Origin of the sequence: Clostridium sp., assembly GCF_016650035.1 — a bacterium.
Lineage (GTDB): Bacteria > Bacillota > Clostridia > Clostridiales > Clostridiaceae > Clostridium_AD.
The window spans coordinates 1-46,925 of sequence record NZ_JAENWM010000020.1; the positions used below are offsets into that span (position 1 = coordinate 1).

Annotated in this window: 44 protein-coding genes and 1 tRNA gene; 35 read left to right on the forward strand and 10 right to left on the reverse strand. The window is 30.9% G+C overall.

Annotated features, from left to right (window positions below; translation table 11 throughout):
- Positions 1 to 66 precede the first annotated feature (66 nt).
- Positions 67 to 141 (forward strand) — tRNA-Thr (locus JJD95_RS06660).
- A gap of 142 nt (positions 142 to 283) precedes the next feature.
- On the opposite strand, the gene JJD95_RS06665 is transcribed toward JJD95_RS06660, so the two are convergent.
- Together JJD95_RS06665 and JJD95_RS06670 are read right to left on the reverse strand one after the other, a co-directional pair.
- Positions 284 to 1,264 carry an ATP-binding protein gene (locus JJD95_RS06665; protein WP_291641587.1) on the reverse strand — a complete coding sequence of 327 codons (981 nt, stop codon included), beginning with the start codon at positions 1,262 to 1,264 and terminating at the stop codon, positions 284 to 286.
- Complete coding sequence (locus JJD95_RS06670) at positions 1,257 to 2,243, reverse strand: DnaD domain protein (protein WP_291641588.1); 987 nt, start codon at positions 2,241 to 2,243, stop codon at positions 1,257 to 1,259. Before JJD95_RS06670 ends, JJD95_RS06665 begins: the two co-directional genes overlap by 8 nt.
- Positions 2,244 to 2,433: 190 nt before the next feature.
- Here JJD95_RS06670 and JJD95_RS06675 point away from each other — a divergent pair, with 190 nt between their 5' ends.
- From JJD95_RS06675 to JJD95_RS06690, 4 genes are all read left to right on the forward strand, one after another.
- Positions 2,434 to 3,633, forward strand: coding sequence for a peptidoglycan DD-metalloendopeptidase family protein (locus JJD95_RS06675; RefSeq protein WP_291641589.1), 1,200 nt, complete (start codon positions 2,434 to 2,436; stop codon positions 3,631 to 3,633).
- Between the two features lie 60 nt (positions 3,634 to 3,693).
- Positions 3,694 to 3,822 (forward strand): hypothetical protein, encoded by a 129-nt coding sequence (locus JJD95_RS06680; RefSeq protein ID WP_291641591.1) that lies wholly within the window; start codon positions 3,694 to 3,696, stop codon positions 3,820 to 3,822.
- A 255-nt stretch (positions 3,823 to 4,077) separates the two neighbouring features.
- Entirely contained in the window at positions 4,078 to 5,637 is a 1,560-nt protein-coding gene (locus JJD95_RS06685) for an ATP-binding protein (RefSeq protein WP_291641593.1), read from the forward strand.
- A gap of 134 nt (positions 5,638 to 5,771) precedes the next feature.
- Complete coding sequence (locus JJD95_RS06690; RefSeq protein ID WP_291641595.1) at positions 5,772 to 5,987, forward strand: hypothetical protein; 216 nt, start codon at positions 5,772 to 5,774, stop codon at positions 5,985 to 5,987.
- A gap of 346 nt (positions 5,988 to 6,333) precedes the next feature.
- Here JJD95_RS06690 and JJD95_RS06700 read toward each other — a convergent pair whose 3' ends face one another.
- Both JJD95_RS06700 and JJD95_RS06705 read right to left on the reverse strand, forming a co-directional pair.
- On the reverse strand, positions 6,334 to 6,978 hold the full coding sequence (locus JJD95_RS06700) for an undecaprenyl diphosphate synthase family protein (protein WP_291641665.1): 645 nt from the start codon (positions 6,976 to 6,978) through the stop codon (positions 6,334 to 6,336).
- Between the two features lie 78 nt (positions 6,979 to 7,056).
- Positions 7,057 to 7,932 carry an SPASM domain-containing protein gene (locus tag JJD95_RS06705; protein ID WP_291641598.1) on the reverse strand — a complete coding sequence of 292 codons (876 nt, stop codon included), beginning with the start codon at positions 7,930 to 7,932 and terminating at the stop codon, positions 7,057 to 7,059.
- Positions 7,933 to 8,103: 171 nt separating this feature from the next.
- Between JJD95_RS06705 and JJD95_RS06710 the strand changes: the two genes are divergently transcribed.
- Both JJD95_RS06710 and JJD95_RS06715 read left to right on the forward strand, forming a co-directional pair.
- Positions 8,104 to 8,418, forward strand: a complete 315-nt coding sequence (locus JJD95_RS06710) for a demethoxyubiquinone hydroxylase family protein (RefSeq protein ID WP_291641600.1) — start codon at positions 8,104 to 8,106, stop codon at positions 8,416 to 8,418.
- Positions 8,419 to 8,580: 162 nt separating this feature from the next.
- Positions 8,581 to 9,027: a staygreen family protein gene (locus JJD95_RS06715; RefSeq protein WP_291641602.1), complete on the forward strand. Its 447-nt coding sequence runs from the start codon at positions 8,581 to 8,583 to the stop codon at positions 9,025 to 9,027.
- 6 nt (positions 9,028 to 9,033) lie between these two features.
- Here JJD95_RS06715 and JJD95_RS06720 read toward each other — a convergent pair whose 3' ends face one another.
- The 3 genes from JJD95_RS06720 to corA all read right to left on the reverse strand — a co-directional run bounded on the left by JJD95_RS06720 (position 9,034) and on the right by corA (position 10,885).
- A complete protein-coding gene (locus JJD95_RS06720) occupies positions 9,034 to 9,528 on the reverse strand; it encodes a TspO/MBR family protein (protein ID WP_291641604.1) in 495 nt (164 codons plus the stop codon).
- Between the two features lie 95 nt (positions 9,529 to 9,623).
- A complete protein-coding gene (locus JJD95_RS06725) occupies positions 9,624 to 9,887 on the reverse strand; it encodes a zinc ribbon domain-containing protein (protein WP_291641607.1) in 264 nt (87 codons plus the stop codon).
- Positions 9,888 to 9,931: 44 nt separating this feature from the next.
- On the reverse strand, positions 9,932 to 10,885 hold the full coding sequence (gene corA / locus JJD95_RS06730; protein WP_291641609.1) for a magnesium/cobalt transporter CorA: 954 nt from the start codon (positions 10,883 to 10,885) through the stop codon (positions 9,932 to 9,934).
- 282 nt (positions 10,886 to 11,167) lie between these two features.
- Here corA and JJD95_RS06735 point away from each other — a divergent pair, with 282 nt between their 5' ends.
- From JJD95_RS06735 to JJD95_RS06800, 14 genes are all read left to right on the forward strand, one after another.
- Positions 11,168 to 12,241, forward strand: a complete 1,074-nt coding sequence (locus JJD95_RS06735; RefSeq protein ID WP_291641611.1) for a nitronate monooxygenase family protein — start codon at positions 11,168 to 11,170, stop codon at positions 12,239 to 12,241.
- Positions 12,242 to 12,370: 129 nt separating this feature from the next.
- A complete protein-coding gene (locus JJD95_RS06740; RefSeq protein WP_291641613.1) occupies positions 12,371 to 12,823 on the forward strand; it encodes a MarR family transcriptional regulator in 453 nt (150 codons plus the stop codon).
- A gap of 19 nt (positions 12,824 to 12,842) precedes the next feature.
- On the forward strand, positions 12,843 to 13,826 hold the full coding sequence (locus JJD95_RS06745) for a beta-ketoacyl-ACP synthase III (protein ID WP_291641615.1): 984 nt from the start codon (positions 12,843 to 12,845) through the stop codon (positions 13,824 to 13,826).
- Positions 13,827 to 13,846: 20 nt separating this feature from the next.
- Positions 13,847 to 14,077, forward strand: a complete 231-nt coding sequence (gene acpP / locus JJD95_RS06750) for an acyl carrier protein (RefSeq protein WP_291641616.1) — start codon at positions 13,847 to 13,849, stop codon at positions 14,075 to 14,077.
- A 101-nt stretch (positions 14,078 to 14,178) separates the two neighbouring features.
- The gene (gene fabK, locus JJD95_RS06755) at positions 14,179 to 15,111 is read left to right on the forward strand and encodes an enoyl-[acyl-carrier-protein] reductase FabK (RefSeq protein WP_291641618.1); all 933 of its coding nucleotides are present in this window, start codon (positions 14,179 to 14,181) and stop codon (positions 15,109 to 15,111) included.
- Between the two features lie 58 nt (positions 15,112 to 15,169).
- Positions 15,170 to 16,105, forward strand: coding sequence for an ACP S-malonyltransferase (fabD, locus tag JJD95_RS06760; RefSeq protein ID WP_291641620.1), 936 nt, complete (start codon positions 15,170 to 15,172; stop codon positions 16,103 to 16,105).
- A 34-nt stretch (positions 16,106 to 16,139) separates the two neighbouring features.
- Positions 16,140 to 16,880: a 3-oxoacyl-[acyl-carrier-protein] reductase gene (gene fabG, locus JJD95_RS06765; protein ID WP_291641622.1), complete on the forward strand. Its 741-nt coding sequence runs from the start codon at positions 16,140 to 16,142 to the stop codon at positions 16,878 to 16,880.
- Positions 16,881 to 16,921: 41 nt separating this feature from the next.
- Positions 16,922 to 18,163 carry a beta-ketoacyl-ACP synthase II gene (gene fabF / locus JJD95_RS06770; protein ID WP_291641624.1) on the forward strand — a complete coding sequence of 414 codons (1,242 nt, stop codon included), beginning with the start codon at positions 16,922 to 16,924 and terminating at the stop codon, positions 18,161 to 18,163.
- Positions 18,164 to 18,165: 2 nt separating this feature from the next.
- Positions 18,166 to 18,684 (forward strand): acetyl-CoA carboxylase biotin carboxyl carrier protein, encoded by a 519-nt coding sequence (gene accB / locus JJD95_RS06775; RefSeq protein ID WP_291641667.1) that lies wholly within the window; start codon positions 18,166 to 18,168, stop codon positions 18,682 to 18,684.
- 16 nt (positions 18,685 to 18,700) lie between these two features.
- Positions 18,701 to 19,147, forward strand: a complete 447-nt coding sequence (gene fabZ, locus JJD95_RS06780; protein WP_291641626.1) for a 3-hydroxyacyl-ACP dehydratase FabZ — start codon at positions 18,701 to 18,703, stop codon at positions 19,145 to 19,147.
- A gap of 41 nt (positions 19,148 to 19,188) precedes the next feature.
- Positions 19,189 to 20,535, forward strand: a complete 1,347-nt coding sequence (locus JJD95_RS06785) for an acetyl-CoA carboxylase biotin carboxylase subunit (protein ID WP_291641628.1) — start codon at positions 19,189 to 19,191, stop codon at positions 20,533 to 20,535.
- 61 nt (positions 20,536 to 20,596) lie between these two features.
- Entirely contained in the window at positions 20,597 to 21,457 is an 861-nt protein-coding gene (gene accD / locus JJD95_RS06790; protein WP_291641630.1) for an acetyl-CoA carboxylase, carboxyltransferase subunit beta, read from the forward strand.
- A gap of 42 nt (positions 21,458 to 21,499) precedes the next feature.
- Complete coding sequence (locus JJD95_RS06795; protein ID WP_291641631.1) at positions 21,500 to 22,450, forward strand: acetyl-CoA carboxylase carboxyltransferase subunit alpha; 951 nt, start codon at positions 21,500 to 21,502, stop codon at positions 22,448 to 22,450.
- A 137-nt stretch (positions 22,451 to 22,587) separates the two neighbouring features.
- Positions 22,588 to 23,469, forward strand: a complete 882-nt coding sequence (locus tag JJD95_RS06800) for a DegV family protein (protein ID WP_291641633.1) — start codon at positions 22,588 to 22,590, stop codon at positions 23,467 to 23,469.
- A gap of 87 nt (positions 23,470 to 23,556) precedes the next feature.
- Here the strand turns inward: JJD95_RS06800 and JJD95_RS06805 are convergent, their stop codons facing one another.
- The gene (locus JJD95_RS06805; protein WP_291641634.1) at positions 23,557 to 23,703 is read right to left on the reverse strand and encodes a small, acid-soluble spore protein, alpha/beta type; all 147 of its coding nucleotides are present in this window, start codon (positions 23,701 to 23,703) and stop codon (positions 23,557 to 23,559) included.
- Between the two features lie 187 nt (positions 23,704 to 23,890).
- On the opposite strand from JJD95_RS06805, the gene proC reads away from it, so the two are divergent.
- The 9 genes from proC to JJD95_RS06850 all read left to right on the forward strand — a co-directional run bounded on the left by proC (position 23,891) and on the right by JJD95_RS06850 (position 32,959).
- A complete protein-coding gene (gene proC, locus JJD95_RS06810; RefSeq protein WP_291641636.1) occupies positions 23,891 to 24,700 on the forward strand; it encodes a pyrroline-5-carboxylate reductase in 810 nt (269 codons plus the stop codon).
- Positions 24,701 to 24,818: 118 nt separating this feature from the next.
- Complete coding sequence (locus tag JJD95_RS06815) at positions 24,819 to 26,069, forward strand: hypothetical protein (protein ID WP_291641638.1); 1,251 nt, start codon at positions 24,819 to 24,821, stop codon at positions 26,067 to 26,069.
- 85 nt (positions 26,070 to 26,154) lie between these two features.
- Positions 26,155 to 26,880, forward strand: a complete 726-nt coding sequence (locus JJD95_RS06820) for an ABC transporter ATP-binding protein (protein WP_291641639.1) — start codon at positions 26,155 to 26,157, stop codon at positions 26,878 to 26,880.
- Complete coding sequence (locus JJD95_RS06825) at positions 26,867 to 27,619, forward strand: ABC transporter permease (RefSeq protein WP_291641641.1); 753 nt, start codon at positions 26,867 to 26,869, stop codon at positions 27,617 to 27,619. Before JJD95_RS06820 ends, JJD95_RS06825 begins: the two co-directional genes overlap by 14 nt.
- 18 nt (positions 27,620 to 27,637) lie before the next feature.
- Complete coding sequence (locus JJD95_RS06830; RefSeq protein WP_291641643.1) at positions 27,638 to 29,080, forward strand: HAMP domain-containing sensor histidine kinase; 1,443 nt, start codon at positions 27,638 to 27,640, stop codon at positions 29,078 to 29,080.
- Positions 29,081 to 29,089: 9 nt separating this feature from the next.
- Entirely contained in the window at positions 29,090 to 29,785 is a 696-nt protein-coding gene (locus JJD95_RS06835; RefSeq protein WP_291641644.1) for a response regulator transcription factor, read from the forward strand.
- Between the two features lie 273 nt (positions 29,786 to 30,058).
- Positions 30,059 to 30,316 carry a hypothetical protein gene (locus tag JJD95_RS06840; protein WP_291641646.1) on the forward strand — a complete coding sequence of 86 codons (258 nt, stop codon included), beginning with the start codon at positions 30,059 to 30,061 and terminating at the stop codon, positions 30,314 to 30,316.
- Positions 30,317 to 30,616: 300 nt separating this feature from the next.
- Entirely contained in the window at positions 30,617 to 31,942 is a 1,326-nt protein-coding gene (locus JJD95_RS06845) for a CapA family protein (RefSeq protein ID WP_291641648.1), read from the forward strand.
- A 153-nt stretch (positions 31,943 to 32,095) separates the two neighbouring features.
- Complete coding sequence (locus tag JJD95_RS06850; protein WP_291641650.1) at positions 32,096 to 32,959, forward strand: methionyl aminopeptidase; 864 nt, start codon at positions 32,096 to 32,098, stop codon at positions 32,957 to 32,959.
- Between the two features lie 65 nt (positions 32,960 to 33,024).
- On the opposite strand, the gene JJD95_RS06855 is transcribed toward JJD95_RS06850, so the two are convergent.
- Positions 33,025 to 33,372, reverse strand: coding sequence for a protease inhibitor I42 family protein (locus JJD95_RS06855; protein ID WP_291641652.1), 348 nt, complete (start codon positions 33,370 to 33,372; stop codon positions 33,025 to 33,027).
- 328 nt (positions 33,373 to 33,700) lie between these two features.
- Between JJD95_RS06855 and JJD95_RS06860 the strand changes: the two genes are divergently transcribed.
- The 5 genes from JJD95_RS06860 to JJD95_RS06880 all read left to right on the forward strand — a co-directional run bounded on the left by JJD95_RS06860 (position 33,701) and on the right by JJD95_RS06880 (position 45,820).
- Positions 33,701 to 39,145: a diguanylate cyclase gene (locus JJD95_RS06860; protein WP_291641654.1), complete on the forward strand. Its 5,445-nt coding sequence runs from the start codon at positions 33,701 to 33,703 to the stop codon at positions 39,143 to 39,145.
- A gap of 253 nt (positions 39,146 to 39,398) precedes the next feature.
- Positions 39,399 to 42,329 (forward strand): insulinase family protein, encoded by a 2,931-nt coding sequence (locus JJD95_RS06865; protein WP_291641656.1) that lies wholly within the window; start codon positions 39,399 to 39,401, stop codon positions 42,327 to 42,329.
- A gap of 54 nt (positions 42,330 to 42,383) precedes the next feature.
- Complete coding sequence (locus tag JJD95_RS06870; RefSeq protein WP_291641658.1) at positions 42,384 to 43,331, forward strand: phosphoglycerate dehydrogenase; 948 nt, start codon at positions 42,384 to 42,386, stop codon at positions 43,329 to 43,331.
- Between the two features lie 127 nt (positions 43,332 to 43,458).
- Complete coding sequence (locus JJD95_RS06875; RefSeq protein WP_291641660.1) at positions 43,459 to 44,691, forward strand: competence/damage-inducible protein A; 1,233 nt, start codon at positions 43,459 to 43,461, stop codon at positions 44,689 to 44,691.
- Positions 44,692 to 44,782: 91 nt separating this feature from the next.
- Positions 44,783 to 45,820, forward strand: a complete 1,038-nt coding sequence (locus JJD95_RS06880) for a hypothetical protein (protein ID WP_291641662.1) — start codon at positions 44,783 to 44,785, stop codon at positions 45,818 to 45,820.
- 249 nt (positions 45,821 to 46,069) lie between these two features.
- Here JJD95_RS06880 and JJD95_RS06885 read toward each other — a convergent pair whose 3' ends face one another.
- The gene (locus JJD95_RS06885) at positions 46,070 to 46,582 is read right to left on the reverse strand and encodes a ferritin (RefSeq protein WP_291641664.1); all 513 of its coding nucleotides are present in this window, start codon (positions 46,580 to 46,582) and stop codon (positions 46,070 to 46,072) included.
- Positions 46,583 to 46,925: the final 343 nt, after the last annotated feature.

A 46,925-nucleotide genomic window follows, 5' to 3' on the forward strand; every position in this document is an offset into this window, starting at 1 on the left:
GTTAGAGTGCCGCCCTGTCACGGCGGAGGTCGACGGTTCGAGTCCGTTCTGGGTCGCCATATGTTTGCTAGCATGGCTCAACGGTAGAGCAGCTGACTTGTAATCAGCAGGTTGTAGGTTCGATTCCTATTGCTAGCTCCAAAAAAAGTCCTAAACATTTGTTTAGGACTTTTTTTTGTGAAAAATTATAAGTAAGGTTATAATATTTTAAGTTTCATGAAAAAAAGTACAAATTACTATAATTTATAGTAATTTGTACTTTTTCTTTATAATAACAAGTAAATCATTTTGATTTACTTAGATTTTTCTTTATTCTTATATCTTCTCCAAAGAATTTGCAAGCAGTAAAATTGCCCAGTAATCTAGAAGTTATTCTCTCGGAATAAGTATTCAATAAATTTTCAAGAGTTAAATTAGTAGAAACTAGCATTTTCTTTTGTTTTAATAACTTTGTGTTAAGTAAATTAAACATCTCCATTTTAGTGAAATCTGAAAGTTGCTCAGTACCTAAATCATCTATAATAAGAAGGTCACAATTTATTAGAAGTTCTTCTAAAGAAGTGTCACCATTAAATCGAACTTCTTTTAAACCCTTTATAAGTTCCTCAGCAGTTCGATATACCACAAAAGAGCCCTTGTCCATTAATTCCTTTGTAATGCAATGAGACAAAAAAGTTTTCCCTGTGCCAGGACCACCATAAAATAATAAATTTTCATCTGAGGTATCAAAATCTTTTAAAAATTTCATAGATTTAGATAAAATCTTTTCTATATTTTTCTTTGGAGACTCTGGTTGAAGATCATTTTTTTTAGAAGGATAGAAGTCTAATTTAAAATTATCAAAATTATGGATTTTTAACATGTTTTTAAGTTCGGAACCAGTGTAATAAACATCTATAACTTTCTGCTTAAAACAAGAGCATTTAGCATTTCCAATAAAACCTGTATCTCTACATTTATCACATTTATAATGTAAATTGAGGTAATCCATATCAAAACCGTTAGATACCAGTAGTTCAGATTTTTTCATTCTTAAATCCATTATTTTTTCCCTTAAAGTGTGCAAGTACTCATCCCTATTATTAATGCTTTTCATGGCACTAATAGATAATTCTATACATAATTTACCTATTTTTTTATCTATTTCAATAATTTCAGGATGAGTCTTTTCTATATGAGCTTTTCTGTTTCTAAAATTAGTTTCTTCTTCGAGTCTTACTTTATCATATAGTGCTAATATTTTTGTTTGATACCCTTTAATCATTATTATCCCATCCTAGTAATTTTTTTTCGAGTTCATCGAAGTCATAGGCTCTTTGTTCATAATCGTTAAAGCTTCCCTTGGCAGGTTTTACACCAGCAGTAGTGGATTTAGTAGTGAGTATACGTTTTTTATCTTTTTTCTCAATATCCTCTAAAGAATTTATACCATCTTTAAACCAACTATTTAAAATGCCATCAATATATTTAAAGTCTGCTCTGTTAAGCCTTGCAAAACATATATCGCAAGCTTTAAATATAACGTCAAGAGAGAATTTATAAACATTTATCCATTTATCTAATATTTGTTCTTGAGGTTTCATTATCTCTGGAGCTTTTATTCCTAGGTAATTTAATATTTTTCTTATATTTATCCATTTATCCTCATGTTTTCTTATATAGGATTGTGCATCTTCAATATTTTTAATATTAGCATCATGCCATGCAATTGCTATGGTTTCTATATATCTATAGTCTACTTTACCTTTTGATACACAATATTGTATTAACAGAAGTATTAACTCAGGGGCAAAATTATAATCCTTTTGCCAACTTAGGTACATCGTCATTTCTTTTGGAGAAAGAGGTCTAGCTATTAGTTTTTCAATATCCTGTAACATACCCTTAACTGAAGCATTGGCTAATTCTTCAATTAAATTTATACTTTGTGTGTTATCAGTTGGAATATCTAATAAATCTAAAAAATCAATATTAAAGTTACCCATATTATCAATGGCAGTCATTTTAATTAGGTTCTCATCATTCCAATAGTTCCAAGCATTAACAACATCTGTTTCTAGAAGCCCTAGTGTATTTGCAATAACGGAAGATGTTGCACCTATTTCTCCACAGGCGCAATACTTTAGCCCAAGAAGATAAACTTTAACGAATTCTCCCCTAGCTCTAGGCATGAACTTATCTATAAAAATATTACTCACAGGAGTATATTTAAAATTTTCATTCTTAAACATGAAAGTACTCATAAAGTCACTACCTTTCTTTTATATTATAAAACTATGATTTTAAATTATTTACAATACCTTAGCTTATAAAAATTATATTATTCAACCTATAGTATACCATATAGCTAAAAAAAGAAATAAAAAATATATTTCATTAATGTATATTATTATAAATAAAGGGCATATTAAGTAAGTGCATGGGAGGTATAAAGTGAATATTTTAAAACAAAACAAAACAACTATATGTGTGATAATCATAACATTTATAGTTACTGCTAATATTTTGTATTTCAATGTTTATAGATTTAGTGGTTATAAAGTTTCAATTGGAGGCAACACCATAACTTTTGTAAAAACTAAAAAGGAATTTAATAAGATATATAGTGAATTGCAAAGCGAAATTAGATCTAAATATGGAAATGTAATTATAAAACAGGATTTTACTTTAGATAATGAACGAGTAGTTGATTATGATGTGTTTCTGAGTGGAGAGAACCTTAAAGGAGTAATGTTAAAAAAGTTCAATATAGTAGCAGAAGTACTTTTAATGAAAGCTGATGATAGAAAATTAGCATATGTGGCAAGTGAAAAGGTGGGAAAACAAATTTTAAATTCCGTAAAAGACTATTATTCTAAGAAAACTGCGATGGATAGTATTAGAAATATAGAGATAGAAAATAAAATTAGTTATGAGCCTGCTAAAATTAAATTAGGAGACCTAAGTGGAAGCGATGAGGTTATAAGCGCGTTAATAAAATATAATGATAGTGCTAAAAAGCCACTTATAACCGTAAAAGTAGTAGGTGGTACAATAAAAGAACATAAAATATACCCTAGTACAATTACGAAATCTTCGAATGAATTAAAAGCGGGTGTCAGTAAGGTTCAAAAGGAAGGCATAGAAGGAACAAAAAAAGTTACTACTGAGATAATAGTACTCAATAATAATATTGTTTCTGAAAAGGTATTAAAAGAAGAGGTTATAGCTAAAGTTCAAAATAAAGAAATATTAGTAGGAAGCTATAACTCAACAAGTCTTACGGCCACTAATATAATCAGTCCATCAAGAGGTAGTATAAGTTCAAATTTTGGTATGCGTTGGGGAAAAATGCATAAAGGAGTTGATATTGCAGCAAATTTAGGGACGACAATAAATGCCGCATTAGATGGTACCGTAACTTTTGCTGGCATTCAGGATGGATATGGCAAGGTAATAAAGCTTTCCCATTCTGGGGGTATGGAAACTACATATGCACATTGTAGTGTTATAAATGTAAAAATAGGTGAAAATATAAAACAAGGTGAAAAAATAGGAGAAGTGGGAAGTACCGGGAATAGCACAGGACCTCATCTACATTTTGAAGTTAGAGTAAATGGAGAGCCTCAAAATCCTGAAAAATACGTACGGTAAAATAAATCCATGAATAAAATTATAACAAAAGTAAAAAATACATTATAAAGGAGTGATTTTATGCCATATAAAGAAATGAAAACACCTGCAAAGGAAAAAGACAATAAACCTAAAAAACCAGATACTATTGAAGCATCTGATATGAAGAAGAAAAAACGCAAGTCGGAAGTAAGAGTTGATGAGCAATAAATTCATCAATTAAAATTAATATTTAAATAAATGAAATAGCGATAACAATAATATAAAAGTTGTTATCGCTACTTCATTTTTTACCAATAAACAAATCAAATTAAATTTCAAATAAATAGGTACAATAAATATAAATAATGGTATAATATACTTATATTTACATAATAAATAATAATTTTATTTAAGTTTGTATTAAGGCCTTTTAAAAAATATATTATAATACAAAAATTATTATTATATAGGGAGATTAAAATAATGGGTTTAAGTGAAGAAATTACATTTAATGAATATGAACTGTTACCTATTCCAATAATATGTTTTAATAAACATATTAAAATTAATTACTTGAATAGTGAAGCAAAAAAAATACTTGCAAAGATAAATACATTGGAATTTAGCGTTAATAATGAAAATAAATTTGCCATACCAATATGGCTTAATATAAAGACTGAGGAGTTTATTAGAAGTGGCTATAATCAACAGAAACAAGTTAGAAAAATTGAAATTGGTGAAATGACTTGCTTTTTTCAATTAATTTTTAACAAAATATTTGATAAAGACAATAATTGTAATGAAATAAGAGTAATTATTAATGATATAAGTGAGTACTTAGTATCAAAAGATGAAATGCAAAAAAAAATACAAGAAATGAAAAATTCTTTTGAAGAACAATTAGTGAAACTTGAGAAAATAAATTCTTTGAGCATTCTTGCAGCTGGGATTGCTCATGATTTTAATAATATATTAACTATAATATTAGGGAATATCTTTATTATAAAATCATATTTTAATATAAGTACTAATAAAATATCTAATAATATTCATAAGAAATTTTCACAAATAGAAAAATTAACAATTCAAGCAAAGGATCTTAATCAACAATTAATGAATTTTTCAAAAGAGGGTATACCAATTAAAAAAAATATAAACATAAAAACTTTAATTAAGAACACCGCTAATATGGTATTAAGCGGCTCTAATAATACATGCAAATTTTTAATAGCATCGGATTTATGGCACGTAGAAGTGGATGAAGGTCAAATACGCCAAGTTATTAATAATTTATTAATAAATGCAATCCAAGCCATGGCAAAGGGAGAAGCTATTGAAGTAAGTGCTACAAATATAAACATAATTGAAAACAATAAAAATAATATAAAGCAAGGAAGATACGTAATGATTAAAATAAGAGATAAAGGGAAGGGTGTGCCTAAAGAAAATATAGATAGAATATTTGAACCATACTTTACTACAAAGGAGAATGGTACAGGACTAGGGCTTGCAGCTAGTTATTCAATAATTACTAAGCATAATGGATATATATTCGTAGAATCTGAGGAATTAGTCGGTACAAGCTTTTACATTTATTTAGTTGCTTCAGAGCCACAAGTAATTATAAATCGTGTTAAACATGAAAAAGTACTAAAAGGCACTGGTAAAGTATTGGTAATGGATGATAATAAAAATATTAGAGAAATTAACAAGCTTATGCTTATGGAACTAGGATACCAGGTAGAACTAGCAAAAAATGGAGAGGAGGCAATTGAAGCTTATAAAAATTCAATGACAAAGAACAACACTTTTGATGCTGTAATGATAGACCTTACAATACGTGGAGGCATGGGTGGAAAAGAAACCATTGTAAGGCTTTTAGAGCTTGATATAAATGTACATGCAATAGTAGTAAGTGGATATAGTAGTGACGGTGTAATGGATGATTGTAGAGCTTATGGGTTTATGGATTGTATTAAAAAACCTTATACTTTAGAACAATTAGCTGGTGTGCTTCATAAAGTTGTAAAGAAAACAAAATAATAATTATAATAAAAACGAATAAAAATTATCTCTTTTAGAAACGTAATCGTCTGAGTTTAATATATCTAAATAAATTAGTAGGTATATAAGTATTTGTATATGGATAGCCTAATATCTAAAAGGAGACTTGGATTTTGAGACGTATTAAAGGGAGAGAATTAGTTAAAGAAGAATCTGATAAATTTGTGAATGGTTTAGATAAGTATGTTAAAACAGAAGGCATAGATAGTAAGCTTGTAAATATACCTACAATAGTTACAGGACTTAATGAGAATGGAGGTATAATACAACAAGAAATTGAACCCTATGCATATGAGGTAATTGATCAAAATAGTGGGTTTATAGATTAGTATTTCCTAGATTCATACAGCATACAATTAAAGGTATTAATCACCGTACTTAGTTGTATGCTTTATTTTGGTGTAAATTTTACGCAAGGGAAGCCCGTGGACTGTTTTACTAGTAAGCTTGGAAAATTCAAAGATTTAAAACCATAAAATTTACAACCTTTAGGAAAAGAAGCATCCCAAGTAATATAGTAATACTTGCATTTATAACAATTTATTTTTTCGTTTACCATAAAAACTCCTTTAAGAAAATAAAATATAATAACGTTAGTCTAATGATAGCATGATTTAAGGTATAAAAAAATAGATATAGTTTATTTAAAACCATATCTATCTAAAAATTAAAAACTTAACCGCCGAGAGTTACATCTTGGTCATTATACCAATTTAAAGCCTTTGATAAGTGTTCTGGTTTAAAATCAGGCCACAGGTCATCTATAACATAAAAGTCAGAATATATGGATTGTAACGGCAGAAACCCGCTAAGACGCCTTCTTCCACCCCAACGAACAATCAAATCTACTCTAGAAATATCATTGGTTTTTATACAATTAAATATATTACTTCTTTTGCTGCTTTTATTTTTGTCAAGATTACTTAAATCCCATTCCCAACCGTAATTCACGAGAAAGTTTAGCTTTATACCGCCCTTTCCAAAGGTTCTACGGGAAGTGTATGGAAGTAGTTCTTTAGGAAACATAGGTGAGTCACTATTTCCAACTACTAATAAATCAGCATCCTGGGTACTTAAAAGCTTTACTGCATCTACACAAGCTTTAACAAAAGCTTCTCTTTGCAAGGGTGGCCTTTTTGTGTTGTCAGTAGTAAACCCATAATAAGTTATTTCTTTTACACCCACATCTTTACAAATTTTATACAAAGACAAACCGGGGTCTAGCCCAAAGGAATATCCTTTATCTTTTGATAGCCCATTGCCCACAGACCATCTTCTATTTCCGTCGGGTATTATTCCAATATGATTTGGCACTCTCATTTTATCACCCTTTACTTGTGAATTTTTATAACTTATAAATGATAGTATCTCCATTATTGCTATATTAATCCACATTTTTTATTTAAATTTTTTTATGTATCCACACTTTCTGCATAATTCTTCAACCGCTTCTCTTCTGGAAAAACCATCTATAATGTTATTAGCCCTTTTGCTGGAAGCTATTTCAGAAAAAGGAGTTTTATGAATGTTACCTAGGTTAATTACACCTTCTCCGTCAAGGCAGCAAGGTACTACTGTGCCATCTACTAATATGGCTACTTGGTTTCTAAGACCATAACAAAAACAAGGGTTATAGTCTTCTTCTACTTTTAGATCTGGCCACTGAAATTCATGATCTTGGTTTAAATAAACTTTATTACAAAGTTTAATACCCCGGCCGGGATGTATTTCTTCTTCAATTTTATATGTTAACTCGAAGGCATTTTCAATTACAGAAAGCAATTCGCTATTTTTCTTATTTTTGTGATTTGTGTTATTATCCACATCTAGATTCCATAATCTTAGGGAAAATAGAGTATCTGTTGTATTTATAGCTTCTTTTACAAAAGAAATAATATTATTAACATATTCATTTTTATCAGAAACAACGTCATTGCCATCAAAGCTATGCAGGGAAAAATTAATTTGTCTAAGTGAGGGCTTTAAAATTATTTTGTCCTTAACTTTTTTTATAAGTGTACCATTGGTAGTTATATTAACCTTAAAACCTTTTTCATAACTTAAATCCAAAAATTCATCTAATTTCGGATGTAGAAGGGGCTCTCCTTTAACATGAAAATATATATAATCTGTATGAGGTTTTATTTGATCTAATATTTTCCTGAAAGTTTCTATACTCATGAATTCAGGAACTCTAAGTGTCTTAGGGCAAAAGCTACAGGAAAGATTACATACATTTGTAATTTCTATATAAAATTTTTTAAATTTTTTCATTTTGAATACTCCAATCATAACTACTTTTATTTCTTTAATACATATAGATTGTAGCATATAAAAAATATGATAACACATGTTTTAATATTTATGATGCCCTAAATTTATAAATGAATAATATTTTTATATGAGGCTAAAAATATATTTATAGTTAAAAAGGAGGAAAATATTATGGCGTTATTAGGAAATCCATTTGTTGCAAATCTTCCAAGGCAAATGTCAAAGGAAGAGCTAGCTCAAGCAATTCGTGTGGACATTGCTGGAGAACTTGAAGCTATCATAGGTTATGAAGCTCATGTAATGGCTACAACTGATGAAAGGGTAAAAAAAGTATTAGGGCATATAGCGGATGAAGAAAGAAGGCATGTTGGCGAACTTGAAGAAGTTTTATATATGTTATCGACAAAGGATGCTCAATTTATTGAGGAGGGTAAACAGAAAATTAAAGATCAGAAGTCTCAAAATTTTCAAAAGCCAATGCAGTAATATTAAATTTATAAATGAACATTAGTTTTTTGCCATCCTTTTGGGTGGCATTTTATATTATTACTAAAAATATGGCTTATGCAAAAGGTATACAGAATTCAGAACATAAAAAGGATTAACTTCATATTATATACAGTATATTTATGTTATGGAGGGAAAATTTTGAAAAAACTAAATCCCGAGAAGTTATACGTTACTTTTGGAAAGGGAACAGGTGAAACAAAACCTATTATACCAAGAAAACATACCCTAACTCATTCAGATATTACAGGGGAATTATTTTTGACTATTGCAGAAAAATATGATTATGAAAAAATAAGTGACATGAGGGATGAAGTGCTGGCAGAATGGGTTTTTATTAATAATGAGTATGCCCTTATGGTTAATGTTATGGTAGATAAAGAAAAGAACCTAGTAATGTCAGCAGTGCGAAATAGCATTTTTGTTAAAGAATTACCGCTGGCATTACAGGCAATTAGATATGGCGACAGAGAATTTTTCGTAGAAAATTTTACTCTAGACAAAGCTCCTATTTATGTAAAATTTAATTCGATTTATCCACTATTTAATCGCCAGGAACTATGGGGCACGCCTTCGGATTATAAGTAAAAAATCTTAATTAAGCATCCAGATAGTGTAATTTAAAACTCCAGCAAATGATACCCAAGCTATATAAGGAACCATAAGATAACCTACAGTTTTATCTATTCTATAAAACTCAAAAGTAGTTAAAAGAATGAATACTAATAATACAAGAAGTTCTAAGAAAGCTAATGCATACAGTCTGTATCTGAAAAATATAATGGACCAAAGAAAGTTTAAGAATAACTGAATACCATATAAAGTGAGTGCTTTGGATACATCCACTCCTGATTTACCTCTCATCCAAATTCTATAAGCCGAAACAGCCATTAAAAAGAATAGAACTGTCCATACTACAGGGAAAACCCACCCTGGAGGAGAAAAAGATGGTTTATTAAAATTTTCATAGGCATTAGTAGGACTCATACTTAAAAACCCACTTAATAAACCTATACCCTGTGCTAATAAAATGCTAATTAATAGAGCAATAATGTTTTTTTTACCGTTTACCTTAAAAATATTAAACATAAAACATCTTCCTTTCTATGATTATTTTTAATAGGGACGTTTGAGCAGATAAAAAAGCTTCTAAATAAGTATACTTATTTAGAAGCTTTTTTATACTATTTTTTCCACCGTTTTAATTTGCGAGTATTTTTTGTTAAAAAATATGCCATAATTTTAGGGATTTTCATTGCTACTATTTGTTCAGTTACTAGTGTCCTCATTTCATTTACAGTAATATCAGGCAAAGTAAATTCACCATTTTTATAACAATGACTGCAATATATTTCACTTAAACTTCCATCAACTTCAGTTCCTGCACCTTTTTCATCCTTATATATAGGCATTCCACAACTTTGACAATTAGTATCTTTACTATTCATAAATAACACCCCATATCCAATAATTTTTTTAATTCACTTTAATGCTATACATTAAACCATCCTTTGCGTTTAAACCATAAAAACATTTCTACTGCAATAATAGCCATAATTAGTAAAACTACAAAATAACCGTATTTAAAGGTAAGTTCAGGTATATTTTTAAAATTCATACCATAAACGCCGGCTATAAACGTTAGTGGTATAAAGATACTTGTTATAACAGTTAAAACCATCATATGTCGATTCATACGAGTTGAATTTATGGATAAATAATTATCACGCATATCAGACGTCATTTCCCTATTAGAATCGACCATATACGAAAGTTTAATTAAGTGATCATGAATATCAGAAAAGTATAATTTGTGTTCATGAAACCCTTCAAGTCGCTGCGAGTTTAATATTCTATATAATAAATCACGCATAGAAGTTACTATTCTTCGGAGCTTTAATAAGTCGCTTCTCATCCCAAAAACTTCATCAAGTAAGTCTTTAGTTGGCTTTCCTTCAACATTATTTTCGATTTCAGATAATTTGTTTTCAATTTTATTAATAGCCGGAAAGAAGCCATCAACGATTTCATCTAATACTTGATGGGCAATAAAAGAAGGGCCTTTATCCCAATTTTTTTTAGTTGTTTTTGCCCTTGTCCATGCTTCATCTAATTCATTTAACTTCGTGCTATGAAAAGATACGATGTAATTATTGCCTACAAAAAGAGAAACTTCTACAGGATTTAAAGTATCTTTAGTTAAAGCATTAAGCACAAAATAATTATATTTATCATAATAATCCAGCTTTGGGGTATTAAATGAAAACACACAATCGTCTATGGACAAGTGGTGAAAATGAAAATAAGTGTCTAGTAAGGATATTTCTTCTTCATTGGGATTGTTAAAATCCATCCAGTACCATAGGATGTTTTCTGTTGATAAATCTTTTAAAGGTAAATCATAGATTGCATTTAAATCTTTTGTAATGGCTATGATACGAATCAAGTCAACTCATCCTTTCTAAAGAAATTTGTATTTTTAATACAACTATAATTATCTATTATAACAATTTAATTATAATACAAATATTACTTATAACAATACAAATATTAAATTAATAAATATTTTTTTCCATATTGCAAATACTTAAAGGTATAAAAACATAAAATTATTTTATAAAAAACTTATAACAGTTATAAAATATTTTTATCTTGACATATAATATAGAAAAATATATACTTTGATTATCAAACTATTTGAAAATCAAAGTAAAGGGAGAGGATAATTATGAAGTTACCTCCTTTAAAAATTGGAGAATTAATAGCAAGGGTACCTATAATTCAAGGTGGTATGGGAGTAGGGGTGTCACTCTCAGGTCTTGCAGCAGCTGTTGCAAATGAAGGCGGAATTGGGATAATATCTACTGCTCAAATTGGGTATAGAGAAGAAGACTTTAGAACTAATACAAGGGAATCAAACAAAAGGGCACTTAGAAATGAAATACGATGTGCTAGAAATCTCAGCCCTAAAGGTGTTATTGGGATAAATATTATGGTGGCTATGAATAATTATGAAGAAATAACAAGGATTGCTTTAGAAGAAGGAATAGACTTAATAATATCTGGTGCAGGTCTTCCACTTGATTTACCTAAAATAGCTAAAGGATACAAAGCAAAACTCGCACCTATAGTATCATCAGCAAAGGCAATTACAATTATATCGAAGATGTGGGATAAGAAAAATAATTGTGCACCAGATTTAGTAATTGTTGAAGGTCCTAAAGCGGGGGGACATCTTGGGTTCTCTATGGAATCACTTGTAGAAAATACAGCTCAGGATTTAAAGGAAATAGTAAAAGAAGTTATCGAAGCAATTAAGCCTTTTGAAGAAAAGTATAATAAAAAAATCCCTGTAGTAGCTGCTGGGGGAATTTATACTGGAGAAGATATTGCAGAATTTATAAAACTAGGTGCTGCAGGGGTACAAATGGCTACTAGGTTTGTTGCTACAGATGAATGCGACGCTAGCTTAGATTATAAACTGGCATATATAAACTCAAAAAAAGAAGATATAAAATTAGTTAAAAGTCCTGTAGGTATGCCTGGAAGAGCTCTTGATAATAAATTTATGAAGATAGTGGAGGAAAGTGGTTGCAAGGTAGAAAAATGCTCGTTATGTATAAAAAAATGCAATCCAAAACAAACGCCTTATTGTATTACGGAAGCATTAATACAAGCAGTAAGAGGTAATTTAGATAAAGGACTTATTTTCGTTGGAACTAATGCTTATAAGGTTGATAAGATTACTTCTGTTAAGGAATTAATGAATGAGCTGATTACAAATGCAGAACTCCATTTTTAAATTTCGATACAGACATATAAATACTATTTAACATAAATTTGTTAAATATATTGACAAACAACTATTGCATGGATATACTTTGATTATCAAAGCATATAAAAAATTAGAGTATGAGAAATGGAGATAAATATGAGTAAATCTGTTGTAGTTGTGAATGAACTACTAGTAGAGACATTTAATGATATATTGCAAATAGAGCAGAAAGCACTTAAAGAAGGTGTACTTAATGATCTATCAATAACAGAAATTCATACTATTGATGCAATAGGAATGTACCAATATAGAACTATGACAGAAGTATCCCAAGAACTTAAAATAACTTTAGGAACTCTTACTACAGCTATTAATAAACTTTTAAAAAAAGGGTATGTAGATAGAAAAAGAGGAGAAGAAGATAGAAGGTCAGTAATGATTGCTCTTACTAGAAAAGGAAAGTTAGCCTACAGAATACATGATAAATTTCATTCTGACATGGTGCACGCAACTATAGATGGGCTTAATGATAAAGAAGAAGAGATACTTATAAAATCTCTTGAAAAATTAAATTGTTTCTTTAAAGAAAATTATAAGTTAGAAAATTAATGAAAGGAGCGATTAGGAAATGAATGAGGTACAAATAATTGGTACGGGAAGTTATGCTCCTCTAAACATTATGACTAATCATCAGTTATCAGAAATTGTAGATACATCTGATGAATGGATAACTTCTATGACTGGTATCAAGGAGAGGCATATATCACAAGGTGAAAACACTTCGGATTTAGCCATAAAAGCGGCATTAGAGGCATTAAAGGATGCAGGGGTTAAACCTTGTGATATAGACCTTATTATTCTTGCAAGTACATCGCCAGATCAGTTCCTTCCGGCTACGGCATGTATAGTTCAAGGGAGTATAGGAGCAGTTAATGCCATGGCTTTTGATATATCAGCAGCATGCTCGGGGTTTATATTTGCCATTAATATAGGAATGCAATTTCTTAGAACAGGTCAATGTAAAAGAGCTTTAATAATAGGTGCTGAGGTGCTATCAAAGATTGTTGATTGGACAGATAGAAACACTTGTGTACTATTTGGAGATGGTGCAGGCGCAGCAGTAATTGAAGCAGGTGGTACGCGTGGGATTATTTCTGTAAATTCATCTTCAGAGGGTGACAAGGGTGATTATTTAACTTGTCCAACTGTAGATGTAAAAAACACTTTTATAAGTGGAAATGAAGATTTTAAAGCAACATTAAAGATGGATGGCAAAGAGGTTTTTAGATTTGCTGTAAGGGTTATTGAAAGTAGTATAAATAAAATTCTTAAAGAAAATAATTGTACACTAGAGGATATTAAGTACGTGGTTTGCCATCAAGCAAACTTAAGAATAATAGATTTCATTATTAAAAGATTGAAAGCTGACAAAAATAAATTTTATATAAATTTAGATAAGTATGGCAATACATCAGCAGCAAGTATAGCTATAGCTTTAGACGAAATGAATAAAAAGAACTTACTTACTGCTGGAGATAAAATTATACTTGTAGGCTTTGGCGGTGGATTAACCTATGGAGCTGCATTAATAGAATGGACAATTAACAAATAAAATTTTAGGAGGAATTATTAATGATATTTGAAAAAGTTAAAAATGTAATAGTTGAACAATTAGGAATAGACGAGGTAGAAGTTACAATGGAGGCAAATTTCGCAGATGATTTAGGAGTAGATTCACTTGAGATATTTGAAATTGTAATGTCCCTTGAAGAAGCTTTTGAAATTGAAATTCCAAATGAAGATATAGAAAATATTAAAGATGTAAAGGGAATTGTTAAATATATAGAAGCAAAAATGAAATAATAGTAATTTGGGGTTAGATAATTAGAGAGCTGAAATACTGAGCATTTTTCTATAATTATCTGACCCTAACTATATGGGTTAAGGAATAAAGGAGGGGTAAAATGTTTAATTCCGTATTTTTTAAAGAATTAGGTGTGAAATATCCAATAATACAAGGTGGAATGGCTTGGGTTGCAGATAGTAGTTTAGCATCAGCAGTATCTAATGCGGGGGGCTTGGGTATTATAGCAGCGGCTAATGCACCGGTTGATTATATAAGAGATGAAATAAGAAAAGCAAAAAAATTAACAGACAAACCTTTTGGTGTGAATATAATGCTTTTAAGTGATAATGCAGAGGAAATTGCACATCTTGTATGTGAAGAAGGAGTTAAGGTAGTTACCACAGGTGCTGGAAATCCAGGAAAATACATGGAACTTTGGAAGTCGCATGGAATTAAGGTAATACCAGTAGTTGCATCTGTTGCTTTAGCTAAGCGTATGGAAAGAGCTGGAGCAGATGCAGTTATAGCAGAAGGTTGTGAATCTGGAGGACATATTGGTGAACTTACAACTATGTCACTTGTTCCTCAAGTTGTTGATGGAGTAACTATCCCTGTGATTGCAGCAGGCGGTATAGGTGATGGACGTGGTCTTGCAGCAGCCTTTATGCTTGGAGTACAGGGAGTTCAGGTAGGTACAAGGTTCTTAGTAGCCAATGAATGTACAGTTCATGAAAACTACAAAAAGAAGGTATTAGCTGCAAAAGATATAGATGCAGTGGTGACAGGAAGATCTACAGGACACCCTGTTAGAGTTTTAAAAAATAAGTTATCAAGACAATTCCAAAAGCTTGAGAAAGAAAACGCTCCACTCGAGATATTAGCAGCATTAGGTGAAGGATGTCTTCCAAGAGCAGTAAAAGAAGGCGATGTAGACATGGGATCTGTTATGGCAGGACAAATTGCAGGCCTTATAAAGAAAGAACAAAGCTGCAGTGAAATTATACAAGAAATGTTTAAAGAGGCAGAAGAGACCATCACAAAATTTAGATAAAAGATAATATTATTTAACATATATGAAATCAAGTAATAAATAAAATAGGAGGAAAATTATGAGTAAAACTGCTTTTATTTTTCCGGGACAGGGAGCCCAATATATTGGTATGGGCAAGGAATTATTTGAGAATATAGAGGTATGTAAAAATATATTTAATATAGCAGATAAAGAACTTAATTTTAAGTTAAGTAAACTTTGTTTTGAAGGCATAGAATCAGAACTAAATATAACTGAGAATACCCAACCAGCTATTTTGACTACTAGTATTGCAGCACTTATGGCATTAAGAGAATGTGGCATTAAATGTGATGTAACTGCAGGTCTTAGTCTTGGAGAATACTCAGCACTTGTATGTAGCGGGGCTATGGATTTTAGAGATGCTGTAAAGCTTGTTAAAAAACGTGGAAGGTTCATGCAGGAAGCAGTGCCAGAAGGGATAGGAACTATGGCAGCTATTTTGGGATTAGATGCTAATTTAGTCAAAGTAGCTTGTAGTGAAGCAAGAACTTCTGGAATAGTAGAAATAGCTAATTTAAATTGTCCAGGACAAATAGTAATTGCCGGGGAAATAGCAGCAGTAGAACTTGCCTGCACTCTGGCTAAAGAAAAGGGTGCAAAAAGAGCAATGCTTTTATCCGTAAGTGCACCTTTTCATACTTCTATGCTAAAACCAGCAGCAGAGAAATTAGAGATGGAACTGAGGAATATAAGTTTTAAAGAATTTAATATTCCAGTAATGACCAATGTTAATGGTGATTATGTAAAGAGTAGGGAAGATATAAAAGATAATTTAAAACTTCAAGTTATGAGTTCTGTTTTATGGGAAACAACTATAAGAAATATGATAAAAGATGGTGTGGATACCTTTGTAGAGATAGGACCAGGGAAGGTATTAAGTGGATTTGTTAAAAAAATAGATAGAAAACTGACAGTGGTGAATGTAGAAGATTTGGCATCTTTAAATAAAGCAATAGAACATCTAAAGAGTTAGAACCATTATGGAGAGAATAAAGGAGTGCAGATTAATGTTAAGTGGAAAAACAGCAGTAGTTACAGGGGCAAGTCGTGGTATTGGAAGAGCTATAGCTATAAAGCTAGCGAAACTTGGAGCAAATGTAGTCCTTAACTATAGAAACAGTGTAGGTGGAGTACAGGAAGTAGTAAAAGAAATAGAAGCTTTAGGATCTAAGGCATTAGCTGTTAAGTGTGACATAAGCAGTTATAGTGGTGTTGAGAATATGATAAAAAAATGTATTGAAGAATTCGGAAGGCTAGATATTCTAGTTAATAATGCTGGTATAACAAAAGATGGCCTTTTAATGAGAATGAAGGAAGATGACTTTGATAGCGTTATAGATATTAACCTTAAGGGTGCTTTTAATTGCACAAAGCATGTTTCGGCCATAATGCTTAAACAAAGAAGTGGAAGAATAATAAATATATCCTCTGTGTCTGGGCTTACAGGAAATGCAGGGCAAGTAAATTATTCAGCTGCAAAGGCAGGTATAATAGGCATGACTAAAGCAGTTGCTAGAGAATTTGCAAGCCGTGGAATTACTTGTAATGCAGTAGCACCAGGATATATTGCAACAGATATGACTGATGTACTTCCAGACAAGGTAAAGGATGTTATAATGGGTACTATTCCACTAAAGAGGCTGGGATGTCCAGAGGATGTTGCAAATGCAGTAGCATTTTTAGCCTCAGAAGAAGCTTCATACATAACAGGTCAAGTTATAAATGTAGATGGTGGAATGGTAATGTAGTAAAGCAACAGTTAATTACGATTTTAAGGAGGTTTCACACTATGAAAAATAGAGTTGTTATAACGGGAATGGGAGCAGTCACTCCTATAGGAAATGACGTAAATAGCTTTTGGAACAATGTAAAAGAAGGTACTTGTGGAATAGATGTAATTAAGTCTTTTGATATTTCAGAATATAAATGTAAAATGGGTGCAGAAGTTAAGGATTTTGATGTAACAGTTGCCTTAGATAAAAGAGAAGCCAGGAAAATGGATAAATATTGTCAATATGCAATGGTAGCAGCTGATGAAGCTATTAAAAATTCAGGACTTGATTTAAATGCTATAGATAGTGAAAGATTAGGAGTAGTAGTTGGTTCAGGAATAGGTGGAATTGGTACTATTGAAAAGGAACAAAATAAGCTAATGGAAAAGGGACCAAATAGAGTGTCACCATTTTTAATACCTATGATAATAGGAAATATGGCAGCTGGAAACATTGCAATAAAGTATGGTGCTAAAGGCATGTGTACTAGTGTGGTTACAGCTTGTGCTACAGGAACAAATGCAATAGGAGACGCTTTTCACTTGATTCAAGATGGAAGAGCAGACATAATAATAGCTGGAGGATCAGAGGGATCAATAACTCCACTAGCTTTAGCAGGTTTTACATCTTTAACAGCTTTAAGTAAAAGTGAGGATCCGCTAAGAGCATCGATTCCATTTGATAAAGAGAGAAGCGGTTTTGTTATGGGAGAGGGTGCAGGTATAGTTATACTTGAATCTTTAGAGCATGCAGAAAAAAGAAATGCGAATATATATGCAGAGATGAAGGGCTATGGATCAACTTGTGATGCTTATCATATAACTTCACCAGCACCGAGCGGAGAGGGTGCTGCAAGGGCAATGGTAATGGCACTTAAAGATGGGGCTGTTAAAGCCGAAGAAGTATCTTACATCAATGCTCACGGAACAAGCACTCCATACAATGATAAGTTTGAAACAGCAGCTATAAAAGTGGCTTTTGGAGAATACGCGTATAAAATACCTGTAAGTTCAACAAAATCTATGACAGGACATCTTCTTGGAGCTACGGGAGCAATAGAAGCTATTGTTTGTGTAAAAGCATTAGAAGAAGGTTTTGTACCGGCAACTATAGGATATAAAGTGGCAGATGAAGAATGTGATTTAGATTATGTTCCAAATCGCGGAAGAAAAGAGAGTCTACAATATGCGATGTCAAATTCCTTAGGATTTGGTGGTCATAACGCTACTATATTATTAAAAAAGTGGGATGGTAAATAATGATGGATTATAAAAATATTGAACAGTTAATTAAAACCGTTAGTGATTCACAACTTACCTCTTTTGAAATAGAGACAGAAGGCATAATGATAAAAATGGAGAAAAAAGAGAAACAGATAGTAGTAGAAAAAATGACTAGCTACGTTGCACCTGTAGAAAAAGTAACTGGGGATTCATTAAATACAGAAAATATAGCTGTAAATGGGTTGCCTTTAGAAAAACAAGATAATAATATGGCTATCACAATAGAAAATGCAGCGAAGGTAATGCTTGAGGAAAATTTAGTTATAGTTAAATCTCCAATTGTTGGAACCATGTATACTTCTCCTGGTTCCGATTCAAACAATTTTGTAAAAGTTGGTTCGAAAATTAATAAGGGAGATACACTTTGCATTTTAGAAGCGATGAAACTTATGAATGAAATTGAAAGTGAAGTAGATGGGGAAGTCGTAGAAGTATTAGTATCGAATGGTGACATGGTAGAGTATGGTCAGCCGTTATTCAAAATACTCAAAAAATAAAGGTGGAGACATTAATATGGAAAATATAAAAAGTACTACTTTAAATATAAAACAAATTCAAGAGATTATTCCTCATAGATATCCATTTTTATTTGTAGATAAGGTGGAGGAATTAGAACCAGGGAAAAGAGCCGTAGGATATAAAAATATTACTATGAATGAGTATTTTTTTCAAGGTCATTTTCCAACGGAACCAGTAGTTCCAGGAGTAATAATTATAGAGGCGCTTGCACAAGTCGGAGCGGTAGCACTACTAAGTATGGATGATTACAAAGGCAAAATTGCTTATTTTGGTGGTATTAATAAAGCTAGATTTAGAAAAAAAGTTGTTCCAGGAGATGTACTAAAACTTGAAGTAGAAATAATCAAAATGAAGGGACCTGTTGGAATTGGAAAGGCAGTAGCTTCAGTAAATGGAGAAAAGGCGGCAGAAGCTGAAATTACGTTTGCCGTAGGTATTTAATATTTTAGTTAATAATTTTAAGTGCAGGGAAGGTAAATAGTATGTTTAAGAAGATATTAATTGCTAATAGAGGCGAGATAGCGGTAAGAATAATTCGGGCTTGTAATGAGATGGGTATTCAAACTGTGGCAGTATATTCTGAGATAGATAAAAATGCTCTTCATACTCAAATGGCGGATGAGGCTGTATGCATTGGACCTGCTAAATCTGTAGATAGTTATTTGAATATGCAAAATATATTAAGTGCAACAGTGCTTACAGGTGCAGAGGCAATTCATCCTGGTTTTGGATTTTTGTCTGAGAATAGTAAGTTCGCACAGATGTGTGAGGAATGTAATATAAAATTTATAGGACCAGATTCAAGTAATATGGAGAATATGGGCAACAAGGTGAAGGCTAGAGAAATAATGATTCGTGCTGGAGTTCCCGTAGTTCCTGGCTCAGAAGGGGCTGTGGCTACTGAAGCAGAAGCTTTAATGTGGGCTAAAAAAATAGGATATCCACTAATGATAAAGGCCTCAGCAGGGGGGGGTGGACGTGGTATAAGAATTGTTAGAAAACAAGAAGAGCTTATACCCGCCTATAATACCGCTAAAGAAGAGTCGAAAAATGCTTTTGGTGATGATACAATGTATATGGAAAAATTTATAGAAGAACCAAGGCACATAGAGTTTCAAATACTTGCAGATGAGCATGAAAATGTTATTCATCTCGGTGAGCGGGATTGCTCTATCCAAAGGCGGAATCAAAAGGTAATAGAGGAAGCGCCAGGACCTGTAATGACAGAAGAACTTAGAAAACAGATGGGTGCGGTTGCAGTTAAAGCGGCTAGCTCTATTAATTATAAAAATGTTGGAACAATAGAGTTTTTACTAGATAAGCATGGGGAATATTATTTTATGGAGATGAATACCCGTATACAGGTGGAGCATCCAATAACTGAAATGATTACCGGGGTAGATTTAGTTAAAGCTCAGATAAAGATTGCTTCGGGACAATTGCTTTCTTATAAACAAGAGGATATAAAAATTCAGGGTCATGCTATTGAATGTAGAATAAATGCAGAAAATCCTTCCAAAAATTTTATGCCTTGTCCAGGTGAAATAAAATCACTTCATATTCCTGGAGGATATGGGGTAAGAATTGATAGTGCAGCGTATCAAGGTTACAAAATACCACCTAATTATGATTCGATGATAGGAAAACTCATTGTACATGGTAAAAACAGAGAAGAAGCGATATGTAAAATGAGAAGGGCCTTAGGAGAGTTTATAATAGAAGGAGTAGATACTAACATAGACTTCCAATTTAAAATAATAAATAATGATAATTTTATAAAAGGAAAATTTGATACTAGTTTTATTAGTAAAGAATTTAAAGATATTTAAAAACTAGATAAATGCATACTGAAATTTATTACTAGGTATGCTTTTAGAAAGGGGTAGCTATATGTTTGAATTTAATCGTATATTTAAAAAGAACAGGTATATTGAGGTTAAAAGTTTACAAGATGAAGATGGTGAGAATAAACCTAATATTCCGACCGGAATGTGGGTTAAATGTCAAACTTGTGGTAAAATTCTTTATAGTAAGGATTTAGAGAATAGTATAATGACTTGTGAAAATTGTAGAACTCATTTCAGAATTGGTGCTAAAGAAAGAATAAATTACACCATAGATAGTGAGACTTTTATAGAATATGATAAGAATATGATCTCAGACAATCCCATAGATTTTGAAGGATATGAAGATAAGCTTCAAAGTTTTCATGAAAAAACATCATTAAATGAAGCTGTAATAACTGGAGAAGGAAAGATAAATGGTTATGATACAGTAGTTGCAGTGATGGATAGCAATTTTATGATGGGAAGTATGGGGTCTGTTGTTGGTGAGAAAATTACAAGGGCTATTGAGAGAGCAACAGATGCTAAAAAACCAATTATTATATTTACAGCCTCAGGGGGAGCTAGGATGCAAGAAGGGATATATTCTCTAATGCAAATGGCTAAAACTAGTGCTGCGATTGCGAGGCATAATAAAAATGGCTGCCTTTATATAACAGTTCTAACAGACCCGACTACCGGAGGAGTTACAGCAAGTTTTGCAATGCTTGGAGATATAATAATAGCTGAGCCCAACGCACTAATAGGTTTTGCAGGTAGAAGAGTTATTGAACAAACAATAAAGCAGCAATTACCTGATGACTTTCAAAGGGCTGAATTTCTGCTCCAAAAGGGTTTTATAGATAAGGTAGTGGATAGAAAGGCAATGAAAGATACTTTAACGCAAATATTAAAAATTCATTCATAGCTAATAGAAAGAGCTAAAAGCAACGATAGGGAGTGAGATTTTATGGTAACTTTACCTTTTGAAAAGCACATGTATGAACTTAAGAATAAAATAGATGATTTAAAGAATTTAGCAATAGAACAAAATATAGATTTGGGAAAAGAAGTAAGGCAGCTGGAAATTAAGCTTTATAATATGCAAAAGGAAGCCTATAAAAATTTAACTGCCTGGGATAAGGTAAGTATTGCAAGGCTTGTTGAACGTCCAACTGCTCTTGATTATATAAATCTAATTTTTGATGGCTTTATGGAGCTTCATGGAGACAGATATTATGGGGATGATGCAGCTATTGTAGGTGGAATAGCTGAAATTAATGGTGTATCTGTAACTGTTATAGCTCAGCAAAAGGGTAATAATACCAAGGAAAACATAAAGAGGAACTTTGGGATGCCAAATCCTGAGGGGTATAGAAAAGCCTTAAGACTTATGAAACAGGCAGAAAAATTCCATAGACCAGTAATCTGCCTTGTAGATACTCCAGGAGCAAACTGTGGAATAGGTGCAGAAGAAAGAGGACAAGGAGAGGCAATTGCTAGGAATCTTATGGAAATGTCAAATTTAAAAACACCAATAATTTCAATAGTTATAGGCGAAGGTGGAAGCGGTGGAGCTCTAGCAATGGCTGTAGCTGATGAGGTTTGGATGCTCGAACATGCAATATATTCCATTTTGTCGCCAGAAGGCTTTGCTACTATATTATTTAAAGATGCAAGTCGTGCAAAAGAAGCAGCTAATGAAATGAAAATAACAGCTCAAGATTTAATTAATTTTGGAATAATAGATAGAATTATCAAAGAACCTTTAGGTGGAGCACACACTAACGTAGGTGAGATGGCATTAAGTATTAAACGTAACCTAGAAGAGTCAATTAATAGATTGATAGGGGAGCCTATAGAGTCGTTACTAACTAAGAGATATTATAAATTTAGAAAAATTGGAAAAATAGTAGAATAGCAAATAATTTATAATGATGATATAAAGAAAAGTATATATACTTTTCTTTTTTTTGGGTATTGTGGTGTTTGTATAAATCATACATAATAGAAGAGTAGAATATACTACTTATAAGAATTGCAAAGGGGAATAAAGTTATGGCTAAAACACTTAGTGATACAATTTTAGTAATAGATTCAGGATGCGATTTACCTTTAGGGTACATTGAACAAGAGAATATAGTAGCTTTAGGGTTAATATGTAATTTTAAAGGTGAAGCAATTCAGGATGATTTCGGGAAGAATTTTATTCGTAAGGATTTTTATGATGCTTTAAGAGAAGGAGAAATGCCTACTACATCACAGATAAATAGCGAAAAATATGTGGAGGTCTTTAGAAAGTATGTACGCAATCGTAAATCTATCATATATATTGCTATGTCTTCTGCACTATCCGGAACTATAAATAGTGCGAATATAGGTAGAGAAACTATACTTGAAGAATTTCCAGAGGCAGATATAAGTATAGTTGATAGTAAATGTGCAAGTCTTGGGCAAGGACTTTTAGTTTATTATGCTTATGAGATGTTGAAAGAAGGAAAATCAAAAAATGAGATAGTTACTTTTATTGAAGAAAATAAGCTTAAGATTAACCATTGGTTTACAGTTAACGATTTAAATCATCTAAAAAGAGGTGGGAGAATATCAAGTTCAGCTGCAACCGTTGGTACACTATTAAGTATAAAACCCGTTTTGCTTATGGACAATGAAGGGAGACTTACCACCTTTTCTAAATGTCGAGGAAGAAAAAAAGCAATACATACTTTAGCTGAAAAATTCAAGGAAAGAACAGACCCAAACAAACAGCAAGTTATAGCCATAGGTCATGGGGATTGTATGGAAGACGCATTGCTACTAGAATCTTTGGTTAGAGAGCATGGGAATGTCAAGGACGTGATTTTAAATTACGTGGGTACGGCAATAGGGTCGCATACAGGGCCAGAAATATTAGGCTTATATTTTATGGCTGAGGAAAGATAATAGTTAATAAATAACGTAAGAAAAATCGCAATTATAATTTATATTTATAAAGTAAAAGGGAGATGTACTAGTACATCTCCCTTAAAATTATTCTGTTTCTTTTCCTAATTTCTTAGATTCTTTAGAAACTCCGATTTCATTGGCAGTTTCCATTTTCATTTTAGATAATTCTTTTTTTGTTTTTGGGTTTGCCTTTTTGTTATCCTTACTATTCTTGTTGTTTTTATGTGACATTATTTACCCCTCCTTTTATGTTTTTGAGTTAAAAACGATTATTAAGCGTTTTGATCTCAAATAATAAACATCTCTATTTTAACTATAACCAATTTTATGAATTGTATTCCAGGTAAGATTATTGAAACAGGAATTTTAGTGATATAATTAATCAAAATAAAAATATTTACATAGGAGGAATTAAATTATGAATAAAAATATAGGGTTTATAGGCTGTGGCAATATGGCACAAGCTATGATAGGTGGAATAGTAAAATCAAAATTAGTTTCGAGTGAAAGTGTAATGGCAAGTAATCCATCAAATAAGAATTTAAATAAGGTAAAAGAACAATATAATATTATAGTAACTAATGACAATAAGGAAGTTGCGAAATTTTCTGATATAGTAATACTAGCTGTTAAGCCTTATAAATATCTTGAGGTTATTGATGAAATAAAATCGTATTTAAAGAATGAAGTAATTATAGTAGCTATAGCTGCAGGAATAACTTTAGAGGATATGAGTAATACACTAGGTGATAATGCAAAGGTTATAAGAACTATGCCAAATACTCCAGCACTGGTTGGAGAGGGAATGAGTGCAATCTGTGCTAATAGAAATATAACTAAAGAAGAATTGAAAGAAGTAATAAATATTTTTGAAAGTTTTGGTAAGGCAGAGATATTAGAGGAAAAGCTTATGGATGTTGTTCCGGCAGTAAGCGGCTCATCTCCAGCTTATGTGTATATGTTTATTGAAGCGCTAGGTGATGGTGCAGTGCTTAAAGGTATGCCAAGGGACAAGGCCTATAAAATGGCAGCACAAGCGGTGCTCGGAGCAGCTAAGATGGTGCTTGAGACTGGAGAACACCCAGGGAAACTTAAAGACAATGTATGCTCACCAGGAGGAACTACAATAGAGGCAGTATATAGCTTAGAAAAGAATAATTTTAGGGGTACGGTAATTTCAGCAATGGAGAGTTGTACAGATAAGGCGATAGAAATGGGTAAAAAATAAAAAGTTTATACTTTGTTTAGAATTAGTTTATAGAAAGTAGAGACATGTACTTTAAAATGGAATTATGAAAGATTTTCATGTTAGTAAACTAATTAAAAGCAACGGGAGATGTTATAAAGTGAAATTTAAGAAAAAAACAATGATGGGAATAAGTTTTGTTATAGGCACTATAATGTTTACAACCACAGCTATTGCTCAGGTAGCAACAAAAAGTGGATATGATCAGCTTAAAGATTCTGTAAAATATACAGCAGAAAATTGTGCCACTAAAATTTCGAACTATACTATGGATATGTCATTTATTATAAAGGACAATAGTAAAGTTATTTATTCAGAAAATTCTATTGATAAAGTGGATGTAAAAAATGGAGCTAAGGAATCTGTATCAACAGGATTACATGGTATAACTAAGACAGAAGGTTATAACTACAATGATAAAATAGGTTCTATATATAAAAATGATGAACAAAATGTTTATTATGAAACTGAATTTACAAGCCCTCACGAAAATGATGCTTTCAGTAACCCTTTTGAAGAAGACGGAGTTGCTGATTTGGAAAAAATTGCAGATGCTCTTGTGGGAAACTTAAAAGACTCTGTAGTAGTTACTGAAAATGCAGATGGAACTAAAATACTATCGGGCTCTTTAAGTGAATCCCAAATACCAGCCCTCGTTGATGCAGTGGTATCTTATTATGCTAAGAGTCAATTTGGTAATAATTATAATAATCCTAATAAGGATAGTACCATGCCTAAAATAACAAAGGATGTATTTGTAAGTGAAGTTAAAGGAAATATGACAACAAATAAAGATGGATTCATTCAAAGTGTGCTTGGTAGTGGAGTGATTTCTGGTAAAGATGAAAGTGGCACAGAGCATAAATTAACTTTCGAGATGTTAGTAAAAATAACTAATGTTAACTCAACTAAGGTGAGTAGACCAGACCTTACTGGTAAGAAAGTAGAAAAAAGTGTAGAAAAAGATTATAGTAAATTATCTAATCCTGAAAAATATTTAGGGAAATACAAAACAGATATTTTAATAGAAAAGGAAGGAAAATTTGTTAAAATAGGTGAAAAATTTGTAGATGTTACTGCAATAGATGATAAAGGTATTAGTGGAAGACATTATGAGGAATATGCAAAGGGCTATGAAGAATATGCAACTAATAAAAAAGACTTCAAGTTTGATTGTAAATTTGAAAATGATCAATTTAATGCGAATTTTAAAGTTGATGATTCATCAAAAAACAGTGTGCAAGGGAATATATCTATAAATACATTTTCAGCCAATATATACTTTAGCACAGGTGAAAACAGAAGCGGAAGCATGATGTCTGATGATCAGTACAACAAGGTATTTAACTAATAATAAATAAAAGAAAATAAGTAGCAAGTCAAAAACCACCATATTGACTTGTTATTTATTTTAATGTAAATGGGGGGGAGCGCAAATGGAGAAAGCTATTGAAATTAAAAACCTTTCCAAGGTATATAAAAATGGAAGAGGTATAACAGATATTAATATTGATATACATAAGGGCGAGATATTTGGGTTTTTAGGACCTAATGGAGCGGGCAAGACCACTGCTATGAAAATTATGACTGGACTTATAAAACCAGACAGTGGAGATGTTAAAATTTTAGGACATAGTATAGTGGAAGAATACGCAGAGGTAATGAAAAATGTAGGGTGCATTATAGAAACTTCGGAATCTTATCTTTATTTAACAGCCTATGAAAACTTAAAACAAGTTTCAAGATATTATAAAAATGTTGATGCGCAGAGGATCCATGAAGTTTTAGAAATGACAGGAATGCTAAAATACAAAGATGAGAAACCAAGAAAGTTTTCTCTTGGAATGAAACAAAGATTAGGAATAGCAGCCGCAATTTTATCAAGGCCTCAGGTGATTATCCTAGACGAGCCCTTAAATGGACTTGATGTTGAAGGAATGATTGCTATGAGAAATATAATAAAAAATATAGTAGAGAAAGAAAATGCTACATTTTTTATATCAAGCCATCTTATTCACGATGTAGAACTTACTTGTACCAATATTGGGGTATTATACAATGGACGGATGCTTAATGTAGATACCATGAAAAATATATTAAACAATTATGCAACACTAGAAAATTATTTTGTTAGTGAGGTAGAAAGAAATGGTAGAATTTAAAGCTTCTTTAATAAATGAAATTGAAAAGTTATACAAAAGAAAAAAAGTTTTAGTGGCAGTTATTATATCGCTTATTTTCATAATACTCGGACAGTTATCTATGGTAGTGCTAAGAAATGGTTTTGGAATACGTGGAGTTTCCAGTATGGAATTTCCAATACTTGTACTTGCTGTAGTGGTGAATACTATTTTGCCGCTATTTACTGCTCTTGTCACCATAGAAAGTTTTTCTGGAGAATTTTCACAGAATACCATGAAGATTGCAATTACAAGACCTATTTCGAGATTAAAATTTTATGCATCTAAGTTAACAGCAATTATGTTATTTATACTTGCAAACCTTTTATTTGTAATGATTTTTTCAATGATAGCGGGTGTTCTTTTTAATTCCAATTCCTTTACGCTACAAAGTTTTATAAGAGTTGTAATTTCTTATATAGTAACTTTAATGCCTATGGTAATATTATCAATAATTATTGTGTTTTTTACAAATGTAATTAAAAGTGGAATAGGCGTATTTTTCCTATCTATCTTTGTTTTTGTTACGTTTAAAGGTCTGGGAATTGTTTTAAATAGATATTCTGGTTTGTTTATTACATCTATGATGAACTGGTATACGTTATTCATTATGGAAACTATTCCTGTTTTTCAAATATTTCTTAAGTTTATGATGATGCTCAGTTATGGTATAATATTTTTTACAGCAGGGTATTATTTATTTGATAAAAAAGAATTCTAATCCATTTTGAGGTGAAAAATGAATATAAAGAAACGGTTAATTCTATCCAATACTATAACTATAGTAATTCCTTTTGTGATTACAGCTTTAGCGGCTTTTGTATTTATTTTTGTTTCTTCAAGAATTTTAAATAAGGACATAAGTTATGGTGATTTTAAAACATCTATATTCATAAAAACGGAATTGTCTGATACTAGAAATTCTATATGGAAACAAAATATTGGTGATTTAGAAGACAAAAAAGTTCAACAAGATTTATACAAAAGGCTATTAAATATAAATGGAGATCTTATAATTCTTAAAAATAATAATGTTATATATTCTTCTAAGGATGTAAATAACATTGATATAGAAAAATGCTTAATAGAGGGTAGTGCTAAATCTAAAAAAAAATTAGTGAAAATTGATAATATAGATTACCTGGTGGAAGTAGCTCAACTTAAATTTAAAGATGAAGCTTTGGGTAATGCAATATTATTGGCACCAACTTTTGAGTATTCAGGTGTTTTTGAAGTGCTTATTCTATTTATCCTTGCAGTATTTATTGTTACGTTTATAGTGGTTAACATATTTATGTCATATATGCTTTCTAAGAGAATAATAAAACCACTATCTCTTTTAAAAACTGCGGTAGGTGGTATCAGTAAAGGGGATTTGGGTCTTGAAATAATTGAAGTGGGGGACAAAGAAATTGTGGACTTGTGTGCTGATTTTGAAAAGATGAGAGTACAACTTAAAGATTCCATTAGTTTGAAAAAAAAGTACGACGATAATCGGACAATGCTAGTTTCTAGCATATCACATGATCTAAAAACACCTATAACTTCGATAAAAGGATATGTTAAAGGTATTTTAGATGGAGTGGCAAATACTCCTGAAAAGCAAGAAAGGTATCTAAAAACTGTTTATTCAAAAACAGAACAAATGGATGTTATGATTGATGATTTGCTCTTATATTCTAAATTAGATTTGAGTCAGCTGCCTTTTAATTTTGAAAAAACTGACATTATAGATTATTTTAATTATTGTATTATTGAAAGTCAACTAGAACTTGAGAAATCTAACATAAAAATTCGTCTTGAAAATGACTTGAAGATATCAAAATACGTTAAAATTGATAGAGAAAGATTCATGAGAGTTATACTGAATATAATTGATAATTCTCGTAAATATATGGATAAAGAGCAAGGAGAAATTATAATACTACTTAGGGAAACTAATTCTAGTATTATTATTGAGATAAGAGATAACGGTTGTGGCATTGAAGAAAATGATGTAAATAAAATTTTCGATAGGTTTTACAGAGCAGATTCTGCAAGAAGCGAAGCAAATGGTAGTGGACTTGGACTTGCTATTGCTAGACAAATTGTAGAGGGACATAAAGGGAAAATATGGGCAGTAGGTCATAAAGATAAGGGTACAAGCATTTTGATATCGTTTGGGAAAATATCAGAAGAATAGAGGGATATTATGAAAAAGATTTTAATAGTTGAAGATGATTTAAGTATTGCAGAACTGGAAAAAGACTATTTAGAGCTTGAAGGCTTTGAAGTACAAATATGTAATGATGGCGTTGATGGCTTAAATGCTTTAAAAACAAAGGGCTTTGACTTATTGATTCTTGATGTTATGCTCCCCAAAATAGATGGATATACTATTTTGCGTAGTTTGCAAGAAGAGAAAGATATTCCAGTGTTATTGGTATCTGCAAAAAAAGAAGATATAGATAAAATAAAAGGGCTCAGCCTTGGTGCAGATGACTATATTACAAAGCCATTTAATCCTAGTGAGCTAGTGGCTAGAGTAAAGTCACATATAAGAAACTATGAGAGAATAAAGAATAAATTTACAACTCCAATTAAAAGTAACACAATTATAATAAGAGGGCTAGAAATAAAGAAAGAATGGAGACAGGTATTAATAAATGGGTCTGAAGTAAATTTAACTCAAAAGGAATTTGAAATATTATTGTATCTAGCTGAAAATCCAAATAGAGTATTTAGCAAAGATGAATTATTTGAAAAAATTTGGGGGTTTGATGCACTTTCGGATACTGCAACTGTTACGGTTCATATAGCAAGGGTTAGAGAAAAAATTGAAGCATCTACATCGGAACCTCAATATATTGAAACTGTTTGGGGAAGTGGATACAGACTTAGGGTATAAACATACCCTAAGTCTGTATTTTTTCGTGGACCACCATATTTCTTTAGAAATTATTTGTAATGAAAATTAAATATTGTGAATATATATTTTGGAGTGACGTTAAAACCTATTGACTTACGAACAAATGTTCGCTATAATGTGACTATAGTATTAATAATAAAAATACATGAAAAGTATTTTAAATATATAGTTATAATATTTTATAGTAGATTGAATTAACAGATGGGTTTTGATTTTAAAGAACCACTTTAGTGGATTATTGGAGGTAAACAAATGGAAAATAAGGATTTATTGGTTAAGATTAATTATACACAAGAGGGTAATGATAGTTTGCAAATAATATATACTTCAAGTACTGAAAAGGCTAAACATTCTTCTAAGTATTTAATTTGTGGAGGAAGGTACAATAGAAATGGTGGAACTATAATGTTTAAAGCTAAAAACATAGAAGAAGCGGCGGAAATAGCTAATAATAATCTTGTAGCTAATGCAGGGTCTAATAGATATGGTACTCTAAAAGTGGTTATTTAATAAATAATATGTAACAAGTTAAGATGCCTCAGTTTTTTTATCATAAAAGGATATTCTGGAATTTCAGAATATCCTTTTATGACGTGTATTAAATAGTAGACTCTATATTTTAAAAATAACACTATTACAACATTATATTCAATTTTCCATATAATTATATATCATATTCAGTAATAAAATATATAATATTCGGGGAATAAAGGGGAGAGTTTAATTGGAATAATAATACATATGTTATAAAAAATGGTACAATATATGTATTGAATTTAATCTAATTAATATGTAAAGTGGTGATGTTGTATGAAAAAGTCTATTAAAATATTGGCAGTTATATGTATCTTTATAGCCACCATTATCAGTACAATAATTATTAATATCCAGGATGACAATTATAGTAGTAATAAAAATGTAGGGGTTAAAATACAAGAGGGTAAAAATATTACCCAGGATAGTGAAAAGATAGAAGTTACTAAAGCTATTAAAGATGTTAAAGACACCAGCAGTATTGAAGTTAGTATTGTAGCGGTGGGTGATGTAATAGTTCATGATGAACAGCTAAAAGCTCAGTACGATAAGTCGATAGGAAAATACAGTTTTTACAATAATTTTAAATATGTGAAATCACATATAGAATCGGCAGACATTGCTCTTGCAAATTTAGAAACTACCTTAGCAGGCGAAGAGAAAAAATATACAGGGTATCCACTCTTTAACTCACCTAGTAGTTTAGTAGATGCTATGAAAGATTGTGGCTTTGATATTTTATCTACGGCTAATAATCATACTATTGATAGGGGTAGTGAGGGTGTTTTTAGTACTTTAGCTGAGATTCAAAAAAGAAATCTTAAAGCGGTGGGGACAAGGGAAAATTTAAGCGAAAAGCCGTACATAATACAAGATGTAAAAGGGATAAAGATAGGAGTTATAAGCTATAGCTATGAAACACCGAGAAATGGAAATGATAAAACGCTGAATGCAATAAAAATACCTAGTAAGGTTACAAATCTAATAAATACCTTTAGTTATGAGTATATTGAGGAGGATTTAAATAAAATCAAAGTTCAAATTGATGAAATGAAAGGACAAGGTGCAGAAGCAATTATTTTTGTTATTCATTGGGGAAATGAATATGAAAGAAAGCCTAATGTTCATCAGATTAGCATTGCAAATAAATTATGTGATTTTGGAGTAGACGTTATTCTAGGAAGTCATCCGCATGTAATTCAACCTATTGAATTTATAACCTCAGAAAAAACAGGGAAAAGGTCTCTTGTGGTTTATTCTATGGGTAATTTTATCTCGAATCAGCGATATGAATATACAGACAATAGATATACTGAGGATGGGATAATAGTAAATATAGATATTGAGAAAAGCGTGTCATCAAATGAAATTATAATAAGTGCAGTATCTTATATTCCGACTTGGGTGAATAAATACAGTGATAATAGTAAATTGGTATTTGAAATATTACCATTGGGTGATGCACTGGCAAGTAAAGGGAAATATGATCTTAATGATGATATAGAAGTATGGAGAGCTTCCAATTCATCTAAAAACACGCAAATTTTAATAGGCGAGAATAGCGAAATATTAGAGCAAAAGGTACAGGAAGTTATGAATTAAATTAGTAAAGCTAAAATGTTATATAATTATTTTAAAGTAGTTTACAAAAATTAATGGATATAAGTTTGAATAATTGAAATTATAAACTATAATGAAGGGTGAATCATCAATGAATTTGATGTTTTGAATAATTTCAATTGGGAGGAAAATATAATGAACAAATTAGAACGGAATGATATTTGTTGGTGTGGCAGTGGTAAAAAATATAAGAAATGCCATATGGAACAGGATACGTTTATAAGTAATATAGAGAAAAAAGTAGGTTACAAAATACCTAGAGATATTATGAAAACAGAAGAGCAAATAGATGGTATTAGAAAAAGCAGTAAATTAACACATGAGATACTTGATATGGTTTCTGAAAGAATTAAAGCGGGAATAACCACAAATGAAATAAATACGTGGGTGCATGAATATACTATTGCACATAATGCATATCCTGCACCGCTAGGCTATTCTGGGTTCCCGAAAAGTGTATGTACATCAATAAATGATGTAATATGCCATGGTATACCTGATGACACAGTACTAAAGGATGGCGATATAGTTAATGTGGATGTGACTTGTATATTAGAGGGCTATTACGGTGATGCCAACAGAATGTTTATAATTGGGAAAGTTTCTAAAGAAGTATCAGATTTAGTACGTGTTTCAAAGGAATGTCTAGATCTTGGTATAGAACAGGTTAAACCATATAACACCCTTGGAGATATAGGATGTGCCATTCAGGAGCATGCAGAAAGTCACGGTTATTCCGTAGTATATGATTACGGTGGGCATGGTGTTGGACTGGAGTTTCATGAAGAACCTTTTGTGCCTCATATAGGTAAAAGGGGAGAGGGAATGATAATACTTCCTAATATGACATTTACCATTGAGCCTATGATTAATATGGGTAGTCCTGAATCTGATGTGCTTGAAGATGATTGGACAGCTGTTACAGTGGATGGTTCATTGTCATCCCAATGGGAACATACAATACGGGTTACTGAAACTGGATATGAAATACTAACTTAAAATTGTATAATTCATTAAAAACACTCCCATTTATTGGGGGTGTTTTTTTGATTTTTATTCTATAATTACTTTTCCACTTTAATTATGTATATATATTCATCTAAGGGAAAAGATTCTTTTTTCCAACTTTTATAATAAGAAAAGTATATTTTACATTCGCCAGCACTTATACCTTTAAATTTCCAAATAATTTTAATCGTCCCTCCTATTATATTTGGCCTGTTAAAATCATATATTTTTTTCTCTTCTAAGGAAACAATAGAAGGGTCAGATACTGTGTAAAACCAACAATAACCTGTAGAGGGAGATTCCGTAAGTTCTATAATCATATTATCATTTAAATGGATAATGTTTATAAGCTCATGGCTCAAAACATTAGTATTTAATTTAAAATCGTCATATTCTATATCCAAGTAATCACTCTCCTTAAAGTAACTGAGTATTAAAAAAAATTATGCCTATTACTAGTCTTTGTAAAATGAATTATTTTATCCATGTAACAACATTATTATAAATTTTGTTCTAGTGGTTATATTTGACGTTTCATAAGAAAAAAAGACAAAAAAATTTGGTATAATGATACATAAGTGTATGATTTAAATAAAGCTTTTGAGAGTAGATACAAAAAAATAAACATATGAATTTAATGTAAATATATGTTATACTTGTAAAGTAAAAATTTTTAAAACATTTTTAATTAATTGTTATATATATTTAATTGAAATTGAGGAAGTGATTATAGTGGAAATTATCAACAATAGATATAGAATAATAAAATGTTTAAAACAGAACAGGGTAGTTTCCAGTTATGTAGTAAATGACATAATAAAAAATTATGATACTATACAATTAAATATTCTTAATTCAGAATATATACAAAAGGAACTAATAGAATTATATACAAAAGAGTTTATAAGTTTAACTAATTTAGAATGCAAAAATATAATATCAGTATATGATTTTGATTTAGTTAATCTTTTAGATAATAAAAAATTAAATGAGAGAGTTTATTTTTATACATCTGAGTATGTTGAAAACAATTCTAGTATTCTAGATATTGTATGTGGTATGGGAAGTGAAAAATTATTAAATTTATTTATAGAATTTTGTCAAAGTATAAATTATCTACATTTAAAAGGATTTAAATATGGAGATATAAATTTATCTAATATCATAACTGAAAACAACTTATCCAGTAAAAAATATAACATTAAATTTAAAGATCTGGCAACAGTTGAACTCCTAAAACATAGTCTGTGGAAAGATGAAAATAACGAGGATTATTTTAGGGCACCAGAATTATTACAAGGGAAAAACACAAGCATTACTAGTGACATATATTCACTAGGGATATTATTAGTTATTATATATATTAAAAGTAAAAACAACAATTTTTTTATTAATGAAGAAATTAACCCCATTAATGAGTTCAAATCTCAAGTGTTTTTTAATGGGAATGAAGATTTTAATGTAAGCATTAAAAAAGTTATTGAAAAAATGGTCTGCAGTGATATTTCAAAAAGATATGAAACTATTACAGATCTAATAATTGATATAAATATTCTTTTTCATAAGAATTATTTAACACATAGAAAAGCAGAAACAGAAAAATTGAGTTTTAATTTAAAAATGATAGGTAGAAATGAAGAAATTGATAATGTTATTAACATTTATGAATCTATTAAAAATAAAAACAATTATAATTCTACTATCTTAATTCATGGGGAATCAGGCATTGGAAAAACACGATTTCTTAAGGCATTAAAATATCGTTTTTCTCTTAATAAGGTAATTGTTTATAAAAGTTATATGCTGAATGCTTCCACTAAAAATAGTAACAGTGCCCTTGTTGATATATTAAAACAATTTATTTCTGAATGCGAAACAGAAGTATTAGAAAGGTATGAGTCAGAACTTGTGAAATTTATACCTGAACTTCGAGAGGGTAAAAATATAATATCTTCAGAACCTTTAAGTGGTGACAAAGAGAAGTTTAGGCTTATAAATAGAACCACAGGTTTTATAGAAGAATGTATAAATAACATCCCTATAGTAATAATTATCGATAATTTTCATTTAGCAGATGATTTTACTATAGAACTCATAGAATATCTTATAAGAAAAAAACTACCTAATAAAAACATTATGGTTATAATATCTTACTGTGATGGAGAATGTATACAAAATAACAAGTTTACAGAATTTATGAAAAATATATCTATGAGTAGTGGTGTAAACAATATTTTTTTAAAAGAACTAGGTGAAAAACAAGTTGGTGAAATGATTCAAAACATGCTAAGTATGCCTAATATACCTTATAAATTAGCTGATAGTATATATGAAAAAAGCAAGGGTAATCCATTATTTGTTGAAGAGATTATAAAGAGTTTTTTTAACAAGAAATATATTTATGTAAATGAAGAACAAGGCTATTGGACTAAGGAAGATGAGCATTCTAATTTTATAATGCCCTCAGATATGCATGAAGTACTATTAAGCCAGATTAAAGAAATGGAACAAACTAATTATGATATTTTGAAAACAATATCAATATTTAAAAGTGCAGTTTCTATAGAAATAATTAAAAGTTTTATTGAAAATCATTATGTAGATATAGATAATGATATTGAAGAACTTGTTTGTTCAGGAATACTATGTAAAAAAATAGAAGATAGAGGTTTTGTATTTGATTTTTACAATAAGTTTCTAAAAACTCTTATGTACGAAAAAATCAGTGATGATGATAGAAAACCTATGCACACACTAGCCGCAGAATTACTCCAACATCAATATGCACAGGGTGGTACAGAATATATTGAGGAATTAATTTATCACTTAGAAAAATCAGACCAGAAAGGGAAGATTATTGATTATTGCATTGAAAATGCAGAAAGAATGAAGGTGCTAAAAAATAGAAGTGATGCAATAAAAAACCTAACTAAGGCTATATCTATAATGGATTATTCATGGGATCCCATTAAGAATATAAAGATTATTATGGATCTTGCGAATTTACATGAACAAGAAGGACATATTGATTTAGCTATAAAGTACTACCTATCCATAGATAAGTATAAAAAAAATACAGAGCTTCACATCTATATAATAGATAGCTTAATTAAAGTGGCAGGAGTGTATTTAAGTAAAAATAATATGGACAAGACTGTTCATTACATTGATAAAATTCAAATCATGTTAGAGAGTGTAGATTATCTTTCAGGAGAACTTAAATGTCAAGGGATTTTGGCTTCTGTATATGATATAAGACAGGAGTATAAAAAAGTACAAGCTATATGTAACAGATGTATAAAACTGTGTATAGGAGAATACGAAGAGCTAATAGCCATATTTTATAACCATAAGGGCATAGTTTATTTAAGAAGTGGTAGAGCAGATGAAGCTTACACAATTTTTAAAAAAAACCTAGAGGTATGTAATAAATATAATAATATTAACGTGCTAATAAAGTCTTTGAATAATATAGGTGTTATTTATGGGGATTATTATCAAAACGATGATCAAGCTATAAAATATTTTCTGCAAATAAAGGATATATGTGAAAAAAATAATATGAGTAGTAGTGAGGTAGATGCGCTAATAAATATCGGTGCTACATACTGCTCAAAAGAGCAGTATAAAATATCCCTACAATATTTTGTTGAAGCATTAGGAAAGTGCAAAAGGTATGACTACGAATCTAAGATTTTTTATTGCTATAGTTCTCTTGCGGGTGTTTATTTAAAGCTTGGTGATTATGCAAATGCTGTTAATTATTATGAACTATGTAATAAAGAACTAGAAAACTATCCTGATCAAGGTAAAGATATAGGTGAGTTTTACTTTTTGGCTTCTAAAATTAACTATAAATTAGGAGATTTGAAAAAGGCTCAATTTTATATACAAAAGGCACTAGATTTATATGAGAATGATGAGTGTATATTCAAGTGGCAGGCTCAAGTTTTAAATCAGTATATAGTGTTTCAATTAAGAGAAAATGAGGGAAACATAGATGAAAATATCCAAAACATTATAACTATAGCTAGCAAAATATCATCTATGGAGAATAGACTTAATATATTTTATGATGTAATAATATTTTTATATGAAAACGGTAAAAAAGAATATATTTCTATTATTCACAGTGAAATAAGCAAAATAGATATTGATATCAAAGAGAATCGGGTGTATGTTAAAAAAATATACGTTGATGGGTTAATTGAAAAAAAGAAGCGTATTAAATTTTTAAAAGAAGCTATAGAATATTCAAAAAAATATAAAGAAATTGATATATATTGGAAAATATATACTTCTATTGGAGACTACTACTTTGATAAAAAGGATTATTTGTATGCAGTAATTTACTATTTTGAAGCTTGTGGTATTTTAAAGGATATAATTTTTCAATTACCGGTTAAATATAGATTATCTTACATCAAACTAAATAATGGGTTGAGGCCTTTTAATAGTTTTTTAGCCATTAATGATTATTATAAGACTAATAAAGAGTCTGAAATCTTAGAATTTAAGCCTGTTAATATTAACGATGAAAGTGAATTATTATATTTATTAGAGCAAGTAAATCATAAAGATATTCTGAAAAATAAGAATTTTATAAAGGCTATAAAAAAAATATATTCTTCTTCACTACGCGATGATATTCATGATATAAGTGATGTGTTAGAAAATTTAGGAGAGTATAATGCAAAAAACTTAGAACTCATAATAGATTATTTGTCCTATATAACGTTAGCCACAAGAGGAACTATTATTATAACGGATAATGATAAAGAGTACAAAGTTATTGCAGCTAGTGACAGAAAAACCGAGTTGCCACAAAGTCAAGAAGAATTATCTAAAATTTTTGGCAGAGAGAAACCTGTTTTAGTAATGGATGCTGCCATAGAACAAAATATGAATGGAAGTGCAAATAGTATTCATAATACTTTAAAGGCATCTATTTGCATTCCGATTATTATGGGAAATATAAGTGAAAATGAATTTATGAAGAATGAAAGAAGAAAAAACACACAAGGCACCAAGCAGGTAATTGGATATGTATATATTGAATCACAAAGAGTGTTAAATAATCTTAATAGTGATAGTATGAAAAAATGTATGGAACTTAGTAAGGTTATAGGTATAATAATTGAAAAATATAAGCTTAGATTAAGTGCTTCTATTGATAAATTGACGGGAACTCTTACTAGAAAATATTTAGAAGAGGCCTTAGATGAACAAATTGAATTAGCAAGTCAAACGGGAGGTAAGTTTTCTCTTATTATGTATGACTTAGACCACTTTAAAATGGTAAATGATAAGTTTGGGCATAGGACAGGAGATTATGCGTTAAAAAAGGTTTGTGCTATTGTTATGAATAATCTAAGAGATACAGACATTGTAGGCAGGTACGGCGGAGAAGAATTTATCGTTATTCTACCAGATACAGATATTCGCGATGCTGAAATTGTGGCTGAAAAGCTACGCTTCAAAATAGAAGATGAAAAAATACTAGACAATAGACGGGATGTCACCGTGAGTTTGGGGGTTGCTACATATCCCATTCACGGAGAGTGGCAAGATGAATTAGTTGAGAGAGTAGATCAGGCTTTATATGTGGCAAAAGAGCGGGGAAGAAATAGATACTCTATTTGGAGCAGTGAATTTTCTAAAAAGGCTAAAAGAACAGATAGACTTACTGGAATAATATCTGGTAATGCAATACAAGACCATAGAAATGTACTTGCAATGATAGAATTAATTGAGCTTATAAACGTAAAAACAAGTAGGGAAGATAAGATATATAGTTTGCTGGGTAGAATCATTGAAATTACAGAAGCACAAAAGGGTATTTTATTTATTATGGATGATGGAAATATTATTCAAAAGTATTCAAGGGTGAATTGTAAAAATGAATGGGTAGACAACAATGCATATAACGAGAACATAATAAAGTCTGTTATTTTTAGTAAACAAGGAGTTTTTAAAATAGATTGGGATACGATAACTGAGTATGATAGGGTAACAGGTGCGCCCAATTGGCAGTCGATTATGGCTATTCCACTGATTCAGGGTGATATAGTAAAAGGTGTATTATATTTAACAGAATCAACGACGAAAAAAGAGTTTGGCTTTGAGGAGTTTAATTTTGTAAATACTCTAGGTAAGATAATAGTTCCAATACTATAGAATTAAAACACTCAGTAGCTTAGCTACTGAGTGTTTTAATTCTATAGTAACAATTTAAAAGTAATTTTATTTTTTATATGTAGCATAGACAGAATAAAAATGAGGAAAGATAGATATATTAAATCATTCATGTTATTGATAGGGTGGGATAAAGTGGTGTATAATGAATATATTAGACATTAGGGGCCACCCAGGTGGCAAATTCCTACTACAAAAGTAGGAGTAATGATATGAAAGTAGGAGGAGGAAAAAAATGAAATTTACTATTGGCAGTATATATCATGGTTTCAAGTTAATCCAGGAAAAAAAGATAGAAGAGTTAAATTCAGTGACAAGATTATTTAAGCATGAGAAAAGTGGAGCGAGACTACTTCATTTAGAAAATGATGATGATAACAAGGTGTTTTCTATAGGATTTAGAACACCACCTAAAAGTAGCAATGGACTTCCACATATACTAGAGCATTCAGTACTTTGTGGTTCTAAAAAGTTTCCAACAAAGGAGCCTTTTGTAGAACTCATAAAGGGATCTTTAAATACATTTTTAAATGCTATGACTTTTTCTGATAAAACAATATATCCTTTGGCAAGTAAAAATGAAAAAGACTTTTTTAATTTAATGGATGTTTATTTAGATGCGGTTTTTTATCCAAATATATATTCTCAGTCGGAAATATTAATGCAAGAGGGCTGGCATTATGAACTAGAAAATAAGGAAGACAAACTAAATTATAAAGGTGTAGTTTACAATGAAATGAAGGGTGCATTTTCATCGCCAGAAGGCACTCTTATGCGTAAAATTCAAGAATCTCTTTTCCCTGACACTTCTTATGGGGTAGAATCTGGAGGGGATCCAGAATGCATACCAGATTTATCACAAGAAGAATTTATAGAGTTCCATAAAAAGTATTATCATCCTTCAAACAGTTATATATGCCTATACGGAGATGGGAATATTGACAAACAGTTAAAATTTATTAGTGAGGAATATTTAAATAATTTTGATGAAACTTTTGTAGATTCAGCTATAATGCTTCAGAAACCTTTTAATAGTATGAAAGAAGTTGTTGTGGACTATCCTATTTCATCTGATGATGACGAGAGTGGCAAAACTTACTTAAGTATGAATTTTGTATCAGGGGATAATATTAGTAATCCGGAACTACATTTAGCTTTCGAAATTTTAGAATATCTACTTCTAGAAAGTGCTGCAGCACCTCTCAAAAAGGTACTCGTAGAGTCAGAGCTTGGTAAAGATGTATTTGGAAGCTTTGATAACAGCATACTTCAGCCAGTATTTAGCATAGTAGTAAAAAATTCTAACGAAAGTGAAAAAGAAAGATTCAAGGAAGTTGTATTTGATGCGTTAAAGAACATAGTTAAAGAAGGAATAGATAAAAAGCTAATAGAAGCTTGTATAAATATCACGGAATTTAAACTACGAGAAGCTGATTTAGGGGGTTTCCCAAAAGGATTATACTATTATATAACAAGTATGGATAGCTGGCTTTATGATAAAGATCCAACTATGCATTTAGAGTATGAAAGTTATTTAAGTAAAATAAAAGCTGCATTAACTACGGATTATTTCGAAAAGCTTATAGAAAAGTATTTAATAAACAATATGCATAGTTCTATGGTTATTTTAAATGGTAAAAAGGGGCTAGCAGAGAAAAAATCTAAGGAACTAGAAGAAAAGCTAGCAAGGTACAAGGAGAGTCTATCAGAACTCGAAATACAGAAGATAATAAAAGGGACAAAAGCGCTTAAAGAAAGACAAACCACACCAGATTCTGATGAAGCGCTTGAAACTATTCCTCTGCTTGAACGCTCAGATATTGAAACTGTAGTAGAGCATTTACCTATAAAGGAAAGAGAGGAACAAGGTGTAAAGGTATTATCTCATAATATATTTACTAATAAAATTGCCTATATAAATATATTATTTGACGCTAAAAAAGTAGATATGGAGCTATTACCTTACGTAACGCTACTATCAACTATGTTAGGAAGGGTAAGTACGAAGGATAGAAATTATGCTGACTTATCTAATGAAATTAATATTCATACAGGCGGAATTCATTTTGCCACAGAAGTATATGGTGAAAATGAAAATTATGAAAAATATAGTCCTAAGGTAGTGGTAAAGACTAAAGCTTTAACAACCAGTATTCCAAAACTATTTGATATTGTTGCAGAAATAATTAGTAATACTAAGTTTGATGAAAAGAAAAGGCTTAAAGAATTAATTCAACAATTAAAATCAAGGCAAGAAATGAAAATTGTTGATAGAGGGCATGGTACAGCAGCAGGTAGACTTACTTCTTACTTTGCACCAGCTTCAGCTTATATAGAAAAGATTTCAGGAATATCCTTTTATAAATTTATTGATGAAATTGAAAGAGATTTTGATAATAAAGCAGAAGAAATCATTGAAAATTTAAATAAGGTATCAAAGCTTATATTCAATGTTAATAATCTTTTAATAAGTGTTACAGGAGAAGAGGATATATATACTGCTTTTGCATCAGATCTACCTAAAATTGTGAAGGTACTCCAAAAGGAAAAACTACCGGATGCAGAGTATGATTTTATGCTTAGTAAAAATAATGAAGGATTATTAACTTCATCAGATGTTCAATATGTAGCAAAAGGCTATAACTTCATTAAGAAGGGCTATTCTTATTCAGGTAAAATGCTAGTACTTAAAACTATAGCAAGCCTAGACTATTTATGGAATAAGGTACGTGTGCAAGGTGGAGCTTATGGTTGTTTTGCTAACATAACTCGAACCGGTAATATGGTGTTTGTATCTTATCGCGATCCAGGCCTCAAAGAGACCTTAAATGCTTATGACGAAATATATAATTATATAGGAGGATTTAAGGCCTCAGAAAGAGAAATGATCAAATATATTATAGGAACAATAAGTGAGCTTGATTCACCATTAACACCTTCTATGAAGGGCGAAAGAGCTACAGGATATTATATAAGAGGTATTACTGAGTCACAAAGACAAAAGGAAAGAGAAGAAGTATTAAGCACAACAGAAGAAGATATTAAGTCTTTTAGCACACTATTAAAAGATGTTACGGGTGAAAACTATTATTGTGTACTTGGAAATGAAACTAAACTTAAAGATAATAAAGAGTTATTCGCGAGTTTGGTAAACATATTTAAATAAGGTGCCTTACGGCACCTTTTTTTCAAAATTAAAAACAAGGGAGGCAGAATCTATATGGCAATTAAAGCACTTTTTACATACAATTACGGCGGAGAAAAAATGAAAAATATAGAAGCTTTTGGGTATGATATAAAAGTAGTTAAAGAATCGGATTTGATTTATAGTGAGGACTTCGCGGATGTAGAAGTTTTAGTTTGTTATGATCCATTTAAAACTTTAGACATAGAGAAAATGAAGAAGCTGAAATGGATACAATTATCTAGCATAGGCATCGATCAACTACCAGAAGAACATGTTAAAAACACTTCTATTATAATTACAAATAATAAGGGTGGCTACAGTATACCTATGGGAGAATGGATCGTATTAAAAACTCTAGAGCTATTTAAAAGTAGCAAGAATCTATATGAAAATCAAGTTAATAGAAAATGGAAAATGGACACGAGTATTCTTGAGTTATATGGTAAAACTATAGGGTTTATTGGAACAGGCACCATAGCAGTTGAGGCAGCTAAAAGATTTCAAGGCTTTGGTATGGAAATATTAGGCGTAAATACAGATGGTAGGGATGTTGAATATTTTAATAAATGTTATAAGATGAAAGAACTTTCCGAAATGCTTGTGCTGTGTGACGTAGTTGTGGTTACAATTCCTTATACCAAAGCTACACATCATTTAATTAATGAAGACAGGTTTAAAGCAATGAAAAATGGAGCTTGTTTTATAAATGTAGCAAGGGGTAGCATTGTGGATGAGGTTTGTCTTATTGAAAATTTAAAAAATGGGAAACTAGCAGGGGCTGCTCTAGACGTATACGAAGAAGAACCATTAAAAGAAACCAATCCCTTATGGGATTTAAATAATGTTATATTAACTTCTCATAATTCCTGGCTTTCAGAGATGAGAAATCAGCGAAGATTTAACCTTATATATGATAATATGAAAAAATATGTACATGGAGAAGAGTTAGTAAATGTAGTGGATTTAAAAAAAGGGTATTGAGTGTGTTAAAAAAGATTCGCTAAGGGGACAAGATAAATGAATAAGGTTAACAAATTTATGGATTATTGATGAAATTTTTAGCGGAACTAACCCTATTGAGAAGGACCCAAATTTTAAGGAGGAAATTATGAAAGCAGAAATACTAGCAGTAGGAACAGAGATATTACTAGGTGATATAGTCAATACAAATGCACAATATATCGCTAAGAGATTTGCGGATCTAGGAATAGCAGTTTACCATCAGACGGTAGTTGGAGATAATAGAGAAAGACTTTTAGAAGCATATACATTAGCTTTTAGCAGAGCTGATTTAGTTATAACTACAGGGGGACTCGGACCTACAAAGGATGATTTAACTAAGGAAGTAACTTTTGAATATTTTGGAAAGGAGAGTGTGGTTCATGAACCATCTCTAAAGATTCTTGAGGGACATTTTAGAGACTTGAATAGACCAATGACGAAGAATAATGTGAAACAGACATATTTTCCGATAGATGCATTGATACTTCCTAACAATAATGGTACAGCACCAGGATGTATAATAGAAGAGGGCGGGAAGACGGTTGTACTTTTACCCGGACCACCTAGGGAAATGAAACCTATGTTTGAGGAGTCTGTAGCTCTTTACCTTGAAAAGTTTCAGCAAGGGGTATTAGTTTCTAAGGTACTTAGAGTTATTGGAGTAGGAGAGAGTAAAGCTGAAGAAATGATAGAAGATATATTAGATAGTCAAACAAACCCAACGGTGGCGCCCTATGCTAAAGAGGGAGAAATGATTTTTAGAATTACAGCAAAGGCTAATACTTATGATGAAGGCATAAAACTTATGGAACCTATGGAAACAAAAATACGTAGCAGATTAGGTAGTAGCATTTATGGGGAAGGTGATACAACACTAGAAAATGTGCTTTCTGAAATGTTGCTAAACAAAAGAATGACTATAGCAACAGCTGAGTCATGCACAGGAGGAATGATAGCTAGTAGACTTATAAACTACCCAGGGATATCTTCTGTGCTTATGGAGGGCGTTGTGACTTATAGCAATGCGGCTAAAATCAATAGACTCGGAGTAAAGGCGGAAACCTTAGAAAAATATGGTGCTGTAAGTAGTGAAGTAGCAGCAGAAATGGCACAAGGGATAGCAGAAACTGCAGGAGTAAATATTGGAATTTCCACCACAGGAATTGCGGGACCAGCTGGTGGAAGCGAAGAAAAACCAGTAGGACTTGTATACGTAGGTATATGTATAAATGGAAAAGTTAAAACTAAAATGCTTAAATTATCTGGCGATAGGCAGAAAATAAGGGAAAGGGCAACTATGAAACTGTTAGACTTAGTTAGAAGAGAGCTCTTACTATAGCAAGAGAGCTCTTACTATAGCAAGAGAGCTCTTGCTATAACAAGGGTAAAGCAAAAACTGTTAAAACATATAAAAAAAGGATGTGGTGTAAATGCATAACAAAGAAATAAATATATGTTTAGTAGGATTTGGAAATGCAGCACAGGAATTTTGTAGAATGCTATTAACTAAAAGTATAGAAATTAAAGAGAGTACTGGATATGAAATTAGAGTAACAGCTATTGCAGGTAGGTCGAAAGGTTCAATTATTAACTCCATTGGCATAGACCTTACAAAAGCCCTTAGAGAGGTTAAAAACTCCGGAAGATTTGATCCGAATGCAGAAGATACTGTGACTATGGAGACACTACAGGTTATTAGAAGTTGTAGTGCTAATTTATTAGTTGAACTAAGCACCTTGTCTATTTATGATGGGCAGCCAGCAATAAATCATATAGAAGCTGCTTTTGATATGGGTATGCATGTTATAACAGGAAATAAAGGGCCTATAGCCTATAAATATAGTGAACTTTGTTACAATTCAAAAGATAAAGGTCTTCAGTTTTTGTATGAAACTACTGTAATGGATGGCACTCCTATTTTTAATTTTGTTAAATACACACTACCAGGGTGCAAGGTTCTATCCTTTAGAGGGATACTAAATTCAACCACTAATTTTGTTTTAGAAGAAATGGAAAATGGAAATAGTTATGAGGATGCTATTAAAGAAGCTAAAAGAAGAGGATTTGCAGAGGTTGACCCTTCAATGGATATTGATGGGTGGGATGCTGCGGCAAAAACGTCAGCATTACTAAATGTGTTGATGGATACAAATATAAATCCTACAGGAATAGACAGACAAGGAATAGCACATATTACTTTAGAAGATATAGAAAAAGCTAAAGAAAAACATTGTAAAATCAAGCTGTTATGTGAAGGATATATTGAAGATAATATAGCAAAAGGCAGAGTGCATCCAGTTTATATAAGTAGTAATGATACATTTAGTAATATAGACGCGACATCTTCCATATTAGCTATAACAACAGATTTAATGGGAGAAGTGCAAATAATAGAAAAGAATCCTGAAATTCAGCAAACAGCTTATGGTATATATAGTGATTTACTTACACTTATAAAGAATTTGTAATGCTGTAATGAAGGTCACTTAAGAGAGTTTAACGACATTTCAGAAGGAAAGTCTCCAACTTCTATAAGTGGGAGTTACATGCTATAATAAATAAAAAACTTCAGTGGAAGTCTAAATCTCATTCTGAAGTCGTTAATATTGCAGCATCGCAGATGATGATTTAATAATTATAATATACTTGTACGATATGTATAAATAAAACTATAAAGGCACATATCATTTCTGATATGTGCCTTTAAAAAATATGTTCTATTTAGTAGTAACAGGTGGGACATAAACTCTTGCTGCAAGTTCAGTATCTAGCATATAAAGACTTGCGGGGTCATCTTTGATTCTTGAAAGCTTTTTAATAATAGCTGTAAAGTTAGATTCTTCTTCCACTTGCTCATCAACAAACCACTTAAGTAAGCTTATAGTAGCATGTTCTCTTTCTTCTGTAGCAATGTCAGTAAGATTATAAATCCTACTAGTTACAATCTTCTCGTGTGCTAAAGATACTTCAAAAACATTAAGGAATGATTTAAACTCATTTTGAGGGTTAGGCATTCCTTCTAATAATACTCTTCCGTTCATTTCATTTACATAATTATAAAATTTCATAGCGTGAAATTTTTCTTCTTCGGCTTGCACTTTGAAAAAATTTGCAAAGCCATCAAAATCTTCTGCGGCACAATATGCTGCCATAGCTAAATAGATGTGTGCAGAATAAAATTCGAAGTTTATCTGGTTGTTGAGTTCTCTTAATAATCTTTCGCTTATCATAATAATCCTCCTTGTAGTTATCTAGGGTATAAAATACTATTATATCCTTAAAACGTCAATATATAATAGATTTATTTGTTTATGCCATGATAGTTGCTTTTAAATAATTATAGTTATTAAACAATATCGATAGTATATAATATTCATAGTATACACCAAATGATTTATACTGTATACATTATTAACTAAAGTTCAAAAAATATTATATGATCCGTTTATGATAATGTCTTAGTATACCGTTTTTGATTATGTCCCAAACATACAAAAATATAGTGTAGAATATACCTCATAAGATTGTACAAATGGGGTGTTGATAATCAGAAAGGTAGATTTAAATATGAAA

Excerpts from the sequence above, each read along its gene's own strand:
- JJD95_RS06665 (WP_291641587.1), bottom strand. The coding sequence starts at position 1,264 with ATGATTAAAGGGTATCAAACAAAAATATTAGCACTATATGATAAAGTA.
- JJD95_RS06670 (WP_291641588.1), bottom strand. The coding sequence starts at position 2,243 with ATGAGTACTTTCATGTTTAAGAATGAAAATTTTAAATATACTCCTGTG.
- JJD95_RS06680 (WP_291641591.1), top strand. The coding sequence starts at position 3,694 with ATGCCATATAAAGAAATGAAAACACCTGCAAAGGAAAAAGACAATAAA.
- JJD95_RS06685 (WP_291641593.1), top strand. The coding sequence starts at position 4,078 with ATGGGTTTAAGTGAAGAAATTACATTTAATGAATATGAACTGTTACCT.
- JJD95_RS06700 (WP_291641665.1), bottom strand. The coding sequence starts at position 6,978 with ATGAGAGTGCCAAATCATATTGGAATAATACCCGACGGAAATAGAAGA.
- JJD95_RS06705 (WP_291641598.1), bottom strand. The coding sequence starts at position 7,932 with ATGAAAAAATTTAAAAAATTTTATATAGAAATTACAAATGTATGTAAT.
- JJD95_RS06710 (WP_291641600.1), top strand. The coding sequence starts at position 8,104 with ATGGCGTTATTAGGAAATCCATTTGTTGCAAATCTTCCAAGGCAAATG.
- JJD95_RS06720 (WP_291641604.1), bottom strand. The coding sequence starts at position 9,528 with ATGTTTAATATTTTTAAGGTAAACGGTAAAAAAAACATTATTGCTCTA.
- JJD95_RS06725 (WP_291641607.1), bottom strand. The coding sequence starts at position 9,887 with ATGAATAGTAAAGATACTAATTGTCAAAGTTGTGGAATGCCTATATAT.
- JJD95_RS06735 (WP_291641611.1), top strand. The coding sequence starts at position 11,168 with ATGAAGTTACCTCCTTTAAAAATTGGAGAATTAATAGCAAGGGTACCT.
- JJD95_RS06740 (WP_291641613.1), top strand. The coding sequence starts at position 12,371 with ATGAGTAAATCTGTTGTAGTTGTGAATGAACTACTAGTAGAGACATTT.
- JJD95_RS06745 (WP_291641615.1), top strand. The coding sequence starts at position 12,843 with ATGAATGAGGTACAAATAATTGGTACGGGAAGTTATGCTCCTCTAAAC.
- acpP (WP_291641616.1), top strand. The coding sequence starts at position 13,847 with ATGATATTTGAAAAAGTTAAAAATGTAATAGTTGAACAATTAGGAATA.
- fabK (WP_291641618.1), top strand. The coding sequence starts at position 14,179 with ATGTTTAATTCCGTATTTTTTAAAGAATTAGGTGTGAAATATCCAATA.
- fabD (WP_291641620.1), top strand. The coding sequence starts at position 15,170 with ATGAGTAAAACTGCTTTTATTTTTCCGGGACAGGGAGCCCAATATATT.
- fabG (WP_291641622.1), top strand. The coding sequence starts at position 16,140 with ATGTTAAGTGGAAAAACAGCAGTAGTTACAGGGGCAAGTCGTGGTATT.
- fabF (WP_291641624.1), top strand. The coding sequence starts at position 16,922 with ATGAAAAATAGAGTTGTTATAACGGGAATGGGAGCAGTCACTCCTATA.
- accB (WP_291641667.1), top strand. The coding sequence starts at position 18,166 with ATGGATTATAAAAATATTGAACAGTTAATTAAAACCGTTAGTGATTCA.
- fabZ (WP_291641626.1), top strand. The coding sequence starts at position 18,701 with ATGGAAAATATAAAAAGTACTACTTTAAATATAAAACAAATTCAAGAG.
- JJD95_RS06785 (WP_291641628.1), top strand. The coding sequence starts at position 19,189 with ATGTTTAAGAAGATATTAATTGCTAATAGAGGCGAGATAGCGGTAAGA.
- accD (WP_291641630.1), top strand. The coding sequence starts at position 20,597 with ATGTTTGAATTTAATCGTATATTTAAAAAGAACAGGTATATTGAGGTT.
- JJD95_RS06795 (WP_291641631.1), top strand. The coding sequence starts at position 21,500 with ATGGTAACTTTACCTTTTGAAAAGCACATGTATGAACTTAAGAATAAA.
- JJD95_RS06800 (WP_291641633.1), top strand. The coding sequence starts at position 22,588 with ATGGCTAAAACACTTAGTGATACAATTTTAGTAATAGATTCAGGATGC.
- JJD95_RS06805 (WP_291641634.1), bottom strand. The coding sequence starts at position 23,703 with ATGTCACATAAAAACAACAAGAATAGTAAGGATAACAAAAAGGCAAAC.
- proC (WP_291641636.1), top strand. The coding sequence starts at position 23,891 with ATGAATAAAAATATAGGGTTTATAGGCTGTGGCAATATGGCACAAGCT.
- JJD95_RS06820 (WP_291641639.1), top strand. The coding sequence starts at position 26,155 with ATGGAGAAAGCTATTGAAATTAAAAACCTTTCCAAGGTATATAAAAAT.
- JJD95_RS06825 (WP_291641641.1), top strand. The coding sequence starts at position 26,867 with ATGGTAGAATTTAAAGCTTCTTTAATAAATGAAATTGAAAAGTTATAC.
- JJD95_RS06830 (WP_291641643.1), top strand. The coding sequence starts at position 27,638 with ATGAATATAAAGAAACGGTTAATTCTATCCAATACTATAACTATAGTA.
- JJD95_RS06835 (WP_291641644.1), top strand. The coding sequence starts at position 29,090 with ATGAAAAAGATTTTAATAGTTGAAGATGATTTAAGTATTGCAGAACTG.
- JJD95_RS06840 (WP_291641646.1), top strand. The coding sequence starts at position 30,059 with ATGGAAAATAAGGATTTATTGGTTAAGATTAATTATACACAAGAGGGT.
- JJD95_RS06845 (WP_291641648.1), top strand. The coding sequence starts at position 30,617 with ATGAAAAAGTCTATTAAAATATTGGCAGTTATATGTATCTTTATAGCC.
- JJD95_RS06850 (WP_291641650.1), top strand. The coding sequence starts at position 32,096 with ATGAACAAATTAGAACGGAATGATATTTGTTGGTGTGGCAGTGGTAAA.
- JJD95_RS06865 (WP_291641656.1), top strand. The coding sequence starts at position 39,399 with ATGAAATTTACTATTGGCAGTATATATCATGGTTTCAAGTTAATCCAG.
- JJD95_RS06870 (WP_291641658.1), top strand. The coding sequence starts at position 42,384 with ATGGCAATTAAAGCACTTTTTACATACAATTACGGCGGAGAAAAAATG.
- JJD95_RS06875 (WP_291641660.1), top strand. The coding sequence starts at position 43,459 with ATGAAAGCAGAAATACTAGCAGTAGGAACAGAGATATTACTAGGTGAT.
- JJD95_RS06880 (WP_291641662.1), top strand. The coding sequence starts at position 44,783 with ATGCATAACAAAGAAATAAATATATGTTTAGTAGGATTTGGAAATGCA.
- JJD95_RS06885 (WP_291641664.1), bottom strand. The coding sequence starts at position 46,582 with ATGATAAGCGAAAGATTATTAAGAGAACTCAACAACCAGATAAACTTC.